Origin of the sequence: Rhizobium sp. Root1334 (genome assembly GCF_001426665.1) — a bacterium.
In the GTDB taxonomy this organism is placed as follows: domain Bacteria; phylum Pseudomonadota; class Alphaproteobacteria; order Rhizobiales; family Rhizobiaceae; genus Pararhizobium.
The window spans coordinates 1-55,221 of record NZ_LMEY01000012.1 but is presented as its reverse complement, the minus strand read 5'-3'; the positions used below and the strand labels follow the sequence as shown (position 1 = coordinate 55,221).

Annotated in this window: 56 protein-coding genes and 1 pseudogene (1 of these 57 only partly in view); 29 read left to right on the top strand and 28 right to left on the bottom strand. The window is 60.7% G+C overall.

Annotation, left to right across the window (positions count from 1 at the left end):
- Nucleotides 1-576, bottom strand: the 5' portion of a protein-coding gene (locus ASD36_RS14340; RefSeq protein ID WP_060505597.1) for an alpha/beta fold hydrolase. Its footprint begins 351 nt before the window's first position; the window shows 576 of its 927 coding nt (coding positions 1-576); it begins with the start codon at nt 574-576; its stop codon lies off the left edge, out of view.
- A gap of 47 nt (nt 577-623) precedes the next feature.
- Between ASD36_RS14340 and ASD36_RS14335 the strand changes: the two genes are divergently transcribed.
- Complete coding sequence (locus tag ASD36_RS14335; protein ID WP_060505659.1) at nt 624-1,109, top strand: MarR family transcriptional regulator; 486 nt, start codon at nt 624-626, stop codon at nt 1,107-1,109.
- 19 nt (nt 1,110-1,128) lie between these two features.
- Here the strand turns inward: ASD36_RS14335 and ASD36_RS14330 are convergent, their stop codons facing one another.
- A complete protein-coding gene (locus tag ASD36_RS14330) occupies nt 1,129-1,503 on the bottom strand; it encodes a DUF971 domain-containing protein (RefSeq protein WP_060505598.1) in 375 nt (124 codons plus the stop codon).
- A gap of 209 nt (nt 1,504-1,712) precedes the next feature.
- Between ASD36_RS14330 and moaA the strand changes: the two genes are divergently transcribed.
- Together moaA and ASD36_RS14320 are read left to right on the top strand one after the other, a co-directional pair.
- Nucleotides 1,713-2,762: a GTP 3',8-cyclase MoaA gene (moaA, locus tag ASD36_RS14325; protein WP_060505599.1), complete on the top strand. Its 1,050-nt coding sequence runs from the start codon at nt 1,713-1,715 to the stop codon at nt 2,760-2,762.
- Nucleotides 2,763-2,796: 34 nt separating this feature from the next.
- Nucleotides 2,797-3,717, top strand: a complete 921-nt coding sequence (locus tag ASD36_RS14320; protein WP_060511001.1) for an aminoglycoside phosphotransferase family protein — start codon at nt 2,797-2,799, stop codon at nt 3,715-3,717.
- A gap of 70 nt (nt 3,718-3,787) precedes the next feature.
- Here the strand turns inward: ASD36_RS14320 and ASD36_RS14315 are convergent, their stop codons facing one another.
- Complete coding sequence (locus tag ASD36_RS14315; protein ID WP_060505601.1) at nt 3,788-6,340, bottom strand: HAMP domain-containing methyl-accepting chemotaxis protein; 2,553 nt, start codon at nt 6,338-6,340, stop codon at nt 3,788-3,790.
- Nucleotides 6,341-6,792: 452 nt separating this feature from the next.
- On the opposite strand from ASD36_RS14315, the gene ASD36_RS14310 reads away from it, so the two are divergent.
- From ASD36_RS14310 to mobB, 3 genes are read left to right on the top strand one after another with little or no spacing between them, the layout of a single operon-like run.
- A complete protein-coding gene (locus tag ASD36_RS14310) occupies nt 6,793-7,698 on the top strand; it encodes a DMT family transporter (protein ID WP_060505602.1) in 906 nt (301 codons plus the stop codon).
- A gap of 25 nt (nt 7,699-7,723) precedes the next feature.
- On the top strand, nt 7,724-8,383 hold the full coding sequence (gene mobA / locus ASD36_RS14305) for a molybdenum cofactor guanylyltransferase MobA (RefSeq protein ID WP_060505603.1): 660 nt from the start codon (nt 7,724-7,726) through the stop codon (nt 8,381-8,383).
- Complete coding sequence (gene mobB / locus ASD36_RS14300; RefSeq protein WP_060505604.1) at nt 8,380-8,913, top strand: molybdopterin-guanine dinucleotide biosynthesis protein B; 534 nt, start codon at nt 8,380-8,382, stop codon at nt 8,911-8,913. The genes mobA and mobB overlap by 4 nt, the downstream gene beginning before the upstream one ends.
- Nucleotides 8,914-8,922: 9 nt before the next feature.
- Here mobB and ASD36_RS14295 read toward each other — a convergent pair whose 3' ends face one another.
- Together ASD36_RS14295 and ASD36_RS14290 are read right to left on the bottom strand one after the other, a co-directional pair.
- On the bottom strand, nt 8,923-9,645 hold the full coding sequence (locus tag ASD36_RS14295; RefSeq protein WP_060505605.1) for a polysaccharide deacetylase family protein: 723 nt from the start codon (nt 9,643-9,645) through the stop codon (nt 8,923-8,925).
- Nucleotides 9,646-9,774: 129 nt separating this feature from the next.
- Nucleotides 9,775-12,006: an OmpA family protein gene (locus ASD36_RS14290; protein ID WP_060510999.1), complete on the bottom strand. Its 2,232-nt coding sequence runs from the start codon at nt 12,004-12,006 to the stop codon at nt 9,775-9,777.
- A 383-nt stretch (nt 12,007-12,389) separates the two neighbouring features.
- On the opposite strand from ASD36_RS14290, the gene ASD36_RS14285 reads away from it, so the two are divergent.
- The 4 genes from ASD36_RS14285 (at nt 12,390) to ASD36_RS14270 (ending at nt 15,348) form a co-directional block, all read left to right on the top strand.
- Nucleotides 12,390-13,172: a transporter substrate-binding domain-containing protein gene (locus ASD36_RS14285; protein WP_060506307.1), complete on the top strand. Its 783-nt coding sequence runs from the start codon at nt 12,390-12,392 to the stop codon at nt 13,170-13,172.
- Between the two features lie 115 nt (nt 13,173-13,287).
- A complete protein-coding gene (locus ASD36_RS14280) occupies nt 13,288-14,091 on the top strand; it encodes an ABC transporter permease (protein ID WP_060506306.1) in 804 nt (267 codons plus the stop codon).
- On the top strand, nt 14,088-14,918 hold the full coding sequence (locus ASD36_RS14275) for an ABC transporter permease (protein ID WP_060506305.1): 831 nt from the start codon (nt 14,088-14,090) through the stop codon (nt 14,916-14,918). Before ASD36_RS14280 ends, ASD36_RS14275 begins: the two co-directional genes overlap by 4 nt.
- 163 nt (nt 14,919-15,081) lie before the next feature.
- Nucleotides 15,082-15,348: an usg protein gene (locus tag ASD36_RS14270; protein WP_060506304.1), complete on the top strand. Its 267-nt coding sequence runs from the start codon at nt 15,082-15,084 to the stop codon at nt 15,346-15,348.
- Between the two features lie 25 nt (nt 15,349-15,373).
- On the opposite strand, the gene ASD36_RS14265 is transcribed toward ASD36_RS14270, so the two are convergent.
- Together ASD36_RS14265 and ASD36_RS14260 are read right to left on the bottom strand one after the other, a co-directional pair.
- On the bottom strand, nt 15,374-16,078 hold the full coding sequence (locus ASD36_RS14265) for an SDR family oxidoreductase (RefSeq protein ID WP_060506303.1): 705 nt from the start codon (nt 16,076-16,078) through the stop codon (nt 15,374-15,376).
- Nucleotides 16,079-16,180: 102 nt separating this feature from the next.
- Complete coding sequence (locus ASD36_RS14260; protein WP_060506302.1) at nt 16,181-16,906, bottom strand: DUF2270 domain-containing protein; 726 nt, start codon at nt 16,904-16,906, stop codon at nt 16,181-16,183.
- A gap of 139 nt (nt 16,907-17,045) precedes the next feature.
- Between ASD36_RS14260 and ASD36_RS14255 the strand changes: the two genes are divergently transcribed.
- Entirely contained in the window at nt 17,046-17,861 is an 816-nt protein-coding gene (locus ASD36_RS14255; RefSeq protein ID WP_060506335.1) for a methyltransferase domain-containing protein, read from the top strand.
- Nucleotides 17,862-17,867: 6 nt separating this feature from the next.
- Here the strand turns inward: ASD36_RS14255 and ASD36_RS14250 are convergent, their stop codons facing one another.
- Nucleotides 17,868-18,248, bottom strand: coding sequence for a GFA family protein (locus ASD36_RS14250; RefSeq protein ID WP_060506301.1), 381 nt, complete (start codon nt 18,246-18,248; stop codon nt 17,868-17,870).
- 252 nt (nt 18,249-18,500) lie between these two features.
- Here ASD36_RS14250 and ASD36_RS14245 point away from each other — a divergent pair, with 252 nt between their 5' ends.
- The 3 genes and pseudogenes from ASD36_RS14245 to ASD36_RS14235 all read left to right on the top strand — a co-directional run bounded on the left by ASD36_RS14245 (nt 18,501) and on the right by ASD36_RS14235 (nt 21,833).
- On the top strand, nt 18,501-20,126 hold the full coding sequence (locus ASD36_RS14245) for a hypothetical protein (protein ID WP_060506300.1): 1,626 nt from the start codon (nt 18,501-18,503) through the stop codon (nt 20,124-20,126).
- A 127-nt stretch (nt 20,127-20,253) separates the two neighbouring features.
- Nucleotides 20,254-21,129: pseudogene (locus tag ASD36_RS14240) on the top strand (NAD(P)-dependent oxidoreductase); the annotation flags it as partial.
- Nucleotides 21,126-21,833: a DNA alkylation repair protein gene (locus ASD36_RS14235; RefSeq protein WP_112834665.1), complete on the top strand. Its 708-nt coding sequence runs from the start codon at nt 21,126-21,128 to the stop codon at nt 21,831-21,833. The pseudogene ASD36_RS14240 and the gene ASD36_RS14235, both read left to right, overlap by 4 nt.
- On the opposite strand, the gene ASD36_RS14230 is transcribed toward ASD36_RS14235, so the two are convergent.
- From ASD36_RS14230 to ASD36_RS14220, 3 genes are all read right to left on the bottom strand, one after another.
- Nucleotides 21,834-22,322 (bottom strand): Lrp/AsnC family transcriptional regulator, encoded by a 489-nt coding sequence (locus ASD36_RS14230; protein ID WP_037095833.1) that lies wholly within the window; start codon nt 22,320-22,322, stop codon nt 21,834-21,836. It abuts the gene before it with no gap.
- A 65-nt stretch (nt 22,323-22,387) separates the two neighbouring features.
- The gene (locus ASD36_RS14225) at nt 22,388-23,026 is read right to left on the bottom strand and encodes a uracil-DNA glycosylase family protein (protein WP_060506297.1); all 639 of its coding nucleotides are present in this window, start codon (nt 23,024-23,026) and stop codon (nt 22,388-22,390) included.
- Entirely contained in the window at nt 23,019-23,606 is a 588-nt protein-coding gene (locus ASD36_RS14220) for a thermonuclease family protein (protein WP_060506296.1), read from the bottom strand. Before ASD36_RS14220 ends, ASD36_RS14225 begins: the two co-directional genes overlap by 8 nt.
- Nucleotides 23,607-23,744: 138 nt before the next feature.
- Between ASD36_RS14220 and ASD36_RS14215 the strand changes: the two genes are divergently transcribed.
- Nucleotides 23,745-25,280, top strand: coding sequence for a HAMP domain-containing sensor histidine kinase (locus ASD36_RS14215; protein WP_060506295.1), 1,536 nt, complete (start codon nt 23,745-23,747; stop codon nt 25,278-25,280).
- A 7-nt stretch (nt 25,281-25,287) separates the two neighbouring features.
- Here the strand turns inward: ASD36_RS14215 and ASD36_RS14210 are convergent, their stop codons facing one another.
- From ASD36_RS14210 to cobT, 5 genes are all read right to left on the bottom strand, one after another.
- Nucleotides 25,288-26,346, bottom strand: coding sequence for an ABC transporter ATP-binding protein (locus tag ASD36_RS14210; protein ID WP_060506294.1), 1,059 nt, complete (start codon nt 26,344-26,346; stop codon nt 25,288-25,290).
- A complete protein-coding gene (locus ASD36_RS14205) occupies nt 26,343-27,896 on the bottom strand; it encodes an iron ABC transporter permease (protein ID WP_200954905.1) in 1,554 nt (517 codons plus the stop codon). The genes ASD36_RS14210 and ASD36_RS14205 overlap by 4 nt, the downstream gene beginning before the upstream one ends.
- 164 nt (nt 27,897-28,060) lie before the next feature.
- Complete coding sequence (locus ASD36_RS14200) at nt 28,061-29,080, bottom strand: iron ABC transporter substrate-binding protein (RefSeq protein WP_060506293.1); 1,020 nt, start codon at nt 29,078-29,080, stop codon at nt 28,061-28,063.
- 162 nt (nt 29,081-29,242) lie between these two features.
- The gene (locus ASD36_RS14195) at nt 29,243-29,659 is read right to left on the bottom strand and encodes a diacylglycerol kinase (protein WP_082512287.1); all 417 of its coding nucleotides are present in this window, start codon (nt 29,657-29,659) and stop codon (nt 29,243-29,245) included.
- Between the two features lie 275 nt (nt 29,660-29,934).
- Nucleotides 29,935-30,951 (bottom strand): nicotinate-nucleotide--dimethylbenzimidazole phosphoribosyltransferase, encoded by a 1,017-nt coding sequence (gene cobT, locus ASD36_RS14190; protein ID WP_060506292.1) that lies wholly within the window; start codon nt 30,949-30,951, stop codon nt 29,935-29,937.
- 176 nt (nt 30,952-31,127) lie between these two features.
- On the opposite strand from cobT, the gene ASD36_RS14185 reads away from it, so the two are divergent.
- Genes ASD36_RS14185 through ASD36_RS14170 form a run of 4 tightly spaced genes read left to right on the top strand, consistent with a single transcriptional unit; the run spans nt 31,128 to nt 33,332 of the window.
- Nucleotides 31,128-31,916 (top strand): adenosylcobinamide-GDP ribazoletransferase, encoded by a 789-nt coding sequence (locus tag ASD36_RS14185; protein ID WP_060506332.1) that lies wholly within the window; start codon nt 31,128-31,130, stop codon nt 31,914-31,916.
- Nucleotides 31,917-31,964: 48 nt separating this feature from the next.
- Entirely contained in the window at nt 31,965-32,189 is a 225-nt protein-coding gene (locus ASD36_RS14180) for a DUF1289 domain-containing protein (protein ID WP_060506291.1), read from the top strand.
- Nucleotides 32,186-32,887, top strand: coding sequence for a TIGR02281 family clan AA aspartic protease (locus ASD36_RS14175; RefSeq protein WP_060506290.1), 702 nt, complete (start codon nt 32,186-32,188; stop codon nt 32,885-32,887). The genes ASD36_RS14180 and ASD36_RS14175 overlap by 4 nt, the downstream gene beginning before the upstream one ends.
- Before the next feature lie 22 nt (nt 32,888-32,909).
- A complete protein-coding gene (locus ASD36_RS14170) occupies nt 32,910-33,332 on the top strand; it encodes a hypothetical protein (RefSeq protein ID WP_060506289.1) in 423 nt (140 codons plus the stop codon).
- A 24-nt stretch (nt 33,333-33,356) separates the two neighbouring features.
- Here the strand turns inward: ASD36_RS14170 and ASD36_RS14165 are convergent, their stop codons facing one another.
- Nucleotides 33,357-34,118, bottom strand: coding sequence for an ABC transporter permease (locus ASD36_RS14165; RefSeq protein ID WP_060506288.1), 762 nt, complete (start codon nt 34,116-34,118; stop codon nt 33,357-33,359).
- Nucleotides 34,115-35,041, bottom strand: a complete 927-nt coding sequence (locus tag ASD36_RS14160) for an ABC transporter ATP-binding protein (RefSeq protein ID WP_060506287.1) — start codon at nt 35,039-35,041, stop codon at nt 34,115-34,117. Before ASD36_RS14160 ends, ASD36_RS14165 begins: the two co-directional genes overlap by 4 nt.
- On the opposite strand from ASD36_RS14160, the gene ASD36_RS14155 reads away from it, so the two are divergent.
- A complete protein-coding gene (locus tag ASD36_RS14155; protein WP_060506286.1) occupies nt 35,031-35,288 on the top strand; it encodes a hypothetical protein in 258 nt (85 codons plus the stop codon). The two genes, ASD36_RS14160 and ASD36_RS14155, sit on opposite strands and share 11 nt — an antisense overlap.
- Nucleotides 35,248-36,315 carry a cyclic nucleotide-gated ion channel gene (locus ASD36_RS14150; RefSeq protein WP_060506285.1) on the top strand — a complete coding sequence of 356 codons (1,068 nt, stop codon included), beginning with the start codon at nt 35,248-35,250 and terminating at the stop codon, nt 36,313-36,315. The genes ASD36_RS14155 and ASD36_RS14150 overlap by 41 nt, the downstream gene beginning before the upstream one ends.
- Nucleotides 36,316-36,511: 196 nt before the next feature.
- On the opposite strand, the gene ASD36_RS14145 is transcribed toward ASD36_RS14150, so the two are convergent.
- The 7 genes from ASD36_RS14145 to ASD36_RS14115 all read right to left on the bottom strand — a co-directional run bounded on the left by ASD36_RS14145 (nt 36,512) and on the right by ASD36_RS14115 (nt 43,111).
- Nucleotides 36,512-36,898, bottom strand: a complete 387-nt coding sequence (locus ASD36_RS14145; protein ID WP_060506284.1) for a GFA family protein — start codon at nt 36,896-36,898, stop codon at nt 36,512-36,514.
- A gap of 108 nt (nt 36,899-37,006) precedes the next feature.
- Nucleotides 37,007-38,311 carry an extensin family protein gene (locus tag ASD36_RS14140; protein ID WP_060506283.1) on the bottom strand — a complete coding sequence of 435 codons (1,305 nt, stop codon included), beginning with the start codon at nt 38,309-38,311 and terminating at the stop codon, nt 37,007-37,009.
- 219 nt (nt 38,312-38,530) lie between these two features.
- Nucleotides 38,531-38,977, bottom strand: a complete 447-nt coding sequence (locus ASD36_RS14135; protein ID WP_060506331.1) for a DUF488 domain-containing protein — start codon at nt 38,975-38,977, stop codon at nt 38,531-38,533.
- 34 nt (nt 38,978-39,011) lie between these two features.
- Complete coding sequence (locus tag ASD36_RS14130; protein ID WP_060510997.1) at nt 39,012-39,413, bottom strand: VOC family protein; 402 nt, start codon at nt 39,411-39,413, stop codon at nt 39,012-39,014.
- Between the two features lie 157 nt (nt 39,414-39,570).
- Nucleotides 39,571-40,374 (bottom strand): endonuclease/exonuclease/phosphatase family protein, encoded by an 804-nt coding sequence (locus tag ASD36_RS14125; protein WP_060506330.1) that lies wholly within the window; start codon nt 40,372-40,374, stop codon nt 39,571-39,573.
- 81 nt (nt 40,375-40,455) lie between these two features.
- Nucleotides 40,456-41,055: a Kazal-type serine protease inhibitor domain-containing protein gene (locus ASD36_RS14120; protein WP_060506281.1), complete on the bottom strand. Its 600-nt coding sequence runs from the start codon at nt 41,053-41,055 to the stop codon at nt 40,456-40,458.
- 241 nt (nt 41,056-41,296) lie between these two features.
- On the bottom strand, nt 41,297-43,111 hold the full coding sequence (locus tag ASD36_RS14115) for a methyl-accepting chemotaxis protein (protein WP_060510995.1): 1,815 nt from the start codon (nt 43,109-43,111) through the stop codon (nt 41,297-41,299).
- 208 nt (nt 43,112-43,319) lie between these two features.
- On the opposite strand from ASD36_RS14115, the gene ASD36_RS14110 reads away from it, so the two are divergent.
- Both ASD36_RS14110 and ASD36_RS14105 read left to right on the top strand, forming a co-directional pair.
- Nucleotides 43,320-43,700 (top strand): acyl-CoA thioesterase, encoded by a 381-nt coding sequence (locus tag ASD36_RS14110; protein WP_060506279.1) that lies wholly within the window; start codon nt 43,320-43,322, stop codon nt 43,698-43,700.
- A 25-nt stretch (nt 43,701-43,725) separates the two neighbouring features.
- Entirely contained in the window at nt 43,726-44,313 is a 588-nt protein-coding gene (locus tag ASD36_RS14105; RefSeq protein WP_060510993.1) for a hypothetical protein, read from the top strand.
- 35 nt (nt 44,314-44,348) lie between these two features.
- Here ASD36_RS14105 and ASD36_RS14100 read toward each other — a convergent pair whose 3' ends face one another.
- Complete coding sequence (locus tag ASD36_RS14100) at nt 44,349-44,918, bottom strand: hypothetical protein (RefSeq protein ID WP_060510991.1); 570 nt, start codon at nt 44,916-44,918, stop codon at nt 44,349-44,351.
- A gap of 322 nt (nt 44,919-45,240) precedes the next feature.
- Here ASD36_RS14100 and ASD36_RS14095 point away from each other — a divergent pair, with 322 nt between their 5' ends.
- The 3 genes from ASD36_RS14095 to ASD36_RS14085 all read left to right on the top strand — a co-directional run bounded on the left by ASD36_RS14095 (nt 45,241) and on the right by ASD36_RS14085 (nt 47,976).
- The gene (locus ASD36_RS14095; RefSeq protein WP_060510989.1) at nt 45,241-46,209 is read left to right on the top strand and encodes an aliphatic sulfonate ABC transporter substrate-binding protein; all 969 of its coding nucleotides are present in this window, start codon (nt 45,241-45,243) and stop codon (nt 46,207-46,209) included.
- A gap of 88 nt (nt 46,210-46,297) precedes the next feature.
- Nucleotides 46,298-47,077 (top strand): ABC transporter permease subunit, encoded by a 780-nt coding sequence (locus tag ASD36_RS14090; protein ID WP_060510987.1) that lies wholly within the window; start codon nt 46,298-46,300, stop codon nt 47,075-47,077.
- Nucleotides 47,078-47,109: 32 nt separating this feature from the next.
- Nucleotides 47,110-47,976 carry an ATP-binding cassette domain-containing protein gene (locus ASD36_RS14085; RefSeq protein WP_082512286.1) on the top strand — a complete coding sequence of 289 codons (867 nt, stop codon included), beginning with the start codon at nt 47,110-47,112 and terminating at the stop codon, nt 47,974-47,976.
- A gap of 3 nt (nt 47,977-47,979) precedes the next feature.
- On the opposite strand, the gene ASD36_RS14080 is transcribed toward ASD36_RS14085, so the two are convergent.
- Complete coding sequence (locus ASD36_RS14080) at nt 47,980-48,765, bottom strand: hypothetical protein (RefSeq protein ID WP_200954904.1); 786 nt, start codon at nt 48,763-48,765, stop codon at nt 47,980-47,982.
- A gap of 215 nt (nt 48,766-48,980) precedes the next feature.
- Here ASD36_RS14080 and ASD36_RS14075 point away from each other — a divergent pair, with 215 nt between their 5' ends.
- Nucleotides 48,981-49,865 (top strand): RDD family protein, encoded by an 885-nt coding sequence (locus tag ASD36_RS14075; RefSeq protein ID WP_060510985.1) that lies wholly within the window; start codon nt 48,981-48,983, stop codon nt 49,863-49,865.
- Here ASD36_RS14075 and ASD36_RS14070 read toward each other — a convergent pair.
- On the bottom strand, nt 49,855-50,208 hold the full coding sequence (locus tag ASD36_RS14070) for a DMT family protein (protein WP_060506327.1): 354 nt from the start codon (nt 50,206-50,208) through the stop codon (nt 49,855-49,857). The two genes, ASD36_RS14075 and ASD36_RS14070, sit on opposite strands and share 11 nt — an antisense overlap.
- Before the next feature lie 214 nt (nt 50,209-50,422).
- On the opposite strand from ASD36_RS14070, the gene uvrB reads away from it, so the two are divergent.
- Entirely contained in the window at nt 50,423-53,536 is a 3,114-nt protein-coding gene (gene uvrB / locus ASD36_RS14065; RefSeq protein WP_060510983.1) for an excinuclease ABC subunit UvrB, read from the top strand.
- 786 nt (nt 53,537-54,322) lie between these two features.
- Complete coding sequence (locus ASD36_RS14060; RefSeq protein ID WP_060506326.1) at nt 54,323-54,787, top strand: DUF3828 domain-containing protein; 465 nt, start codon at nt 54,323-54,325, stop codon at nt 54,785-54,787.
- Nucleotides 54,788-55,221 lie beyond the last annotated feature (434 nt).

The window sequence follows — 55,221 nt, the reverse complement described above, 5'->3', positions numbered from 1 at the left end:
TGTCATTTCGCTCGGCGCACCGATCAGCACCATTCTCTTGGCGCTATGCGGCGGCACATCGCAAACCAGACCACCCGCAGCGCAAGCCAGGCTCGCGCCGCCGAAAGAATGCCCGACAGCCACATCGAACCCGCCGAAATGCCGCCAAGCCGCATCGATCGCCCGCACCGCTGCCGGCATCGTCAAGGTACGCCCCGGCGAAGCGCCATGCCCCGGCCAGTCGAGCGCGACCACCTCGGCACCACCGGCCGTCAACCCATCGATCATGGGCGCCAGATAGTTGCTGCGCGAACCCCAGCCATGGACGAGCAAAATGCGTTTGGTGGCGCTCCCGGCCGATTGCGCCTGAAAATGCTTGGCCATTACCCAGCCATCGGAAAAAGACAGCGTGACCGGCCGCGCTCTTGCCATGACGGGTTCAGCAGCAGCCAACGCTGCCTTTTCCTTGCCGCTCTTTGCTTTCCGCGACGGCGTGATGCTGAACAGCCGAAACGCCAGACGCCCTGCCTTCTCCGGCGAGAAAGCCGAAACCGCTTTGAGCGCAAGGCGAGTGACCTTGATCGCAAAGGATGCCATAGTAGGATTCCCACAAAATGTTCAATGATGAACAATATTGTACAACGATGAACGAAAAGCAAGAGACAATCGAACAGCATCATTTTCCCTGGGATCATCCCCGTTTCCGCAGCTGGATCGCCGTTGCCCGCGCCTGCCAACTGGCCCAGCAGGCACTGACCCGCAAGCTCGCCGGCCTCGGCATCAAGCCGCCGCATCTGGATATCCTGGTCAACATCTATCGTTTTGAAGGCATTTCGCAGCAGGAACTGGCGCGAAAGCTGCTGGTCGGCCGCTCCAACATGAGCATGCTTCTGCCGCAACTTGAAAATCGTGGGTTGATTGAGCGGCGCGGCGATGAAAAGGACAAGCGCGTGTTGCGGCTGTCGCTGACGGCAAGCGGCCGCCTCTTGACCGAACAGGCGATGGAGATCCAGACAGCGCTGATCGACAAGTCGCTGGAAAACGAACCCATCGAGGAATGCCTGATGATTGCCCAGTCGATGGAGCGGCTGATCCAGCGGTTGTTGGAGGAGGAAGATGTTCTCGACTAGCCGGAGGAAATGCGCGCGGTCAGCGCGGCTTTTCCGCCTTGTCCCGCGTCATGCCCTTGGCGGCCAGATCCTGTTCGTAAGCAGCAAATAACGTCTCGCCGGTGGCGCCCAGTTCACGCAGATACGTCCAGGTGAAGATCCCGGTATCGTGGCCGTCATCAAAACCGATGCGCACGGCATAGTTTCCGGTCGGCGTCATCGAAATGATCGAGACATTGCGCTTGCCGGGCACCGTCAATCCCTGCCCCGGCCCATGGCCCTGAACTTCCGCAGACGGCGAGAGAACCCGCAGCATCTCCGCCGAAAGATCGAAGGACGTGCCATCGTTGAAGGCAATCGTCAGCCGGTGGCGGTCTTTTGATACACGCAGTTCGGTCGGCCAGATATCGCTCATGTCCTGCAGTCTCCATTGGTGCATGGGAGCACTAGCGCAATTTCCCGCCGGATGGAATTGTCTGCAAGCAAAGCCCCTTCCCTTGATCATAGCCTGCACTTCCCCCGATCATAAGAAAGTGTTTCTCGCCCGTTTCTCGTGCTTTTGAACGCTTTCGCCTTGACGCAGCCCGTTTTGGTCACGACATTGATGAAACAGGGAGAATTGTGTTGAATACCGTCACCATCGACCGGATCGGCGCCCAGAGGCTGAAAGACGCCCAAACACCGATGATCGACCCGTTCGGGCGGGCCGTGACCTATCTCAGGGTTTCGGTGACGGATCGCTGTGACTTCCGCTGCACCTATTGCATGGCGGAAAACATGACCTTTCTGCCCAAAAAGGACCTCCTGACACTGGAAGAGCTGAACCGGCTCTGTTCCGCCTTCATCGCCAAGGGCGTACGCAAACTGCGGCTGACCGGTGGAGAACCTTTGGTCCGCAAGAACGTCATGTTCCTGGTGCGTGAACTCGGCAAGCATGTGCACTCGGGCGCGCTCGATGAGCTGACGCTCACCACCAACGGCTCGCAACTGTCGAAGTTTGCCGCCGAGCTTGCCGATTGCGGCGTCCGCCGCATCAATGTCTCGCTCGACACATTGGACCCCGAAAAATTCAAGCAGATCACGCGCTGGGGTGAGTTTTCCAAGGTCATGGAAGGCATCGACGCCGCCCAGGCTGCCGGCATTCACGTCAAGATCAATGCCGTGGCGCTAAAAGGCTTCAACGACGCGGAAATCCCCGCCATGATGCGTTGGGCGCATGGCCGTGGCATGGATCTGACGCTGATCGAAACCATGCCGATGGGCGAGATCGACGAGGACCGTACCGACCATTACATGCCGCTGTCGGAGATGCGCGAGCGCCTCGCCGAACAGTTCAGCTTCTCAGACATCCCCTACAAGACCGGCGGACCGGCGCGTTATCTGCAGGTGGCGGAAACCGGCGGCAGGCTCGGCCTGATCACGCCCATGACCCATAATTTCTGCGAGAGCTGCAATCGTGTGCGCCTCACCTGCACCGGCACACTCTATATGTGCCTTGGCCAGAACGATGCCGCCGACCTGCGCACGGCGCTCCGCGCCTCCGATGACGACGCCTACCTGTCAACCGTCATCGACGAAGCCATCACCCGCAAGCCAAAGGGCCACGACTTCATCATCGACCGCACCCGCAACAAACCGGCTGTCGCCCGCCATATGAGTGTTACCGGCGGCTGAGCGGCAACCTTTTACGGATAGGCGCGGGCTATCAATGCCGACCACAAGGATGCATGACGACGAGCTTGATATCAACAGGCCCCTTGTCAGCCGCCTGATCGCGGAACAGTTTCCGGCCTGGGCCGGCCTTCCGCTCAAACCCGTCCAGTCGGCCGGCACAGACAATGCTCTCTACCGGTTAGGGAGCGACATGGTGGTGCGTCTGCCGCGCCGCATGGACGCCGCCCTGCAGGTGGAGAAGGAAAGCCGCTGGCTACCGCGCCTCGCGCCAGACCTGCCGCTCGCAGTACCCGTTCCGCTGGCGCTTGGCACGCCCACCGCCGGTTATCCCTTCCATTGGTCCGTCTGCCGTTGGCTGCCAGGCGAAGACGCTGTTACCACCCCGATCTTCGACCTGAACGAAGCTGCCGTCAGTCTTTCCCGGCTCATCTCTGCCCTGCGGAAAATCGACGCCACGGGCGGCCCGCCACCCGGCGCGCACAATTTTTCCCGGGGTGCCTCTCTGGCAAGCCGGGACGCACAGACACGCGCTGCCATCAAAAACCTGGGCGGCACCATGGAAACGGCTCCGTTGACGCAGGCCTGGGATGCCGCCCTTGAAATAGAACCGTGGGACAAGCCGCCCGTCTGGCTCCATGGCGATATCCATGCCGGGAACCTGCTGACCGCACAGGGACGCATCACCGCTGTCATCGACTTCGGCGGCCTCGGTGTCGGTGATCCTGCCTGCGACCTGATGTTTGCCTGGAATCTGCTCTCCGCCGAAGCCCGCGCGACGCTCCGCTTGCAACAGACCGTGGATGGCGCGACATGGGGCAGAGCCAGAGGCTGGGCATTGTCCGTCGCCATCGTCGCCCTGCCTTATTATCTTCACACAAACCCGGCCCTGGTCGGGATATCGCGTCATGCTATCAGCCAGGTCCTTGCCGATCATGCGGACAGATTGAACAATTGACCCATTGCAACGGCAAAGGCCGCCGGACTTGTCGTCGGGCGGCCTTGAATTTTTCCAGCGTTTTACTCGCTCAGGCAGCGTAACTTCTGCCATACTGCTCGACCCGCCCGCCCGAGATTGAGCGGCTGGTGCCCGTCTTGAAGCGCTCGATCTTCTCGTTGAGGATATCGACCTGATGGCGCAGGCCGTGGATTTCGGCGGTGTTTTCCTCGACCATCGCTGCATTCTGCTGGGTGATCAGTTCCACCTCGCGCACCGCCTGATTGACCTCGTTGAGGCCGCGGTACTGATCGGCGGCGGCGGCTTCGATATTGCTGACCAGCTGATGGATCGTCGAGATATGGTCGTTGATGACGGTCAGCGCCTTGCCGGTTTCCTGCACCAGTTCCACACCGCCGCGCACTTGCACAGAGCTCTCCGAAATCAGCCCCTTGATCTCGCGGGCGGCACCGGCGCAGCGCTGGGCAAGCTCGCGCACTTCCTGCGCGACGACGGCAAAGCCACGGCCCGCCTCGCCGGCGCGGGCTGCCTCGACACCGGCGTTCAGCGCCAGAAGATTGGTCTGGAATGCGATTTCGTCAATGACGCCGATGATCGTCGAAATCTTGTCGGACGACTTGTTGATCGCCGCCATCGCGTCGATCGCCTTGGCGACGACTTCGCCGGAATGCTTGGCATAGCTGTGGGTCTGGTCGACCGATACAGTGGTCTTGTGCGCACTTTCGGCCGTCGAGCGGACGATCTCCGTCAGTTGTCCGAGAGCACGAGAGCTTTCTTCCAGCGCGGCCGCCTGCTGTTCGGTCCGGCGAGCGAGATCGTCGGCCGAGGTCGACAGGTTACCGGTTCCGCTGGTGATTTCATCGGTCACGGAACGGACGTCGATCAGGGTTGCGCGCAATGCCTCGACGGCGTTGTTATAGGTCCGGGCCATGACGATGTAATCTTCGGACAAGTCTTCCGCCATGCCTTCTTCCAGATTGCCGTCGGCAAGCTTGGCAAGCACATCGGACAAAGCCGTCAGCGCTTCCATCTGTTCGGCCTCGATGCGGGCACGTTCATGGCGGCGGCGGGCTTCTTCCTCAGCCGACAATGTGCGGGCGGCTTCGGCTTCCTGTCCCAACCGGACATTTTCGACGGCATTATCGCGGAACACGGCAACCGAACGCACCATGTCGCCGATCTCGTCACCGCGGTTGCGGCCTTCGATAGAGACCTCAAGGTCGCCATTGGCAAGCCGCGTCATCGTCTCGGTAACGCGCTTCAACGGACCGCGCAGGGTCTCGATCAGCATCAGACCACCGACGATGGCCAGCAACGTACCCGCCACCATGGCGATGATCGACACATCGGCGGAACGCTGGCTGTCTTTCTTGCCGGCCTCCTGGGCGCTGGAAACGAAATTCTCCAGCGTCTGGCTGGCATCGGCTACCAGCGATGCCGCTTCAGCCTTGGCTGCCTGCCAGCGGGCGCCGACATCGATCAGCTGGGCGGTGCCGGTGTCGATCTGCTCGAGCGATGGCGCCAGCTTGCCGGCCAGATCGCGCAGTGCCGCATTCTTCGCCCCGAGTTCTGAAAGCTTCGTCACGCTTGCGCGCACGGCCGCAATATCGGTCATCACATTGTCGCGGCTTGCGGTATCCAGCCTGCGGTGCAGTTCGCTGATATGCAGGCGCGTGTCATCAAGCCCCTTGAAGGTCTCGTTCATCAGGCCGATCAGCGTCTTCAAAGTGGAAATTTCGTTGTCCATGCCGACGAATCGCTTGGCCGCCGTGTCTGAATTGGTGGCAGCCTCCTTGGCAAAGTCGGATTCATATTTCGAAAACTTGATCAGTGCCGAACTCAATTGCGTCTTCTTGACGTCGTTCGGATCGCTGCTGGCCAGAATATCCTGAATGACCTTGGTATCGGCCTTTACCTCGGCGATCCTCTTCACAACCTTGTCGGAAGCGATCTTTTCGGCCTCGGCAATCTGTTTCAAAAGATGCGGCATCAGCGTGGTGGCCTGCTGGACCTTGGCATCCGGCGCGATTGCCATGGTGACCGGCAGGCGGAATTTCTTGATCCGTTCGGCAAGGCCCTGGTAGGCAGCCGCATCAAACAGCAGCGCCTTGGCAAAGGATTCCTTCTCGCCCGATTCCTTGCGCAGGATATCGATCTGCTTGAAGGCGGTATTGCCTTGCGCCGTCATCTCCGCAAGGGCCGCATCAAGAGATACCGTGACGGTATCGCGCTCAGTCTTGATCGACCAGAGCTTGTTTTCTTGTCCTCGCATCGCCTCACCGAGCGAAACCACCGAGTGGATCTTGGCCTTGTCTTCGCCTGCAGTCAGCAGGCCGTCCAACGTCCGGATACCCTTTTCCTGTTCGTCGATGCGGCTCGCAAGCGTCGCGCGCGCCTCATCGGTGGGATTATCGACGAAACTTTGCAGCCCGCTGCGCAGTGACTGGAAATCAGAGAGATTGTTGATCGTCTCGCGCGTCACAGTCATATGCCCGTTCAGCGTGCTTGCGGTGAAGTAACCGACAAGGCCAATACCGGCGATCAGCGCCACCAGAGGCACGACGAACAGCAAAACTTTGGTGACGATGCGCAGACGCTGCAAAGAACGATCGATCAGGGACATTCCGAACTCCAGATATTGAGCAAATCTGACATTTCCGCCAGATTGCTCTCTGGTTGAGAACGAACGTACCGGGGCGCATCCATGGCGCTTGCCGGAATGTCATCCGATTGACTTTGGCGGAAATACTTTCCGTTACGTCAACCTTGTTCGCATCATGCGATGGGCAGCGGAATGTCGGCACGATAGGCAGCGAAACTTAATATTTCGCCAAAGATAAATCGGCTAATCTTGCGCTCAAAAAAAACGGCAAGGCGATATTTCACGGTTCTACAGCGCTGATGAAAATAGCTATTCTTGCATTTCTGCTATCAATTCGAACAGGCGAAGGATTGCAGTTGCATAAAAGAAGTGCCGATGCTTTAGACTTGGGCAAGACCAGCAGCGCAGACTTTCAGTACGCCGCATCGCTGAATGATAAAACGGATAGCGATGAGAACGGACAATCAAAAATAATGCAACCGACTGCCAATTTCCGCGGCGCCATCTTCATGTGTCTGGCGATGGCTGGCTTCACCTGCAATGACGCATTGATCAAATCCGTCACCGGCGTCATGAATGCCGGCCAGATCATGCTGGTGCGCGGCTTCTTCACATCCGTTCTGGTCCTCTTGCTCGCCCGCCATTTTGGCGCCCTGCGCTCATTCCGGTTGATTCGCTCACCGATCATCGCGCTCAGAATAGCTGCCGAAGTCGGCGCCTCCATTTCCTATATCTACGCGCTCGGCCAGATCCCGCTCGCCAATGCCTCGGCGATTCTGCAGGCCCTGCCATTGGCCGTCACGCTCGGAGCAGCGCTGTTCCTGGGTGAACCGGTTGGCTGGCGGCGCTGGGTGGCAATTCTTGTCGGTTTCGCCGGTGTACTGATCGTTCTCAGGCCCGGGCCTGAAGGGTTTAACGGCGCAGCACTCAGCGTCGTGGCCTCGGTGGTCTTCGCGGCGATCCGGGATCTCTGCACCCGCCGGATCGATCCCGCCATTCCATCCCTGTTCATCTCCGTCATCACGGCAACGGTCATAACATTGACCGGGGCGATTTTGATCGTGCCGCTCGGCGGCTGGCAGCCAATGTCGATGGCTTCGATCGGCATTCTGGCGGCTGCCAGTCTGCTGCTTCTTGTCGGCTACCAGTGCATCGTGCTGGCCATGCGCAATGGTGAAATCGCCATCGTCGCTCCCTTCCGCTATACCAGCCTGCTCTGGTCGATCAGCATCGGCATCCTGTTCTTCTCCGAAGAACCGGATATCTGGATGGTGACTGGCGTGGCGATCATCATCGCGTCGGGGCTTTATACATTCGCCCGTGAAAACAAACGGCGGATGGCGCTCGCGCAACGATCGGAACCGGGATCGCCGAAATGACGGGATTGAAGCGTAAGGAGATGCGATGATCACACAGGCGACCCCATCGGCACATCTTCCCCGCGGCGTCGTCCTTGCCGGTGGCCTGTCTTCGCGCATGGGTCAGGACAAGGCGGCGGTGATGCTTGGCGGCAAGCCGCTGGTTCACCATGTCATTGAGCGCCTCGCCCCGCAGACGGCCGGTCTCAGCGTCAACAGCAACATCGGCACCGGCTTGGACCTCGCTGCCGCGATTGCCGTCTTTGGAGATACCGTTCCAGGCCATGTCGGGCCTATGGCAGGCGTACTTTCGGGCATGCGCCATGCCGCAAGGCATTCCCCTGCGGCAAGCCACGTCGCGACCGTCCCGACCGATACGCCATTCTTTCCGCGGAACCTCGTGGCGCGCCTTCAGGCGGCGATCACGGAACCCAACCAGATCGCCGTTGCCTATTCGGGCGATATCATGCACCCCGTCTTTGCGCTCTGGCCGGTTGCCCTTGCGGATGAACTTGAACATTGGCTGCTGACCGACGGCAAGCGCCGGGTGCGCGGTTTCATCGAGCGTCATCCGGTTGGGAGGGTCGATTTTCCCGTGATTGAAACCGTGGACGGACCGATCGATCCGTTCTTCAACATCAACACGCCGGCCGACCTTGAAGCGGCCGAACGCTGGCTGCAGCTTATCGAGGGACGTGAAAAATGACAGCGCCAGAGACCGTTAGCCCGAAAATCTTTGGCATCGCCGGCTGGAAAAATTCCGGCAAGACAGGCCTTGCCGTCCGGCTGGTCACAGAACTGACACGGCGCGGCTACCGCGTCTCGACGATCAAGCACGCCCACCATGATTTCGACATCGACAAGGTCGGCGCCGACAGTTTTCGCCATCGTGAAGCCGGTGCTCACGAGGTGACGATCGTCTCCGGCATGCGCTACGCCATCATGCACGAATTGCGCGGCGCACCGGAACCGAGCTTTCCGGAAATCCTTGCCCGCCTCGCACCGTGCGATCTCGTACTGATCGAAGGATACAAACGCGAACCGATCCCGAAGATCGAGGCGCGGCGGCTGGAGGCGCAGAACCGCGAGCCCCTTGCTCCCACGGACCCGCACATCGTGGCGATTGCTGCCGATCATCCGGTCGAGGACAGCAGTCTCGTCATCTTCAACCTCAACGACACGCTGGCCATCGCCGATTTCATAGAACGCACAACCGGGCTGAAAAAACAGAACTGACGAACAGACTCAGTTGGTGGTTTCGTCGCTGCCATCATTCAGGCGAACGAACGTGTAGCCCCTGGCCTTGAGGTCGAGGATACCCTTCACGACACCGGAACCGGCTGCGTGCGCGGGCTGGTTGATATGGGCGATGAGGACGTCCCCATCCCGGGCAGACGCAAACCGCTTTTGCGCAGCCCCTGCCCCCAGCAGCGACCCGCCATCGCCATTCACCGAATAGCCGGCAACACGAAATCCCATCTGCCGGATCTGTCCGATCGACGACAGGGTGTATTTCGCTGTAGCGCCGCGAAACCAACGCGGCTGCAATCCCTGCGCCACGATTGCCGCTGCGCCGCCAGCGACCTCCGCCTCGACGGCCTGCGCACTCCCGGCCGCCGCGATGCCGTAGATCGACACGGGCCGATCGACAGCGGGAACATGCATCGCGCCGTGATTCTCGATCTCGAACAGATCCGGATGGGCCTTGAAGACGGCCATCGTCGCGGCATTGCGTTTGACCCACCGGGCCGTCACGAAAATGGTTGCGGGGATATGATTGTCGACCAGCGTGGACAGGATGCGCTCGTCGGTCTTGCCGCTGCAGGCATCGAAGGTCAGGGCGACGCGCGGGGCTGCCCCCTTCTCCTGGCTTTCAAGCCGCAACTGCGGTTCCACCAGCCGGGTCGCGGCGAGAGAAGCATGACCGGCCGAAACGCTGATCAGAAGGGCGGCGAGAAGGGTTTTCATCGGAAACTCACAATACTGTAGGCAGTCCGGCAGCAATACCGGAGGGACGTGAAGACCATGCAAAACGGCCCGGCGCTTGCGCACCGGGCCGTCTCCAACGGCATCTCCATCAGAGAGACTGGACTATGGCTATTTCTGGGCCACCGGACGGACCAGCGGCGTCACGCGGCGGATTGTCACGCGGCGGTTTTCCTGCTCGGCAGACTGCGTGCGGACCTTGAGGAAGCGCTCGCCATAACCCTGGGTCACCAGGTTTTCGGCCGGGATGTCGTAGACTTCACTCAGCAGTGAGGCGACCGATTCGGCGCGTTCGTCGGAAAGCACCAGATTGGACTCGTCGCTGCCGACCGCGTCGGTATGACCTTCGATGAAGAAGGTTTCGCCGGGATCCTTCTCGATCACTTCCAGCATGGCATCCGCCACCTTGCGCAGGGTTTTGGCCTGCGACATCGGCACTTCAGCGCTGCCGGTGGCGAAAGTGATGGTATCGAGATCGATACGGCGCACCTTGTCGCGGATACGGGCCGAGTTCTTCACCTCGTCGATCGTGTAGGTCCGTTCGACCCGCTCTACCGGCGGTTCGGCCAGGAAGTCGTAATAGTCGCGGTCAGGCTCGCTCGACGTGTCGATGATGTAATCACGAACAGGCACGCGCAGACGCATCGGCGGCAGATCCTCACCGACGTCATAGGCTGGCGGGCGCGGCCCCTCGTCGGCTTCAGGCGCATAGATCATCAGATATTCGCGGCCGTCCTGATCGATTCGCGACCGCTGCAGGATGTCGCCATAGCGATTGTAGATGGTCACGATGCGCACGCCATTCGGCCGTTCGATCGTCTCGCGGGACCGGCCGCGCGACAGCTCCTCATAATAGGTTTCCTGGGCGTTGCGGCGCAGACGCGGACGGTCGTCGCTGCGAACGATGATCTGGTCACCGAAATCGAGAACCGTTCGGTTGTCGCGGGATTCGTCGATACGCGGGCGCCGGCCGTTATTGCCGGTGAACGCATCGATCAGGTCGTTGACACCGAATTCCGGCACGCGCTCGACGCGGCGGCCCTCTTCCCGCAGATTAGCCCCCAGCTCCTCTCGGCTCGGGCGGCGATCCCTGCGGCTCGATTGGGCTTCGGCATCGCTCTTTGGAACCTCGACATTGTCGTCTTCGGCGCGGGCGCGTTCACGCTGCTTGCGGCGCTTTTCACGGGCATTGCTGTCTGCGTTGTCGGCATCCTTGTCGCTATCGAGAACAGCTGCGCCATTATCGACAGGAAGCACCACCGTTTCGTCACTCTTGGACGGGTCGCGGGCAATCTCCTGCTTTTCTTCCTGACTGCGCGTATCGACCACTTCCGGGATCGGCTTACGGCGGTCGGGACGCTTGGCTGGTTCACCATCACTATCGATTGCGGGACGCAATTCATCCTCTGCGACCGGCGGCTGGCCGTCGTCCTGCTGGCCGGCCTGTGCCCGGGCCTTCTCTTCGGCACGGATGCGACGACGCTCCTCGGCAGCCTTTTGCGCGGCCTCGTCATCGCCGGACGGTTGAGCCTGCTCTTCCTGCTGTTGCTGTTCAGCCTGCTGCTTGCGGCGCTCGGCACGAGCCTTGGCCTTCTCTTCAGCAGCCTTTGCCGCCTCATCGTCGCCAGAAGGCTGGGCCTGCTCCTCTTGCTGCTGCTGTTCAGCCTGCTGCTTACGGCGCTCTGCGCGAGCCTTGGCCTTCTCCTCGGCAGCCTTTGCAGCCTCGTCGTCACCGGACGGCTGGGCCTGCTCTTCTTGCTGCTGCTGTTCGGCCTTCTGCTTGCGGCGTTCGGCGCGAGCCTTGGCCTTCTCCTCGGCAGCCTTTGCCGCCTCGTCGTCACCGGACGGTTGGGCCTGCTCTTCTTGCTGCTGCTGTTCAGCCTTCTGCTTGCGACGTTCTGCGCGAGCCTTGGCCTTCTCCTCGGCAGCCTTTGCCGCCTCGTCGTCACCGGACGGCTGGGCCTGCTCCTCTTGCTGCTGCTGTTCGGCCCGCTGCTTCCTGCGTTCGGCGCGGCTCGGCTGCTCTTCCTGTGCGGGCTGCGCTTCCTGTGCCGGCTCTTCCTGCTGCTGCTCGGCATCCTGGCGCGCCTTGCGGCGCTCGGCGCGGCTCGGTTGCTGCTCTTCTTCCTGGGCGGGCTGCTCTTCGGACTGCTCGCCGCGCGGACGGCGCTTCTTGATGATCTCTTCCGGTGCCTGTTCACCACCATCCGCCTGCGCGACGCTATCTTCCTGCGCGACTTCGAACGGCTTCATCAGGCTATCGGCCAAAGCCGGCTGGACGGCGATCGATATCGACAGCATGGGAAACGCCACGGTCGCGAAAAGTTTGGATCGGATGCTCATAAATGTCTCCTCCTTCAGAGGTCCCGTTTTCGTTGTCTTGAGCCGGAGGGACACCGCTTGTCCTTCAGTCATGTCCGCTCTTTGGACAGACCAAGCGGTGAAAAAAAGGCGAACCGGCTCAAATCAGACAACGACGATTAGCGAAACCCGCATTAACTCAGCATGAATGTTACGTTCATCTTCGCCGGAGATAGGCCGCATCCGAAAGCAACCAGTGTAAAGGCATGAGGATGTGCAGACTTTTCATCAAATGCCTCTGCTTTCCTGTTGATTTTTCCATTTAAAGCGTAGGAATATCTGCGCAGCCCGGCCACAATAATGGCCGGTACAGGGGTGGCCGTGAAGAACAAGAAACCGGCCGCCAGCCAACAGAGAGGATCACTATGCGTATTTCCAGACGTCTCGCCATGGCCGCTTCGGCTGCCGTTTTCGCGCTGATGGCAGGCACTGCCATGGCCGATGGCGAAAAAATCGTCATCGGTACGGAAGGCGCTTACCCGCCCTTCAACAATCTCGAAGCAGACGGCACGCTGACCGGCTTCGACGTCGATATCGCCAAGGCGCTCTGCGTTGAGATGAAGGCAGACTGCACCTTCGTCACCCAGGATTGGGACGGCATGATTCCGGCCCTGGTGGCCAAGAAGTTCGATGCTATCATCGCATCGATGTCGATCACGCCGGAGCGGCTCGAAAAGGTCGATTTCACCAACAAGTATTACAACACGGGTCCGGCCATCGTCGTGCCGAAGGATTCGCCGATCACCGAAGCGACCGAAGCAGGCCTCGCTGGCAAGTCGCTTGGCGCGCAGTCGGCGACGACACACTCCAACTATGCCGAAGCCTTCTTCAAGGAATCGGAACTGAAGCTCTATCCGACCCCGGACGAGTACAAGCTTGACGTCGCCAACGGCCGCGTCGATGCCGTCATCGACGACGTCGTCGTTCTCACATCCTGGCTGAAGACCGCCGACGGCGCCTGCTGCAAGCTTCTGAAGGCTCTGAAGCCCGATCCGGAAATCAACGGCATCGGCGCCGGCATTGCTGTGCGCAAGGGCGATACCGCCTTGAAGGAAAAGTTCAACACAGCCATCGCGGCAATCCGCGCCAACGGCAAGTACAAGGAAGTCGCCGACAAGTATTTTGACTTCGACGTCTACGGCGATTAATCTTTACCTGTTGCTGAAATACGATGGCGGAAGGCTGGTCCTTCCGCCATTCTTGTCTGACAAGGCTTCATAACAATAAGCGCGTCAAAAACGCCGTACAGGGGAAATCAGACTTATGCAGGCTGCTTTTGCTGCCCTCTCTTCCATTGTCTCGTGGTTTGCCAGCATGATCGATCCGATCTGCGGCCCGATCGGCATCTTCCGGCTTTTCGCACAAGATACGCTTTTGGCCTGCGGTGACACCGGTTGGGGCGACGAGATCGCCCAAGGCTTCATGATCACGGTCAGCTTGGCGATCTGCACCTTGCCGATAGGGCTACTTTTGGGGTTCTTCATCGCTGTGGCTAAGCAGTCCGAGGAAAAGTCGCTGCGGCTTGCGGTCAATATCTATACGACCCTTTTCCGCGGACTTCCGGAGCTTTTGACACTCTTCATCGTCTATTACGGCCTGCAGATCTTAGCCCAACAGGCGATGGCGGCGGTCGGATTCGAGGGTCCGGTCGAGATCAATGCCTTCGTTGCCGGCATGATTGCCCTGAGCTTCGTCTTTTCCGCCTATTGTTCGGAAGTTCTTCTGTCCGCCTTTAAGGCCATTCCACAAGGCCAGTATGAAGCCGGTGACGCCTTGGGCTTACACCGTGGCAAGACCATGCGCTTGATCATCCTGCCGCAGCTCGTGCGCATCGCCTTGCCGGGCCTCGGCAATCTCTGGATGGCGCTATTGAAGGACACGGCGCTCGTCTCGATCATCGGCCTTTCGGATATCTTGCGCCAGACAGGTATTGCCGCACGCGTCACCAAGAATGCCTTCGAATTTTTCTCGATCGCCTGCCTGCTCTTCCTCATTCTGGCAATGCTTTCCTCACTGGTGTTCTCTGCACTTGAGCGCTGGACCAAACGTTCGGAGGCCGCCCGATGAGCCACGCTGAAACCATGCTCCCGGCGCTGCCGCCACCGCCAGAGGCGCAGAAACGCTACACGCTTTCCCGCCTGCTTGGCCGCGCCCTGCTCGGCGTCTGGTTGGCAGCGTCCGTCGGCATTTTCCTATTCGCCGTCGATTCCTGGAGCCCGGAAAAATTCGCCAAATACGGCCCGAGTTTCCTGTCCGGTCTGCGCGTCACGCTGACGCTGGTTGCTATCTCGGTTGTGCTCGGCGGCATTCTTTCTCTGCCGATCGCCTACGGCCGGATGACCAAGAACAAGGTGCTGTCCTGGATCGCCTACGGCTACGTCTATTTCTTCCGTGGCACGCCGCTGATCGCACAGCTCTTCCTCGTCTATTACGGCCTCGGCAGCTTCCGCCCTTATCTCGAGGCAATCGGCCTGTGGTCGCTGTTCAAGGATGCGTGGTTCTGCGCGCTCTTCACCTTCACGCTCAACACCGCCGCCTACCAGGCTGAAATCCTGCGCGGCGCCATCGAGAGTGTGCCGCGTGGCCAGCATGAAGGGGCGTCTGCCCTTGGCCTGCCCAAGCGCGTCGCCTTCTTCAAGATCATCCTGCCACAGGCGATGATCGTGGCGCTGCGGCCCTATGGCAACGAAATCATCCTGATGATCAAGGGCTCCGCCGTCGTCGCCATCGTTACCGTCTTCGACCTGATGGGCGAAACGCGCCGCGCCTTTTCGCGCACCTACGATTTCCAGATGTATCTGTGGGCCGCCGTGCTCTACCTGATCATGGTCGAAGTCCTGCGCAATCTCTGGGCCTGGATCGAAACGCGCCTGACCCGCCACCTGAAGCGGTGACCAGGCGTCCCCAGGCGTCCGTTTGGCAGCACTCGTCATGACATGCTGCCAAACCTTTGTTTCCTAACGAAATTTTGCATGACCGTGAAACATTGTTAATGCCGGATTAACCAACTCTGTGTTTCAATTGCAAGGACCATCATTGAGCAAAATGAGGTCCGGCATGACAAACGAAATGGAACTGCAGCTCAAGGGTTACGGCCTGACCACGGCCCAGATCCTCTACCGGATGCCCGATCACCCGGCTTTTCTGCAGACCTACATCTGGCAGCACTACGATCTGGCCCCGGAATTTCCGGAAATGAAGAATTTTCTCAAATTCTGGCAGGAAACGCTGGAAGGCCCGCTGCATTCGGTACGCTATGTCCACCGCAAACTGATCTCGGCGACGGACTGGCGGGCGCTCAAGGGCGAGTTCATCATCAACTGATGCGTCGCCCATTGGCTGAAGGAAGTTAAACCGACCGGGTAATGCCGCCGTCGATGCGGATATTCTGGCCGGTAATGTAACCGCCGCGGTCGGTCGCCAGAAGCGCCACCAGTTCGGCCACCTCCTCGGACGTGCCGTAGCGGCCCATTGGAATGCGCAGACGCCGCTCCTCGGTCGCAGGCAGGCTGTCGATGAACCCTGGCAGGACGTTGTTCATCCGGATATTGTCGGCGGCATATTTGTCGGCAAACAGCTTGGTGAAGGCTGCCAGCCCTGAACGGAAGACGCCCGATGTCGGAAACAGCGGGTCGGGCTCAAAGGTCGCGTAGGTCGAAATATTGACAATACTACCGGACTTCTGCTCCAGCATAATCGGCGTCACCAGCCGGGTCGGGCGAACAACATTGAGGAAATAGACGTCCATTCCCTTGTGCCAGTCATCGTCACTCAGATCGAGAACGGCAGCACGCGGCCCGTGGCCCGCGGAATTGACCAGCGCATCCACACGGCCCCATTTGCCGTAGGCCGCATCCACCAGCCGCTTCAGGTCGTCATTCGACTGGTTCGACCCGGTGACACCGATCCCGCCGAGTTCCTGCGCCAGGGCCTCTCCCTTGCCGGACGAAGACAGGATCGCGACGCGATATCCCTCCGCCGCCAGCCGCCGCGCCGAAACGGCACCCATGCCGGACCCGCCCGCTGTGATAATTGCAACCTTCTGATCCGTCATTACCGTCTCCCTCATGTCAATGAAGACACGATAAGACCAGTAGCAGGCGAAGATCACAATCAAGAAATCCTGCACATGCCATCAGCGTATCTGTTTTACCGCTCACACGTGAACCTCGCCATGGGCGAGTTCCCCCTCACTCGGTTCCTTGTGAAGCGCGGCATAGACCATCAGCAGGTAAAACGCGGCGACAATTCCAATGACCAGCCAGCCTGAGACGGGACCGAGCGCAGCATTCCCGGCGATTTCAGCAAGCGACGCCACCTCGCGTGCCGCACCGCCATCGGCCTGCAGCAGCGGCGAGGATATCTTCAGGCCCCAGGCCAACAGGAGGATGAGGTACATCCAGCAATAGTTGCGCCGCAATCTCCGGCAAACCGCTTCGCGATAACTCATCAGAAAAGCCGGACGGCGCAGGCTGTCGGCGATGGGGGCTGCCCAATTCGGCTTGAAGGGCGCCTGCGGAGCCAGCATCTGAGCAAAATAACCACGTTCGATCCGGCGAACACGGGCGCGATAAACATCGAAGAACCGGTATCGCCGCGCCTCTATGAACAACAGCAGCGTGATCAGCAGCATGGCAAAGAGCAGCACACCATGATGCGAAGCCGGGCTCGACAGGGAAACAGAAAGCAGGGCCGCAACCACGGTGATGGCCCAGTTCGATGTGCGGTCGATACGGTCCCTCCAACCCGCCATGCGGCCCATCTCGCCACGATAGTAGTGGACGAGCGCCGTGATCGTCTCCGAGGGCGTCGCCGGTAAAGGCGGGCTCTTGGCTTCGTTCTCGTCCTTGAGCAAGGCAATCGGGCTGAATTCCGCAGCCATGGCATTTCCTCCGGATTTTTGTTGTTTTCCTCATCATGCGCTCAATTTCGGCGGCAACCAATGACTTTCCCGGCCCAAAGGCCCGCAAATGCGGGTTTCCGCATTGCCAAATGGCCGCCCGCGCCGTAAAGACGCCGCCATGCAGAAGATCGATGAAGAAGCCCTCGCCGAAGCCTATAACCGCGCGCTTGCCCTAGAGAAATCCGGCGACGTCGAGGCGGCTGTCAAAGCCTATCAGGAAGTTCTGGCGATCGATCCCGACGATCACGGCGGCGCTGCCGTCCGCATCGCCTCGATGGGCCGCGGCGAGACGCCCGACAAGGCCCCCGACGCCTATGTCGCCACCCTGTTCGATCAGCATGCCGATGTGTTCGAGGACGTGCTCGTCGAACAGCTCGACTACCATGTGCCGATGCTGGTGCGTCAGCGCCTTCAGGCCCTGAAGCTTGGCCCCTTCGCCCGCGTACTCGATCTCGGCTGCGGCACGGGCCTGACCGGCGGCGCACTGCGCGACATGGCCGATGACATCACCGGCATCGATCTGTCGGAAAACATGGTCGAGATCGCCCATGAAAAAGACGTCTACGAGACGCTCTACGTCGCCGAAGTCGTCGATTTCCTCGAAGACAATGACGACGAGCCCTTCGATCTCGTGACGGCAACCGATGTACTGCCCTATCTCGGCGCGCTCGAAGCCCTGTTTTTCGGCGCTGCCGAAAACATGAATGCCGGCGGCCTGTTCATCTTCTCAAGCGAGACCCTGCCCACCGAAACCTTTGCCGGCCGTCCTTTCATGGTCGGTCCGAACCAGCGTTTCGCCCATGCCGAAACCTATGTCCGCGAGCGCCTCGATGCGATCGGATTCGATGTCGTGGAATTGACGGATATCACGGTGCGCAAGGAAGAAGGCGCACCGATCGCCGGTCATCTGGTGATTGCAAAACTACGCGGATAACGGCGCTCAGGCGTCGTGAACCTCGGGCAACTCATACCAGTCGCCCTTGAACTCGGTCAGGATGTTCTTGACGATCCGTTTGCCGGTGTCGCCATCGATCACACCGGCCGAGACCATCAGTAGGTCGGTGCCGATATTGTCCTTGAACAGACGGCTGCCGCAGGTCGAACAGAACCCGCGCCGGGCCTTGTCCGAATAGCCGTACCATTGCAACGTGCCATCCGCGTCGAACCGCACATCGCCGCGCGGCGCGCCGATCACTGCCATGTAGTTGCCATGCGCCTTGCGGCAATCGCCACAATGACAGCAGAACACCCCGGCAGCTTCCGCCGGAATTGAAAATTTGACGCCGCCGCAGCGGCACGAAGCGTTCAGTCGATCGGCCATGAATAGTGTCCTCCGAATAATAAGCCGGGATGCAACAGCCGTTGCGAGCTGTCCCGGTAAAGACATACGGCACGAAGTCCGGGCTTCAAGCACCGCGGACGATCACCTCGTCGCCAAAATAACAGGCGCGGCTAATTTATTCAGCAAAACCACAATCAAGGATTGATTTAACAACCTATTGATGCAGGCGATTTATGGACGCATGCAGATCGCCACCCTTACGTTACAGGCACAACTTAAGGGGGAATATTCATGGAAATCTTTTTTGCCTGGTTCGCCGGCGCGGGCGGTATTTTCGGCCTTTTGATCGCCGCGATAAAAAATATCCTCGGTCTCCATCCATTGGCTTTGCTGTTTGCGCTCCTCACCCCATGCCTGCTGCTCTATGGCCGGCATGAAGTCAGGCTCCGGCGGCTGCGCTCGATCAAGGATTTCCTGATCTCGTTTGGGACTCCTCTGGAACGAAGCCAGGGCATCGACACCGTACCCCCGGTAAATGCCAACCAGGCTCCGCCCGCCAACGGCGATATGCCTGATCCAAACGTCCGCTTGACCAGCAATCCCTCCTTCGAATTCGTCAAATCCAAATATATTTCGGATCTGCAGGTTCCAGATCCCACCGACGGCAGAACGTTCAACGGGATGACCGACATCGATCAGATTGACTGGATCATCAAGAGCATCGGCAGTTTCGGTTCGCGCAGCGACTGGAGGATCTTCCTGTCCTCAATCGGTTTCGTTCTTCTGTGTTACTTCGGCTTCTCCGCCCTGTTCACCACCCTTGCCTGTGGCCTGGGCGCAGCCGCGTGCTCCGCCGCAGCCGGATCGGCCGTAACGGACGGCAGCCATGCAAACTGGCAGCAATTGACAGTCATCGGCTCGCTCGCCTTTGCTGGTGCCTTTGTCGCAGCAATCCGCAATTTCGTCCGCTCGATCGCTGTCTTCGACCTCTCTCCCTATACGTTCCTGCGGCATACGGCCGAAATCGTTGCATCAGTGATTTTCACGATCATCCTGTTCGCTGTCTTTCGCGACCCGATCAGCGGCATCACCGGCCTCGCGGCCAGTATTCTGCCTGCAGCAGCGCAGCCGTCTGTGCCAGCAGCAACGCCAGCGGTTGCTTCGGTAGCCAGCAGTCACATCCAGCCCATCTGGTTCGGTCTAGCGCCACTGCTCGGCCTGTTGCCGCAGAGTGCGACCAAATTCCTGCTGGTCAAATTCCAGAACCTGATCAACTGGATCAAGACCACCGACGACCGCTTCGTCAACGTCACCAAGATCGTCTCGCTCGATATCATCGATGGCATCGATTACGAGACGCGGTTTCGCCTGGAGGAATGCGGCATATATGACGTGCAGAACCTCGCGACCTACAATCCGATCATGCTGCATATCGAATCGCCCTATGGCATCTATCAGGTCATCGACTGGGTGGGCCAGGCGCAGCTATGCCATATCCTCGGTCCGGAAAAATTCCTGATCTTCCGCGAGTTGAACATCCGCACCATCTTCGACCTCGAGCGGGCGATCAGCAGCAAACACTCGGTCAAGGCCTTCGACGAGATTTGCGCCGGTGTCCTCATGGCCTCGACAAGCAGCCTGAGAGAGACGGTGAAGATCAGCGCGACCAAGCCCATCACCCTGGATGCGGATAGAGCGGAAGCCGTCGATGCAGACGCCTTTTGCATCTGGGCGCGCAAGAGGATGCTGCGGGACGACGATTCCAAATCGACCGAACATGTGCTCCGGTGGATTGCCGACGACCTGCATGTTCGCCGCCTGCGCCGTCTCTGGCTCGATATTTCCGCAAGCCTCGGGCGGCAGGCGGAATGCCTGCCGGATGGCGTTGACCTTCCCCCCGTTCCCGCGGTTCCGTAACACGACGAAAGATCGCCGCGCATTGCAGCGCCGTTGTCTTTGCCTGTAAACGCCAAAGCTCGCCATCACGGGCCTTCCCCGCCCCATCTGCATCGGCTAAGTCTCGACAAGATGGAATTTCGGGAGTTTTCGAATGGCAAAAGTCGCATTCATTGGTCTGGGCGTCATGGGGTATCCGATGGCCGGTCACCTCAAGGTCAAGGGCGGCCACGAGCTGACGGTCTATAACCGCACGGCCGCGAAGGCCGCAAAATGGGCAGAACAGTTTGGAGGCCGCGCGGCAGCAACACCGGCGCAAGCCGCCGACGGCGCCGACCTCGTCTTCTGCTGCGTCGGCAATGACGACGATCTGCGCTCGGTGACAACCGGCAAGGATGGCGCCTTCGAAACCCTGAAGGCCGGTGCCATCTTCATCGACAACACCACCGCCTCTGCCGAGGTCGCCCGCGAACTGGATGCGGCAGCGTCCGCACGCGGCGCCCACTTTATCGATGCGCCGGTCTCCGGCGGTCAGGCCGGTGCCGAAAACGGCGTATTGACGGTGATGTGCGGTGGCGATCCCGCCGTGTTTGAGCGCGCCCGGCCAATTATCGATGCTTATGCCCGGATGGTTGGCCTGATGGGCCCGGCCGGGTCAGGACAACTGACCAAGATGGTCAACCAGATCTGCATCGCCGGCCTCGTCCAGGGCCTCGCCGAAGGCATCCATTTCGGCAAAAAGGCCGGTCTCGATATCGAGAAGGTCATAGAGGTGATCTCCAAGGGGGCCGCCGGTTCCTGGCAGATGGAAAACCGCCACAAGACCATGAATGCAGGCAAGTACGATTTCGGCTTCGCCATCGACTGGATGCGCAAGGATCTCGACATCGTTCTGACCGAAGCCCGCAGCAATGGTGCCAAGCTGCCGGTGACAGCGCTGGTCGATCAATTCTATGCCGACGTGCAGGAAATGGGTGGCAATCGCTGGGACACGTCGTCGCTTCTGGCGCGGCTCGAAAAATAATGCTGTCGCCCGCCTCGCCAGCAGATGCCGTCATCGCACATCTGAAAACACTGGGCGCGGAAAGCAACCTTGCCGGCATGGCGCGATTTGGTATCGAAACGGACAAGGCGCTCGGGATAGCCAACCCGGCGCTCAAACGCATTGCCCGGGTGATCAAGCGCGACCACGGCCGCGCCCTCACTTTATGGGACAGCAATATCCGCGAAGCTCGCCTCATGGCGAGCCTGACCGCTGAGCCGCAGAAACTGACGCTCGATACGGCCAGGCAATGGGCAAGCGGTTTCAATTCCTGGGAAATCGTCGACAGCCTTGCCGACCTGTTTGTCGATGCCCGGCTGGAAGCGATCCTGATTCCCGAATTTGTCGCCGATGAACGGGAGTTCGTCCGGCGCACGGCTTTCAGCATGATCGCCGTCGCCGCCGTTCACCTGAAACAGGAGCCGGACGAGACCATCCTCGCCTGGCTGCCGCTGATCGAAGCTCACGCCGGCGATGACCGCAATTTCGTAAAAAAGGCGGTGAACTGGGCATTGCGCCAGATCGGCAAACGCAGCGTCCGCTGCCATGGCCCCGCGCTGTCACTGGCACAGTCTCTGGCTGCGCGGCAGGACCGGACAGCCCGGTGGATCGGCAAGGACGCTGTCCGTGAACTCACGAGCAGCGCCGTTTTGGCAAGGCTGGGCCTGCAGCCGTTAGCCGGGTAATCAGTCCTCGCTGGACTTCGCCTGATCGATGACCATGTAGTCGAGCGGCAGCTGCGTCGTATATTTGATCTGCTCCATCGCAAAGACCGACGAAACATCGCGAATCTCGATCTTGGTGATCAGGCGCTTGTAGAAGGCGTCATAGGCGGCAATATCAGGGACGACGACGCGCAGGAGATAATCGACATCGCCGCTCATGCGGTAGAATTCGACCACTTCAGGAAACTCGCCGACGACTTCCGAAAAGCGCTTCAGCCATTCGATCGAATGGGTGTTGGTACGGATCGACACGAAGACAGTCACCTTGGTGTTGACCTTCGCCGGATCCAGAAGCGCCACACGGCCACGGATCACGCCATCCTCTTCCATCTTCTGGATACGGCGCCAGCAAGGCGTCGTGGACAGGCCGACCTTTTTAGCCAGATCAGCAACAGCGAGTGTGGAATCCTCCTGCAACAGGCGCAGGATTTTACGGTCAAGACGATCCATGAAGAGCCCTTTTCGAATATTATTCTATCTATATCGTGAAATTCACCAAATGGAAGAAAATTGTTTCAGATAATCAATTTTGATACGCGCTCTCTTAGGACAGGCAGGACATCCTCAGCAAACCACGGATTTTTCTTCAGCCAGCCGGTATTGCGCCAGCTCGGATGCGGCAGCGCCAGAACTGGCGGCCCGGCGTTGGAGCCCAGATGCGCGCGCCAGTTGCGCACCGTTTCGGTCATTGTCGATGAACGCCGGTCGCCGAGATGCCAGGATTGGGCATATTGACCGATCGCCAGCACAAGCTCCACCTGCGGCATCGCATCGATCACCTCCTGGCGCCAACGCGGCGCGCATTCCCGGCGTGGCGGCAGGTCGCTGCCATGAGCGTCATAACCCGGGAAACAGAAGCCCATCGGCACGATGGCAAAGAGGCTTGGATCGTAAAACTGTTCGCGCGAGACGCCGAGCCACTGGCGCAGCCGGTCGCCCGAGGCATCGTTGAACGGCAGGCCGCTTTCATGGACACGCAACCCCGGCGCCTGACCGGAAATCAAGATTCGCGCCGAAGATGACATGACCACGATCGGGCGTGGCTCGTGCGGCAACTGGTCGCCAGGACCGCGCGCCGGCGCATCCCGGCAGATCCGGCAAGCCGCGATCGCTGCGCGCAAAACCCCCAGCCCGTCCACGTGCCCGTCAGCCATTCCATACCTTTGACATTGCATTCCCAACCCAGCCGCCGATCCGCGAAATTGCGCTGCCCAGCCAGCCCTCCGGTATATGGGGTATCTCGTCCATTCCGCCATGGGTCTGGCGCCAACTGCGGGGCGCGTCGAACGTGCCAGCCCAGAGGCCCAGCCGCTTTTGCCTGGCAGCAGCCTCCTCGGCCGCATAATTACCGAAAGCGATGGCATAGCCGCCATCGACCATCGCCGCATTCAGGTCACGATCTGCAACCTTACAGACAGCAAGAAGCCTGCCGTATTTATCGCTGCCACCGGCCTCGCAGGTGGTTTGGGCATCACCGATCAAGGCCGCTAGATGGCTCCTTGCCTCGGTGCCACACGGCCAGTCCCGTTGTTCCCGCTGGCAGACCTGACGCAACTCCGGGGCATCGATGCCGGCAAGACGGATGCGCTCGCCGTCGAGCACCAGCGTATCGCCATCGACAACCCGCGCCCGGCCCGACATCACCTCCGCCGGCCCCTCAAGCCTAACCACCACGAGCCCGAGAAACAGCAATATAAGCGTTGTCAGCAGAAGGTCGCGAATGATCCGGAGCATCTGTTTCATTTCCGCCTTGAAAACCCTCTGTACGCCCGTTCACGCTGCGGGATGCGGAGCGAAAAAACAGGAAATCGCAGCAACTTCTTAAGGATTCCCCCTTAAACTTCAACGGATTCCGTTAACGCGTATGAGGTCATGAGTAAGGGCGTCAGCACCTCGACAGACAAGAATATCGTCGACAAATCGCGCAGCCACCGCAACGCGGCTGTGTCGAAAGCCGTGCGCACGACCCGCGAACGCCTGCAGGCTGGCCCCTCGAATGCGTCCGGCTTCGATAAGGAGATGCTCGGGCTTCACGTCGACACGATGCTGCAGGGCGCGATTGCCATGCCGTTCTTCATCATTCTGGTCACCGCTATCGGCGTATCCCTGTCGCAAAAGCTTGATCTCGTCGCCTGGGGCATCACGGCGCTCTGCGTCAATGCCATCGGCATTCTGCTGGCACGCCGGGCAAAGGCCATAGATATCCCGGCGGACAAGGTGAATTATTGGCGCCGCCGCTTCCTGTTCGTCCAGATCGTCCTTGGCATTTGCTGGGCAGCATTCATCTTCCAGGATTGCAACACCTGCCGCGAAGCCAATTTCGACTTCTACAAGGCTGCAGTGCTGCTGATTGCGCTCGCCGCCACCGCGATGGGCACGTTCCTGTTGCGCAATGCACTGCTCTTCACCTTTGCCCCGGTCGTCATCGCGCTTGGGGCGCTGACGATGAGATCCGGCAATCCCGCCTATATGGCCTTGACCGTTATCATTTCGACGTCGCTGATTTTCCTCGTCTTCATGACCAACCGCATGCACCGCAGCAACGTGCATATCCTTTCTGTTCAGGCGGAGAAGGACGATCTGATCGCCGAACTCGAAGTGGCGAAATCGATGTCGGACGAAGCGCGCCGCCGCGCTGAAGAAGCCAATATGGCAAAGTCGCGTTTCCTCGCCTCGATGTCGCACGAATTGCGCACGCCGCTGAACGCCATCCTTGGCTTTTCCGAAGTCATGTCGACGGAAGTGCTCGGCCCGCTCAACAATCCGATCTACAAGGAATATACCGGCGACATCCACCGCTCCGGCCAGCATCTGCTCGATTTGATCAACGAAATCCTCGATCTTTCGCGCATCGAAGCCGGCAAGTACGACCTCAATGAAGAGGCCATTCACCTGGTGGAGATCACCGAGGACTGCATCGGCATGGTGCAGCTGCGCGCCCGCACCAAGAATATCAGCATCACCGAGCAGTTCGAATACGGCATGCCGTCGGTCTGGGTGGACGAAAAGGCGATGCGCCAAGTCATCCTGAACCTGTTATCGAATGCGGTGAAATTCACGCCGTCCGGCGGCGAAGTTTCCGTCAAGGTCGGTTGGACGGCCGGTGGCGGCCAATACCTGTCGATCAAGGACAACGGCCCGGGCATTCCCGAAGACGAAATTCCGGTGGTTCTTTCCGCCTTCGGCCAAGGCTCGATCGCGATCAAGAGCGCTGAACAGGGAACCGGGCTCGGCCTGCCGATCGTTCAAGCGATACTGGCCAAGCACAATGGCGACTTCATGCTGCGCTCCAAGCTGCGCGAAGGCACCGAGGCCATCGCCATTCTGCCAGCAAAACGTGTACTGCAAAGCGTTCCCGCTATCGAGGACGCCCCAGCGGTTGAGCGCCGCCGGAAGAGTTTCGCTTAACGGATAGTCAGTCCGGCAAAACATGCGCCGTGCCGTGAACACTGATTCCCACCAGGTCGCCCGGCTCGGGAATGTCGGCGCCGGCGCATTTGATCGACAGGAAATCCGGCATGGCCCGGTCGCTGCGATCGATCCTGACCAGAACCATACAGTTACCGCCCCCGAACTCGACATCATCGACACGCCCGAACGGGCCTTCGATCGTGGTTCCCGCAGCGGCGGTCTTCAACCGTATCTGCTCGGGGCGCAACATGACTGTTGCCTTGCCTGCCTGGAGCCCCGCCTCGACCACCAATGAGCCCAATGCGCACTGCGCCCGCCCCGACGCGATGCTGGCGTCAAGCAGGATGGCCTCGCCCAGGAAGGTCGCCGTTTCGCGATCCCGCGGCTTTCCGTAGAGCGTGCGCGGCGAGCCGAACTGGACAAGCCGCCCCTGCCTCAGCACCGCCACCTGATCGGCAAACGACAAGGCTTCCGCCTGATCATGCGTCACCAGGATCGCCGTCGTTCCTGCCGCCCGCAGCACGCGCGCCACCGTGCGCCGGAGCGTATCACGAAGACCGGTATCGAGTGCCGAAAACGGCTCATCGAGCAGCATCAGCCGTGGCTTGAGCGCCAGCGCCCGGGCAAGCGCGACCCGCTGCTGCTGGCCGCCGGAAAGCTGGTGCGGACGCCTCGTGGCCATGACATCGTCAAGCTCGACCATTTCCATCAACTCGGCGATCCGCTGGGCGCGGCCAGGCGCATTCTTGGCCAATCCGAAACCGATATTGTCGGCGACGGTCAGATGCGGGAACAGCGCGCCATCCTGGGAAACGATGCCGATCCCGCGCCGGTGCGCCGGAACGAACGCGCCGTTGCCGGCAAGTGTCTTTCCATCCAGCACCAGCGAACCGCTGTCTGGCGTCTCGAAACCGGCGACGATGCGCAACAGCGTCGTCTTGCCGGACCCGGAAGGTCCAACGATCGCCGTGCGTCCGCCCGCCTCGATCGCCATGCCGATGGCGTCGAGTGCCACCGTCGGGCCGTAGGATTTGCTGATCGCATCGAGTGTCAGAAACGTCATTGTCCGGTTGCCCGTCTGGATTGCACGTAAAGGAGGAAAGTGAGCGGCAGCGACAAAAGCACCATCATCACCGCATAGGGAGCCGCTGCGACATAGTCGATCTCGCTGGTCAGCGACCAGAATTTCGTTGCCAGCGTTTCGACGCCCGTTGGCGAAAGCATCAAGGTCGCCGTCAATTCGTTGGTGATGCCGAGCGCCACCAGCGCCGTACTGGCTGCAATGCCGGGTGCCGCAAGCCGCATCGTCGTCTGGCGGACGGCCTGGAATGGTGTGCGTCCCAAAGCCATGGCAGCGCGCTCAAGCTCGACCGGCGCCTGCGCGATACTGGTGCGCAGGCCGACCATGGCGCGTGGCAAAAACAGCATGATGTAAGCGAGGAACAGCGTGGCAAATGTCTGGTAGAGCGGCAGCACCAGCCGCACCGTGATGGTCACCAGCGCCAGCGCCACCACGACGCCGGGTAACGAGCCGACATAATAGTGGCATGCTTCGAGAATCCGCTGCAGCCGCCCCGGCGCCCGTACCGACAGCCAGGCCATCGGCGCCGCCGCAATGGTCGCCAGAACACCGCCGGCAATGGCAAGCACGACAGTCTGGCCGAAAGCACCACCGACAAGATCGATCCGCCAGATTTCCGCGCCGCCAATATAAAGCCAGCGTGTCAGGGTGACGAACGGCACACCGATAGCCAGCGCCGCCGTCACGGCATTCAATGCGATCGCCGGGATGACCATATGCCCAAGCCTGCGGCGGTCAGCCGGCCGGGCCGCACCGGAGCCCACTCGCGCATAACGTTCGCCACCGCGCAGGACAGCCTCGATAACCAGAAGCAGCAGGCAGCACGACACCAGAACGCCAGCCAGCATATTCGCCGCCGGGCCGTTGAAGGCGGACTGGAACTGATCAACGATCGCCGTCGAGAACGTATCGAAGCGGATCATCACATAGAGCCCGTATTCGGCGAGCAGATGCAGACCAACCAGCAGCGAGCCGCCACAGATCGCCAGCCTCAACTGCGGCAGGACAGCGCGAAAAAACACCTGCCACGGGTTCAGGCCAAGCGAGGCTGCCGCATCCTCGATCGCCGGGTCGAGACGGCGCAACTGAGCCGCCACAGGCAGATAGAGAAATGGGAAGTAGGCAAGCACCGACACCAGTACACCGCCGGTCAGGCCATGCAGCCCGGGCACGAGGCTGATCCAGGCATAGCTGTGCACGAACGCCGGAACGGCAAGCGGCGCCACCGCCAGCATCGACCACAGCCGCGCACCGGGCAGATCGGTGCGCTCGGTTAACCAGGCCAGCGCCACGGAAAGCGCGATCGTCAGCGGTAACGTGCAGAGTTCAAGCAGAGCCGTATTGATCAGCAATTCGCCGACGCGGCCGCGAAAAATCAGTTTCGAGGCGGTTTCCCAGCCGGTCTGCACCGAAACCCATGCGATAAAGCCGAGCGGCATCAGGCTGACGAGAGACACGAAAGCCGCAACGATCGTGACCCAGAGATAAGGAACCCTGGATCGTCCTTTGGCGGCGATGATCAGCCGGCGCAGGGCAGAAACGGGTTCGGCAGGAAACGCGGTGGCGCTCAAAATCTCTGCTTTCAAAGCAAAACAACATTCGCAGCCCTTTTTTTATGAGCGGCTGCGAATGTCACCGGCAGTCCGGAATGACGATACCTAACCGGAGCGTTCCGATCAGGTTTAGGTTCTGCCTATCACAGCAGACCGGCGTCCGTCATCAGGTCTGTGACTTTTGCGCTGTTGAGTGTGGCCGGATCGACCTTGGGGTACTGCAGATCCGAAAGTGCTGGCAGGGCCTTGTTCGAAGCTTCGCCATTGCCGACAGCATATTCGAACGAGGTGCCGTCGCGAAGGATGCCCTGCCCGCCCTTGCCGGTGATCCAGGCGAGGAATTTCTGGGCATTCTCCTTGTGCTGGCTGGAGGCGAGCACGCCACCACCGGAAATGCTGACGAATGCGCCCGGATCCTCGTTCTTGAAGAAGTGCAATGCCACGTTCTTCGAGTTCTCGCCGGTCTTCGCCTGATCGCCGAAATAGTAGTAGTGATAGATCACGGCACCTTCGACTTCACCGGCATTGACGGCCTTCATCGCCGTCGAGTTGCCCTTGTAGGCGGTGAAGTTTTCTTTCATCGCCTTCAGCCAGGAGGCCGTCGCTTCTTCGCCCTTCAGCGACAGAAGCGCGCTGACGATGGCCTGGAAATCGGCGCCTGCTGGTGATGCGGCCCAGCGGCCCTTCCAGCTTGGATCGGCGAGATCCAGCATCGACTTCGGCAGCTTGTCCTCGGTCAGCTTGGTCTTGTCATAGGCAAAGACGGTCGAGCGCGCGGCAACGCCGATCCAGTGGCCGTTCGACGGCCGGAAATTCTCAGGCACCTGCGCCAGAGTCCCGGCAGCGACCGGCTCGAACAGCCCGGCTCCATCAACCAGCGACATCGCCGGCGAATTTTCGGTCAGGAACACGTCGGCTGGCGATGCGGCGCCTTCCTGGACGATCTGGTTGGCGAATTCCATGTCGCTGCCCTTGCGCAGCGTCACCTTGATACCGGTTTCCTTGGTAAAGGCTTCGGCCCAGGCAACACCGAGGCTTTCGTGCTGGGCGTTATAGACGACGATGCCGATATCTTCCTGGGCAAGGGCGACGGTTGCACCGGTGCTGGCGAAAAGAGCCGCGAACGCCAGCGCGCTCATCGAGCCTGAGAAGGAAATTGTCATGGAAACCTCTCCGAGTTTTCTGCGGACCATCTTGTCCGGCGGCCCCGGTATATAATCATGATATTTCGCGTCAACTTTGATTAGCGTCAGAACAGAAAGAAATCGCTCAATTAAATTTGACTGTTGAAGAGGGAATAAAATCGCCGCCTGCCGATTCAGGCCTCAAATGCCGAAGAAATGCGAGAAAACCACGACATAGGCGACATAACCGCCATTGGCGAGGATGATGCACAGGCAGGCGAGCGAACCCAGATCCTTGGCATTCTTGCCCATATCGGAAATTTCCGGTGAAACACGATCGACGATTTCCTCGATCGCCGTATTCAGCGCCTCAAAGGCAATCATCAGCAGAAACAGCACACCGGCCGCAACATACTGGAAAAAGGTCGCGCCGGTGATGGCAAACAGGATCATCGCGACGGCAAACGCGCCAAGCTCATGGCGGAAAGCTGCTTCGCCAAGAAGGCGCTTGGCGCCGCCGAAGGAATAAGTGGCAGCCGCGAAGAAATGCCGGATTCCCGTCAGCTTTTTTACCGGCTTCTCATTGGCCATTCGACGATAGTCCTCGTTCAGATACATGCTCGCTCCGTTCTCTGCAAAAAGCTGCAAGGAACACGCGATACTGACATCAGCCTGAATGCGCCGTGAATACGGGCCACTCACACCACAATCGTTCAATGGATCGCCGCTCTCGAATAGGTGAGAAGCCGTGGGCTATCAAGCCCCGGTCTGGCAGCCGGAGCCCGAGAAGACTTGCAATTGACAGTATCGACCGGAAATCGTCCCTGGCATCCCCTGAGCGATGCTGCTCAGCGCAGCATTCGCCGGACTATACCTGCCCCAGAAGACCGCCGTCAGCTCTTGTTGCTGACGCCGGCCTGTGCAAACGTCGCCATACCGGAGTGGCAGGCAGCAGCCGCCTTGACGATACCGGCAGCAAGCGCTGCGCCCGTACCCTCGCCAAGCCGCATGCCGAGAGCAAGCAGCGGCGTCTTGCCGAGCATCTCGATCGCCTTCATATGGCCCGGCTCTGCCGAAACATGGCCGATCAGGCAGTGATCGAGCGCCGCCGGATTGGCGGCTTTCAGGATTGCCGCCGCCGTCGTTGCGACATAGCCGTCGATGATGACAGGGATTTTCTGCATGCGGGCCGCCAGGATGGCACCCGCCATCGCGGCGATCTCGCGGCCACCGAGGCGGCGCAGCACTTCGAACGGATCGGAGAGATGATCGCCATGCAGCGTCACTGCCTTTTCGACAGCCGCGATCTTACGGGCGAGAACAGCACCCTGTGATCCCGTGCCGGGACCGACCCATTCCTCGGCAGTGCCACCATAGAGCGCCAGATTGATCGCCGCTGCGATGGTCGTGTTGCCAATCCCCATTTCGCCGATGCACAGAAGATCGGTGCCGCCAGCGACCGCTTCCATGCCGAAAGCCATGGTGGCAGCGCAGTCGCGTTCAGACAGAGCCGCCTCTTCGGTGATGTCGCCGGTCGGATACTCCAGCGCCAGATCGAATACTTTCAGGCCGAGATCATGGCTGACGCAAATCTGGTTGATGGCAGCGCCACCGGCTGCAAAATTCTCGACCATCTGCGCCGTCACCGAGGGCGGAAACGGCGTGACGCCCTGCCGGGTGACGCCGTGATTGCCAGCAAAGATCGCCACCAGCGGCCGGTTGACCGCAGGCGCCCTGCCCGTCCAGGCGGCAAGCCAGAACGCGATTTCCTCAAGCCGGCCCAGTGCTCCCGGCGGCTTCGTCAGTTGCGCATCGCGGTCGCGGGCTGCCACCAGCGCGGCACTATCCGGACCCGGCAGGTTACGCAGCAATTCACGGAAATCGTCGAACGGCAGGCCGCTGGCACTCATGGAGAAAATCCTTGTCTCGTCTTGTCGTCGGCGAAGCATGGCTTCGCAAAGGTGCTTCCTCATAAAGCGCTGCGACAAATCCGGCAACGGCATTTGCGCCCGTTCGTGTCGCCGTCGCATGATCGGCTTGAAAACACCGATTCGCTGGGGGCGGATCGGCCTTGGGGACCGATTTCATGTTCGATATCCGCGATTTCATCGACGACGTGGCCCGCTCCGTGGCATTCCTCAGCCGTATCCACATGCCGCAGCGTCATTTCGTCAATTTTGACGGCCGCCTCAGCCGCGCGGTGCGTGCCTTTCCGCTGGCCGGACTGCTGATCGTGCTGCCAGCCGCGGCCATCGTCTCGGTCTTCACCGCCTTCCAGGTCTCACCGCTGTTCACGGCCTTCGTCGCAGTCGCAGTCCAGGCCCTGATCACCGGCGCCCTGCACGAAGACGGCCTCAGCGATACGGCGGATGGCCTTGGCGGCGGCAGGACTAAGGAAAAAGCGCTTGTTATCATGAAGGATAGCCGCATCGGATCCTATGGTGCGGTTGCCCTCATCCTGTCGTTTGGGCTCAGGGTCTCGGCTCTGGCTGCCGTCCTGCCCCTGGTATCGCCAAGAGGCGCCGGATTGCTGGTGCTCGCCGTAGCCGCCCTCAGCCGCACCGCCATGGTCTGGCACTGGTCGAAACTTCCGCCCGCACGCCAGGATGGCGTTGCCGCGTCGGCTGGCGAACCGCAGGCCCCGGCTGTTACCTTTGCGCTGATTTTCGGCGTCGTGTCGGCAGCGCTTTTGCTGCTCTTGTCGGGCGCCTCGCTTTTGGCCGCAATCCTCGCCATCGCCGCCTTTGCCGTCACGGTTCCCGTCTTCAGCGAAATCGTCAACGGCAAGATCGGCGGCCATACCGGCGACACAATCGGTGCCACACAACAATTGACCGAAATCGCCGTTTTTGCAGCCCTTGCGCTAGCTATTTGAAACAACGATATAAGTCTGAACCACGCTTGCTTGGATTGTCACGCCCTTATGGAAACACCCTGCATTCTCGTCTGTTCGATCGACATGAAAACCGGATTTTGTTTCGGTTGCGGCCGCACACGTGACGAAATCGGTGCCTGGACACTCTACACAGCGCAGGAACGGCGCGACATCATGGACAGCCTGCCGGCGCGGCTGGAAACGGTCGAGCGCAAACCCCGCCGTGAAACGCGCCGGACCCGCATGGCGCGCGAAAGGGTAAGCCGCGAATGACCAGACTGATCATCCTTCTGGGCATCCTTGCCGTCGGCCTCATCTTTCTGATCCTCAACCACGACAGCGGCCGCACCTTCGGCATCATGAACGACGATTTCGGCCGCCTGGTCACGCTTGGCGCCATCGCCGCGATGTTTGCCACCGGCATCGTCCAAAGCCGCCGCCATATCGGCCAGAGCCTGCGGCAATTCGGCATCTGGGTGCTGATCCTCCTGGTTCTCGTCTCGGGCTATCTCTACCGCACCGACCTGCAGTCCTTCGGCGGCCGCCTTGCCGCCGGTCTCATTCCCGGGCGGGCTGCCGTCTTCACCGACAGCGAAGGTGTTCAGGAAGTGGTGCTGCACAAGGTGCTGAACGGTCATTTCGAAACGCCGGTCACCGTCAATGGCGCAACCGTCCAGATGCTGGTCGATACAGGCGCCAGCCGTGTCGCTCTGTCCTACGAGGACGCCGAAACGCTCGGCCTCAATCCCGCAGGGCTCTCCTATACACAAACGATCCTGACCGCCAACGGCGAAGCGCGCGCTGCCCCCGTCACGCTTGCCGAGGTCGCCATCGGCCCGATCGTCCGCAACGACGTCAAGGCGATGGTTACCCAGCAGGGCATGCTGGACCAGAGCCTGCTCGGCATGAGTTTTTTGTCGACGCTCGATTTCCTGCAGATGCAGACGGATGAGTTAAGATTGAGAGATTGAAGAAACCGGCGGGAGGCCATGCATGAACCGGGTGTTGAAAGCATTTCTTGCCACTGCCGCATTGCTTCTGCCATCTGCCGCTTATGCAGATGAATACGGCTTGCCAGGAGAGTGGCAACAGGTGAGCTCCAATGCAGGCGAATGCAGTTCCTGCAAGATCACCATCATGCGGCATGGATCGGTTCTGACCATTGCGGCCAACAATGGCTGGTCCGCCGCTGTCCAGGCAGACAGTCCCAGCAACACTCTCTGGGCGGTCGGGAACGGCCGGTGGCAAGAAGGAAAAGGCGGCCCCTACAGCGGCACGCTCTTCAATATTGCCATTATACTGAAAGGTGAACAATTGCAGATGATGATGCTGAGCGAGACTGGCAATCGCCGCGCCGGCACAATCAAGGCCGTCTTCAAAAGGCAATCGGCAGAAACTCCCCTGACGAAGATGTAACTCCCGCAGGGCGAGGGTCGTCCGTCAGTTCCGCAACCGGTACCCCGTCTTGAAGATCCACGTCAGCAAGCCCATCAGCACCGCCAGGAAGCCGACGATGATGGCAAAGCTGATCACCGGATTGACGTCGGCGATTTCGAAGAAGCTCCAGCGAAAACCGCTGATCAGATAGAGAACCGGGTTGAAATGGCTGACCGCCTGCCAGAAGGGCGGCAGCATGTTGACCGAATAGAAGCTGCCGCCAAGGAAGACCAGCGGCGGGATGACCAGCATCGGAATGAGATTGAGCTGTTCGAAATCCTTGGCCCAGATGCCGATGATGAAGCCGAACAGGCTGAAGGTGACGGCGGTCAGCACGAAAAACAGCAGCATCACGAAGGGATGGGCGATCGACAGATCGACGAACAGCGAGGCCGTCCCCAATATGATGATGCCGATCATCATGCCCTTGGTCGCCGCCGCCCCGACATAGCCAAGTACGATTTCCGTCATCGATACCGGCGAGGACAAGATCTCGTAGACCGTACCGGTGAATTTCGGGAAATAGATACCGAAGGAACCATTGCCGATACACTGGGTGAGCAATGTCAGCATGATCAGTCCCGGCGTGATGAAGGCGCCATAGGAAACCCCGTCGATCTCCTGGATGCGCGATCCGACGGCGGCGCCGAACACGATGAAATAGAGCGAGGTGGAAATGACCGGCGAAACGACGCTCTGCAAAAGCGTGCGGCGTGTGCGCGCCATCTCGAAGAAATAGATCGACTTGACCGCTTCGAGGTTCATGCCTTTGCTCCCACCAGTTCAACGAAAATGTCCTCGAGCGAACTCTGCCGCGTCGAGATGTCCTTGAGCCGGATACCCGCTTCGGCCAGCGCCGTCAAAAGCGTGGTGATACCGGTCCGCTCACCGGATGAATCGTAATCGTAGATCAGGCTGTGACCGCTGTCCTCGACCGTCAGGTCATAGGACGCAAGTGTCTCAGGGATGGCAGACACAGGCTCCTGCAGCTCGATGCGCAACTCCTTGCGGCCGAGTTTCTTCATCAGGTCCTTCTTTTGCTCGATCAGAAGGATCTTGCCGCCATTGATGACGCCGACGCGGTCGGCAATCTCTTCGGCCTCTTCGATATAGTGCGTCGTCAAGATGATCGTCACGCCGGTTTCCCGCAGCTTCTCGACCACCTTCCACATGTCCTTGCGCAGGTTGACGTCGACGCCCGCCGTCGGCTCATCGAGGAACAGAACGCGCGGCTCGTGGCTCAGCGCCTTGGCGATCAGCACCCGCCGTTTCATGCCGCCGGAAAGCTCGCGCAGCATGTTGTCCTTCTTGTCGAACAGCGACAGATCCTTCAGCACCTTTTCGATATGGGCCGGATCCGGCTTCTTGCCATGCAGCCCACGCGAAAACGACACCGTGTTCCATACTGTTTCGAACTGGTCGGTCGTCAATTCCTGCGGCACCAACCCGATCATCGCCCGGGTGACGCGAAAATCCTTGACCACGTTGTGACCACCGACCAGCACCGTACCACTGGTCGGATTGACGATCCCGCAGATGATCGAGATCAACGTCGTCTTGCCGGCGCCATTCGGCCCCAGCAATGCCAGGATTTCGCCTTCCTCGATATCGAGACTGACATCTTTCAGCGCCTGAAAGCCGGACGCATAGGTTTTCACCAGATTGGAAACGGAAACGATGGGCGCCATGAAATATGTTCCGGGGGATGTGAGGCGGAAAGAGATGCTCTATATGGGGTGTTCCTTCGAAAATTTCAGCCGCAAAATCGAGAAAAACCAAAAACAGATCGTCACGCGTTTCAGCGATTCGGAATTGGCTGTAGCGGCCGCCCCTTTGCGCTTCGCCGGAGGCATTCTATTCTTCCTGCGGGGTGACGTAGCGCTCGGGGGATCGAATGCCGGCAATGTCTTTCTCAAAAACATCCGCGCTGTTTAACGTGCTCTTGGCGATGACCGGTCTTGTGGCCATCGCCGCGCTCACCACGCCAACCGTGCAGGGGCACGTGCGCTTCGCACTCGAGATGCTGCTGGCCGGAATCTGGACGATCTACGGCCTGCAATTGCTTGCAACCCTCATGCTGCGGCAGGCAACCGGCGTCCACGACGCGATACCGGCAATCGCGATCGATGTTCTCGCTGTCCTGCTGCCGCTTTTGGCGTTCCTGTTCGTGGGCCGCCGCGACCAGAGCCTCTATTGCGCCATCTGGCTGCTGAAGCCCCTGCGCCAATCGACGTTTTTCCGGATGATGGGCAGGGTGATCTCCAACGAGGCGCGAAACCTGATCGGGGTGACCTCGGTTTTCGGCATCCTGCTGTTTGCCGCATCGCTGGCAGCCTACCTGCTCGAGCGTGACGTCCAGCCGGACAGATTCGGCAGCATACCGCAGGCGATGTGGTGGGCTGTGGCGACACTGTCCACCACTGGCTATGGCGACGAAATCCCGCAAAGCCTTGCCGGACGTATCCTGGGCGGACTGGTGATGATGAGCGGCATCGGCATTTTCGCGCTCTGGGCCGGCATCCTCGCTACCGGCTTTTATGAAGAAGTCCGCCGCCAGGATTTCGTCCGCAATTGGCAGCTGGTAGCCGCGGTCCCCTTGTTCCAAAAACTTGGCCCCGCCGCTCTGGTCGAGGTCGTGCGCGCGCTGCGCCCGCGTATCGTGCCGGCCGGCGCCATCATCTGCCGCAAGGGCGACAGGGGCGACCAGATGTATTTCATTGTCGAGGGAAGCGTCGTGGTCGCCACGGCCAATCCGGTGGAAATCGGCGCAGGCAGCTTCTTTGGCGAGATGGCGCTGATCACCGGCGAACCGCGCTCGGCCACGGTCACCGCGGCAACCGAAGTCTCGCTGCTGTCGCTCTATTCGGTGGATTTCCAGATGATGTCGACGAACAGTCCGGAGATCGCTGAAATCATCCGCCGCACAGCCCTCGAACGGCGCAGCGCAGTCCATGGCGGCTGAAACAACGCTGCCGCGGCGGCCGGGAACATTTCCGCCTCTGTCATGAAACCGTGATGGACTCACGCCATGTTCGCGGCGTGGGACACAGACGATGACAGTGATTTGCAAGAACCTCCGGCAGTCCCCTCTTCGGTAAGGTTCATTTTAGGCCGGTTTCGACCGGCCATTTTTTTTGCGCCACCGGCCGAAACGGCAGCTAACCCACCGCCGGGATTTTCCACCAGCCTGGATGCACATCCTCGAACGAATGCGCAAGAGGGCGTAGCTCCTCGACATCCTGCACATCGAAACTGCCAGTGACCAGTGCAATCACCGGCTCATCATCGACGGCACCCAGCGTGCTACCGCATGCTGGGCAAAAGGAGCGGCTGGAATAATCGGACGAACGGTAGACGGCCGGCCTCCCGCCCTCGCCGGTCCATTCGACGGCCTCGCGCGGAAACTCCACCCAGCAAAGCGTCTGCGCACCGGAATGCCGCTGGCAGTTTTCACACGAGCAAGTGTGCGGGTTGCCGGGTATACCGGTTGCCCTGAAACGGATGCTTCCACACAGGCAACCGCCGAGATAGGTTCTGGTTTCCATTGAGACTCCCCGTTTTCGTCCGCGCGAAACCGAAAAAAATCGCCTTCAACCCAGCATAGCAAGGGGATTACCGTAAACCGGGTGTCCTTGGCTGTGCACGCCTTCAAATCAATCGCAGTGCCGGTAGCCGGATTTGCGTTCTCTGAGGTCGAAATGGAAATGATCCTTGTGCTGCGGATCGCTACCGGGACCAAGCACGGTGTTGAAATATTTGCAGCTGTCGCTGCGTACCGCCTTCAGCAGGCCCTTTTCACGGAAGGCGAAAAATCCCGGCTTGCGCACGTCGATTTCCTTGCCGGAATTCAGCACGAACTTGCCGACATCGATGGCGTTACCATGCGCATGTTCCGACATCGGATTGCCGCGCTTGGAATTCATCGTCCGGCAGGAGTAGCCACCGAGCGGCTTGATCGTCTTGATGCCGGAGAGGTAGCGGTAGCGGGCCGATGGGGCCAGTTCGTTCTTCACCCATTTGGCAAAGGCTTCCGTCACCTCGCAGTTGAGCTTGACGGCCGGCTTGATGTCGATACCGCCGGAAAGGCCGGTCAATTGGATTGGGTAGTCGATGCCGCAGGCCCGGCCGTTGGAAATGCGTGGAATATCGGTGAATTCGACCCTGAGCTTCTTCAGCCGTTGGCGGCAGGCGACTTCCGAAGCCGGCATCCGGCCGGTGAAATCAGGCTCGGATTCGGACAGCGGATTGCCGGCACGTGGCAGGAAAGCCACCTGCTGCTCTTCCTGCGTCTGCTGTTTGCGCAGCATGACGCGCTGCTGCTGATCGAGAAACTGTGCCTTGCGCGCCTCCTCGGCGGCCTGTTTTTCGGCGCTGAGCGGCGGCAGGTCGGGATCATAGCCCGGATCGACGGATGCCACCTGGACGGCCTGCGGCCCACCCAGCTGCTGCACGCTGTCGCCGCCGATGCCGCCAACCACCGGCTGGCTGGCATTGCCTTCGGCGATCTCATTGTCTCTGGCGATCTCGTTGCCCCGGCCATAATCGCGGTTCTGCTCCTCGGCCAAGCCGACAACCGGTGTCGAAGCGGTTTCGACGCCCATCATCGCATCCATGTTGACGCCCTCGGCAGGCACCGTCATCGGCTGCGTACTGGCAACGGCCAGCGGCTGCTGCGCCGGGTCGCTGTCGATCATCGGCAGGCGTTGGCCCTGCACCCGCGGATCGGCAGGGACGGCATCGTCCGAGTTTTCAGAAAAGGTGGTGACCGGCGTATTGGCTGCAGGATACGGATTTTCCCGCGAGCCGCGCGCATGACGATTGGCGGGCTCGATGGCGCTCACCCGCGCAGAGGAATCAATTCGGCCCGGCGGGGTCAGATCATCCGTCGAACAGGCGGTCAGCGACACAGACAGCAGAAAAACTGCCGCCGGCCGCCGGAAAAGGGAAACATACGCCATACTCACTTGCCGCCTCTACCGATGACGGTGCCTCGAAACGCACCATCGCACCCGCCCGGTCCCTGCGGAAAATCTGCGGGCAGCCTGTGTCGAAAGGCGGGCGCAGGACGAGAAAGACCGGAACTGAAGCGGATTTTATGCAAACAGGGTAAACGAAGGCTTTCGAAGATATCCCCGGTTATGGGCGTTGCCGCCGGTGCCAGGGATTACCCAGGCCGCTTAGAGATGCCTGACAGTCAGCTTGCCGCCCCACTTGCCGTCGAGATAATCGCAGACGAGTTGCCGGTGGCAGTGATGCGGCTTGGCTTCCGAACAGAGCAGGCAGCTGCCGGCAAACGAGGAAGGGGTAAGCCGTGTCTCGATCTGACGCTCGGCCATCAGGTCCATGAACTGGTGACGCAGCGTGTTCCAGTCGCCGTCCTTCTTCTTCCTGAAGGACGTCAGGATGTCTTCTGTCGGAGCCAGCAGCGGTTGATGCACGTAGTCAGCGCCGCAGAGCTCCTTCAGGAAATATGGCAGGTCGGCAGCCTTGGCGAAACCAGCAAGCTGCGAGGTGTTGTGAAGCCGGATATCGATCACCTTCTTCACACCGGCCTGCCGGATACGGCCAAAGAAATCCGCCGCAGTGCTATGGGTAAACCCGATCGTGGTTACATCGATATGCATCTGCCGCAGCTCCTTCACCCGATTGCCTGCCGGCTCAGACGGCGCTCATGTCCATCCACACCAGTTCGAACATATGACCATCAGGGTCTTCGACGGCACGGTTATACATGAAACCGCTGTCCTCTGGCGCGCGAATATCGGCTTTGCCTCCGGCAGCTGCGCCCGCCTCGACCAGTCTGTCGACGTCTTTGCGGCTGTCGATCGACAAGGCCAAGAGCACCTCGGTCGTCTGATGCGCGTCGGCCAGCGGTTTTGGCGTGTAGGTCGCGAGATAAGCCGGCGTTGCCAGCTGGAAGGTAATCGTCTCCGACCAGACCATGCTGGCGGACGTCTGGTCGCTGAACTGTTCGTTCTTTTCGCATCCGATCGCCTGATAAAAGCGGGTGGCCTTGGCCAGATCGGCAACCGGCATATTAACGAAAATCATCTTGGGCATTACGGCTCTCCTCGAGGCTCATTCGTTGCGCAGGCTCATGCCCACACCTCCACGACGAACGGTGCCGGCAGGAATCGACACCTGGCGCGAAAAAATTGAACCGGCCGGAGATTTTTTCAATCCGGCAACCAAACAGCTCTTGTCGAGAGGACGCGTCCTACCGCATTTCCAGCAGCAACGCGCGATGATCGGAAACCTCCGGCCTGGCCACGGCATCGAAGCGGATCACCTCGACATCCGGTGTCACCAGCATGTAGTCGGCAAAACGCCCCGGCTTTTCATAGTAGGAGGTGCGTGTGTCGGGATGTCCGCGCGATGTGATCAGGTCCGTCAGGCCAAGCTGGCCCAAAGCGCCGAACATCCGGCTGTCCGGCAAGACATTGAAATCACCGCACACGATCAGTCGCTCGTCGCGCCTCCAGACCCGTCCGATCAGCTCGATCAGTGCCTTGGTCTGCCCGTCACGCGCCGGCGTATCGCCCTTGCCCGCAACATCGCGCAGACCATGCATCTGCGCGATCGTCATTGAAAACCCGTCTTCATGGTTGAAAAGGCGAAGGCAATGAGCATTGCGGGCGCGCGGATGCGGCCCCCAACCATGAGGTGAAAACGCCCCATGCACAAAATCCTGCGCCTGGGCGATCACCGTCAGCGATGAGCGTATGAAGGTCGCGAGACCAAATTCCGAAGGCACGGCTCTGTCCCCGTCGAACAGGTCTCCCCGCGCGGTTGGGGCGAAAAAGCCGTCATGGCCTGGCAGCACGGCACGGATTTCATCGAACAGATTGGCCCGTTGTTGCAGTTCGACCCCGTGGTCCCGATAGGCCAGCCAGCCGGATGGAGACCCAGGCGTGCGTGCCACCTCCTGCAGGCAGATCACATCCGCATCGGCCTCGGTGAGATAGCGCATCAACGGCGCATGGAGCTGCCCACCCCAGGCGTTCAAGGAAACAATCCGCAGCACGGTCCACTCCAGCTGTCTTCAACACAAAACGAACCGCCCCAGCCGGAGCAGTCCGTTATCCCTGGCGTTACGCTCAGATCAGCGGCAATCGCCGTTGCCGATCACGCGAAACCCCTGCGCCTGCGCCGTGCAGGCGTTCGGGAATGTCTGTTCGCGCCGTCCTTGCCGGGCGCAGACCGGCGCAAACTCGCGGGTGCAGGCCTGAGGCCGGCGATCCGGATCGCGCGGCGGACGCATGCCGGAATCATCGACAGGCCGGTCGCTGCCGCGCGAGCATTCGCCGCGGCCGATGACACGGAACCCTTGGGCTTCGGCCATGCAGCTATTTGAAAATGTCTGCTCGCGCCGTCCCTGGCGGGCGCAGACCGGCGCATATTCGCGGGTGCAGACCTGGGGCCTGTCGCCGCCGAAATCAGGACGTTCAGGCCGGCATTCGCCTCGCCCGGTAATCCGGAAACCTTCCGCCCGCGCCTGGCAGGCATTTCCGAACGTCCGGCGATTGTTGCCGCGCTCACCGCAGACCGGATTATACTCCATCGTACACATTTGCGGCCTCGATGGTTCCGGGCGAGGATAGGGCCGCCCGCCGGGCTCATCGACGGCGACGGTGCATGCCGTCAGCAGTCCCAGCGCCATGAATGCCGCAAAACGGATTGCAACACGTTGAAAAACCGTCATTGGCAGTCCTCTCCCCTTTGGAACCCAGTATGCCGCTCCTGAACCGAACCGGCACCGTAACACATTGAACCACTGGATTATTCTGATGGGAAATAGCCCCGGGTCAAGCGCATCGTTACACCAACGACTGGAATCGCCCAAATCTCCAGATAGAAACAACGCATCACCACAACCGCCCAAAACAGAAAAAGCCCGCGTCCTTTCGAACGCGGGCAATCGGCATTTCCGTCTTTTTGAAAGTTCAGGCAGCGCGGCTGTAGCCCGTCTGCCTGTTGTCCGTGGAAAGGCGGAAGGTCTGCAGCAGGCTCTTCAGCTCGCGGCTCTCCTGCGCTAAAGTCTGGCTGGCGGCCGTCGTCTCCTCGACCATCGCGGCATTCTGCTGGGTCATCTGGTCCATGCTGTTGACGGCCGTATTGACCTCAGCAAGACCGGTCGCCTGTTCGCGGGCGGCGGTGGCGATCGAGGCGACATGTTCGTTCACCCGGTTGACCAGGCTTTCGATTTCCGTCAGCGCCTCGCCGGTCGAGCGCACCAGCGTCACGCCGGTCTCGACCTCGGTGGCGGAATTGCGGATCAGTTCCTTGATCTCCTTGGCGGCACCGGCCGAACGCTGCGCCAGCTCCCGCACTTCCTGCGCGACGACCGCAAACCCGCGGCCAGCCTCGCCTGCCCGTGCCGCCTCGACACCGGCATTCAGCGCCAGGAGGTTGGTCTGGAAGGCGATCTCATCGATAACACCGATGATCTGGCTGATCTTGGAGGACGAGCCTTCGATGCGCGTCATCGCGGCAATCGCGTTGCGGACGATATCGCCGGATTTCGCCGCGCTGCCCTTGGTCTCGTTGACCATTTCGCGGGCTTCAGCGGCCCGGTCGGATGCGCTTTTCACCGTCGAGGTGATCTCATCCAGGGCAGCCGCCGTCTCTTCAAGGGCGGCCGCCTGCTGCTCGGTGCGGCGCGACAGGTTGTTGGCGGCTTCGGAAATGTCGCCGGCACTGCCGTAAACCACTTCGGTCGACTGCGCGATCGACTGGATGACACCACGCAGCGCGGTCACAGCCGTGTTGAAATCCTCGCGCAGCTTGGAATATTCCGGGGCGATCCGGCCGATTTCCGCCGTCAGATCGCCACTTGCCAGCTTTTCAAGCGCACTGCCGACCGTCGTCATCGCGTCGGCCTGTGCCTGTGCGTTCGACAGTGAGCGATGCTCGTTGCTCAGACGCTCTTCGTCCAGCCGGGTCTGCTGCTCGGCCTCGCGGACACGAAGCCCGATGCGCTCCTTCACCGAATCCCGCAGTTCCACCAGCACAGCGGCCATCTGGCCGATCTCGTCCTTGCGGTCGTTTTCCGGAATGGCAGACGAGACATCCTCGTCGGCAATCGCCCGCATGGAGGTTTTCAGCCGCTCGATCGGGCCGACAACGCTGCGGACGATGGAGAAGGCGGCGAGCAGAATGACCAGAGCAGCAAAACCGCAAATCATCGCCACGCGGATCAGGCCGTCCTTGAACATCGCGGCAAGGTCATCGGCGTAGACGCCGGTACCGACAATCCAGCCCCAGGGCGCAAATCCGGCCACGTGCGAATATTTCAGCACCGGCTCGTCGGCACCGGGCTTCGGCCAGTAATAATCGACAAACCCCTTGCCTTCTGCCGCAACCTTCTTGGCAAACTCTACGAAAATGTGTTTGCCCGTCGGGTCCTTGTTATCCGTCTGGTCGGTACCATTCAGCGCCGGCTTGATCGGATGCATGATCATCATGCTCTTCATGTCGGTGATGAAGAAATAGCCATTGCCCTGATAGCGCATAGCCTGGATCGCCTCGATCGCCCGCGCTTGCGCATCGGCCTTCGACAGCGTTCCCGCCTGTTCCTGCTTGTAGTAGGTATCGAACACGGAGACCGCATTTTCGTTCATCGCTTCGAGCATGGCCTTGCGCTGCGCCACCAGCTTGTCCTGCTCCTGGAACAGCCCAAGCGTCATGACGGCCGCCATGGTCAGAAGTGCCAACCCCACCAGTGCATAAAGACGCACCGAAATTCGAAAATGTTTCATTGAGCCCAGTCCCCCTCATATTATCGAGGCACGATACCGGCCGGAATTTTCGAACTTCCTAACAAGAGACCACTAAAATTGACAGGACGGACCTTACCGTTTGTTTACCATCATGGATGAGCAGCGCAGCCTTCAAGGTTATTTCCCGCCGGGGTCTTTTCCGATCCATCCGCATCGGGTTACATCAGGACAAACGGAGAGCGACACAATGGCCAAACCCAACGGCGACCTCACCCTGCGCACCCTGGCCATGCCAGGCGACGCCAATGCCGCCGGCGACATCTTCGGCGGCTGGGTCATGGCGCAGATGGACCTGTCCTGCGGTATCCGTGCCGCCGAGCGGGCGCGCGGGCGCGTCGTAACCGCCGCCGTCAAGGAAATGGCCTTCGAAATGCCGGTGAAGATCGGCGATACGCTCTGCATCTATACCGATGTCGTCAAGGTTGGCCGCACGTCGATGACGCTGAAGGTCGAAGCCTGGGCGCAGCGCTATCTCTCCGACCGGATGGATAAGGTCACCGATGCGCTTTTCGTCATGGTGGCTCTGGATGAGAACGGTCATCCGAAGCCTGTCCCGCCGGAAGCCTGACCCCGCCCTCACAAAGGCCTGAGCCATGGACCAGCCCGTCGATCCGCAGATTTTCTCCCATATCCGCGTCGTCATGGGCATGGTCATCAGCCTGTCGATGGCCCGGCTGCTGACGGGCCTGGCGCTGTTCGTCCAGCATCCCGGCAAGACAAAAATCTACTGGCTGCACCTCGGCTGGGTGCTGTTCATGTTCCTGTTCCTGATCTATTTCTGGTGGTGGGAATACCGGCTGCATTCCGTGCCTGTGATCGATTTCAGCGTCTATCTCTTCGTCATCGCCTATTGCTGCATCTTCTTCTTTCTCTGCGTGCTGCTCTTTCCCACCTCGATGGAGGATTATAGCGGCTACGAACATTATTTCATGTCACGCCGCGCCTGGTTCTTCGGCTTCCTGGCGCTCGCCTACGCCCTCGATCTGGTCGACACCGCCGTCAAGGGAAAGGCCTATTTCCTGTCCTACGGGCTGGAATATCCGTTGCGAAACACTGTCTACATCGCGCTGTGCCTCGTCGCCGCCATCACGCCCAACCGGCGTTTCCACGCAACCTTCCTGATCGCCGGCCTCACCTACCAGGTCGTCTGGATTTTTCGCGCGTTCGATCTTTTGGATTGACCGGCGAGGCCCGGCGGCGCAAGCGAACCCGGCGCTTAGCCCGCTTGTGCCTTGAAGAGCACGAAAGACAACTCATTGCCCGTGTCAAAGGCTTGCGCTTTCGCAATTGCCTCTTCCAATGTCTTCCCGCCGTGCAACAGTTCGTAGAACAGGCCGTGCAGGAACAGGGGAACAGCCGATCCATCCGGAAAGTCTGAAGGCGCGGCATAGGCGCGCGCACCGGCTGCGATAAAGGCCTGCCCGAAAGCATCCGTTCCAGTCGCGCAGGCGGTACTGATCACTGTCTTTGCCGGCAACCGGATTGCGCCCGCCAGGGCATCGGCAGGCAGGCTACCGTCAATGAGCATCCCGGCGTCTATGTCGTCGACAAATTCGCCGAGCACGAAGCCATTCTCGTCACCATGTCCGGAAAGGATGACGTATTCGGCATCCTTCTCCTCCCGCTGCAGGCACTTGAGAGCATCGCCGGGCGTTCCGGGCAGATGCAAAGACACGGCCGCCCCAAGACTTTCCAAAATGGCGCGCAACAGCAGCGCCTCCGCCGAATCGCCAAGGGCAACGATCGCGACAGGTTTGCGGGGGTAGAAGAAGTTTTCATCAATCACGTGCGAAAAAACTCCCGGATAGGATTGATCAATCCGGCCGTTGATAGGGCAGATTCAGCCAGGGGAGAAGCCCCGCCATTGCGAGGTCCAGCAGTGGATTCGACGTTTCCCGTCATTGCCTGGCGTAGCGGCGGCGCGCCGGCCGCCTGCGCCGGTGATAACCGGCAACGGAAAAATCCGGCCGGTTGCACTCCCCCCACGAAAAAGCATTTCCCCGCGCACTCAATCTACAAAATAAATAAACTCTATAATCATAATAGATTTATCTAGCATGATCCCACATCACGCGGAAAACGCTTCCGCCAGCCATAAGAGGGATCCGATGCTCAACCTGACACGACGCCTGTTCGGCGCTGGCCTCATCGCCACCAGCCTGTTTGCGGCCTCCGGGCTCTCCGCCGCCGGCGTGGCCGCCGCCGAACTGACCGAATTCAAGATCGGTTATCAGAAGACCGGCCTGCCGGTCATCGCCCGCCAGCAGCAGATCATCGAAAAGGCGCTGGCGCCCAAAGGCGTCACCGTCTCCTGGGTCGAATTCACCGCAGGCCCGCCGCTGGTCGAAGCGCTGAATGTCGGCTCGATCAATGTCGGCTGGACCGGCGATGCGCCGCCCATTTTCGGCCAGGCCGCAGGCTCCGCCATCACCTATGTCGCGGCCCTCCCCTCCAACGGCGCCGGCGAAGCCATCTTCGTCAAGCCGGATTCATCCATCCAGTCGCTGGCCGATCTCAAGGGCAAGAAAGTCGGCGTCGGCAAGGGCACGTCCGCCCACAATCTTGTCGTCGCGGCACTCGAAAAAGCCGGCATCGATTTCAAGGACATCACCCCGGTCTATCTGAGCCCCGCCGATGCGGCCGCTGCCTTTGCCAGCGACAAGATCGACGCCTGGGCCGTCTGGGATCCCTTCTTCGCCATCGCCGAAACCCGCTACAAGCCACGCATTTTGACAACCTCGGCCGAGACCCTCAACGTCAAGACCTATTTCCTCGCCAATCGCGATTTCGCCAAGGACCATCCGGAAACGGTCACCACCACGATCGCCGCCCTGAAGGATGCTGCAGCCTGGGCCGATGCAAATCGCGGCAAGGTGGCGGAAGCGCTGCATGAGGTGACGGGTGTGCCGCTGGAAGCCCAGACAATCGCTGCCAACCGCACCGTCTTCGGCGTCGAACCGATTACGCCGGAGATCGTCGCCAGCCAGCAGCAGACCGCCAATCGGTTCTTCAAGCTCGGCCTGATTCCCAAGCAGATCACCATCGCCGATGCGGTCTGGACCGCGCCGACAAACTGAGTTCCTCCCAGGGAAACCGCAAGCGTGCCGGTCGTCAATCCGGACCGGCACGCGAAAATGGCTAGCGACGAAACAGAAAGGGCAGAGGATGAAATCCACCGGTCAATCGATCCTGCGCAATGGCACAGGCTGGCTTCTGCCCGCCCTCATCGTTCTTGTTTGGGAAATTGCCGCCCGCACCGGGCTGATCTCGCCAAATGTCATGGCGGCCCCCTCCGCCGTTGCCGAGGCCTTCTGGCGCTTGCTTCTGTCGGGCGAACTCGTCCGCAATATTGGCGTCAGCACCGCCCGCGCCCTCTCCGGCTTTGCTATCGGCGGCTCGATCGGCCTGATCTTCGGCCTTGCCAATGGTCTTTCCGGCCTGTCACGCAACCTGACCGACACGACGCTACAGATGGTTCGCAACATTCCGCATCTGGCATTGATCCCGCTGGTCATCCTCTGGTTCGGCATTGATGAGGAAGCAAAGCTCTTCCTCGTGGCACTCGGCGTGTTCTTCCCGATCTATGTTAACACGCTGCTCGGCATCCAGAGCGTTGATCCGCAACTGGTCGAGATGGGCCGCGTCTACGGCATGTCGCGCACCACGCTGTTCTTCCGCGTCATCCTGCCCGGCGCCCTGCCCGCCATCTTCGTCGGCCTGCGGTATGCGTTGGGGATCATGTGGCTGACGCTGATCGTCGCCGAAACCATCGCCGCCTCCTCCGGCCTTGGCTACATGGCCATGCAGGCCCGCGAGTTTCTTTTGATCGATGTCGTCGTGCTGTCAATCCTGATCTACGCCCTGCTCGGCAAGCTCGCCGATAGTTTTGCCCGGCTGCTCGAGCGGCTGACATTGCAGTGGCATCCCGCCTTCCAGACTGCCTGATTTTTCGCGAAACGAAACACGGAGTACCGGAAATGTCCGTCATCACCCTCGATCAACAGACCAAACCGGCCCGTCCGGTCAAGGAAACGGCAGAGGCACGCGCGCTGCGTGAAACGCCGCCCGGCCAGTGGTTTCCCTATGCCGCACCAAAACCGCGCGACCAAGACAACCGCGACGTCGCCTTTTCCTTTCGTGGCGTCAGCCGCAAGTTCGGCGACAAGACCGTTCTCGACAACATCGATCTCGATGTCCCCGCCGGCCAGTTCATCGCCGTCATCGGAAAAAGTGGCTGTGGCAAGAGCACGCTGCTGCGGCTGCTGACCGGTCTCGACAAACCGACCTCCGGCACACTGACGCTCAACAAGGGCGCGGAAGGTGAAAACCGCACCCGCATCATGTTCCAGGAACCTCGTCTTCTGCCCTGGGCCAAGATCGCCAGGAATGTTGAGGTCGGCCTGACCGGTATCGCCAAGGGCGCGGAGGCCCGCGAAAAATCGCTCGCCATTCTGAGCGAGGTTGGCCTTGCCGACCGGGCCGAAGAATGGCCGTCTGTCCTGTCCGGCGGCCAGCGCCAGCGTGTGGCCCTTGCCCGTGCGCTTGTAGCGCACCCCTATATTCTGGCACTCGACGAGCCGCTCGGCGCGCTCGACGCGCTAACCCGCATCGAGATGCAGCATCTGCTCGAAAGCATCTGGCAGCAACAGACCTTCACAGCGGTTCTGGTCACCCATGATGTCGCCGAAGCCGTGGCGCTGGCCGACCGGGTCATCGTCATCGACCACGGCCGGATCGCGCTTGATTTCGATATCCCGCTTGAGCGCCCCCGCCGCCACGGTTCGCCGGAACTGGCGCGGCTGGAAGGAAAGATCCTCGATACGCTGTTCGGCGGCAGCGATTAATCGCTAGGCTCGGGCTTGGCGCAGAGCGGCGGCGACCTGCCTGCTGGCCCATTGAACACAGACGGATACGGCGGACGAGACAAGAAATGCGATCTCGGCATTCTGCCTGGGCAGTAGCCAGACGAGGCAAAGGCAAAAGGCCGCGAACGAAAAGCGTCCCAGCACCATGCCGCGCAGCAGCCGGACAACGAAATCGGGACCATAGGCCCGCTGCGATGACACCGACAGGATCAGCCCCAGCAGCGGAAAAACCGTCAGAACGCCGCTCCATTGCGCGCCCAGCGAAGCCGACAGGACCGTCACCGCCAGCGTCAGAACAGCACCGGCAACCATGCGCATGATCAGATCAAGCCGGGTGATCGTTATCACCTTGGCGGTGGCGTTCGTGCGCGGCAGAAATGTTTGCGCGCAGATGACGCCGAGCAGCGCCATACCGAGTGCAACGGCCGGCGTTCCGGGCAAGCTCGTCAGGCCGAGGGCGGCGATGAACCACGCGGCAAGCCCCATCACGGCGGCAATGCAATAATGATACCAGCGGCAGGTCCAGGCGTAGGCGAGGTTGAAGGCCTCAGACGCGAAGATCGCCGACAGGGCAGCCGCGGCAGCGCCCACCCCGAAAATCGGCCCTTGCTCCAGCACCAGCAGATAGAGGATAGGCCCTGCCACGATCGGCAGACCGGCAAGCCAGCCCGCCACTGCCGGCCCCCAGCGCACGGCCGCCATCGAAACGGCAAGCAAAAAGAAGGGTACCAAGGTCAGTTTCAAGAGCAACATGTCAGTCCCGTTCATTCCCGTCTGCATGTCCGATGGCTCGGCGCCCGGCGCATCACAGCCTTCAGCCGCGTCATCGAAGGACGGCGCCAAAACCAGACACGCGCAATGCGGTCGCGGCCCCAAAATGTCAATCCGCGAAAACTGCCTCCGAAAAGCCCATGGTGCCCATTGCCCGCCACCGGCAAGACGCCCTATGAACCCGGTCACACGGGATTGCTGAAAGGGAACCGATGACCGCTGTTACGCCTGGCACCACAACACGGCCACCGCGCCTTTTCTGGCGCCGCGCCGTCGCGTTTGTTGTCGATCTGGCGGTTTTCTACAGCACCCTGATGATGCTGGCGCTGCCGCTGCAGGCCGTCACGGGCTGGAATCTCGGTTTCTACATCGGACAATCGACGACATGCGAGGTCACCACCGACAGTCCGTTGATCGGAGAGGTCGAAGCAGGATGGCCACTGGCGGATGGCGAAACCCGAACAAACCAGATCTGTATCAATTCCAGCATCGGCATGCAGCAGCGCTTCTTCATATCGACGGTGACGAGATCCGCAGACGCAACAGGTTCCAGCCGCTTCGTATCGATAGAGATCGATGAGACTGGCAAGGCCATCCCGCTGGATATTTCCGGAGCGAGCACCGCATCGAACATCCTGCTCCAGCTGTTGTTCCTGGCGCTGTTCGTTCTGGCAACCGCCAGAATGACGGCGGCGGGCCGCAGGACGCCTGGAAAAGCCATTCTGTTCCTTCGCATCGTCGCTGCCAGGCAAGCAATCCCCTCCTTCAGGCAATGCCTGACGAGGGAGGTCTGGAAGTTCCTGCCGTCATGCCTTCTCGGCATCGCCGTCACCGTTCACGCCGCGCGCAACCTGCCCGGCGTGTCGACGCTGGCCTCCGGTGAGTTCGCCGATGTCGTCCGTGCCGCCCGCGACATGCAGCTGCCGGATTTCAGCGCCTTGCTGACCGTTGGCCTGATCGCGTGGCTGCTCGGCGCACTCTGGTGGTTCGGCCCGTTCATCCTCTGGCGCGGCCAGACCCTCTACGACCGCATCGTCGGTTGCTTCGTCATCCGCTCGGATGATGGTTCGGCGGCGGTTGAGGCTGTCAGCCTTTGAACACGAAGGCCGCGCCGCCGGCGATCATGCAGAAACCGATGGCATGGTTCCAGGTCAGCGATTCCTTCAGCCAAAACACCGAGAAACCAGCAAACACCACCAGCGTGATGACCTCCTGCATGGTCTTCAGCTGCGCCGCCGAATAGACCTCGTGGCCAATCCGGTTGGCCGGAACCGCCAGGCAATATTCGAAAAAGGCGATGCCCCAGCTGGCGATCACGGCCATGTAGAGCGGCGACGACGTATATTTCAGATGGCCGTACCAGGCGAAGGTCATGAAGACATTCGACAGGATGAGCAGCACGATCGGCAGCACGGCGGCCGTATTCAGCGAAAAAGGCATTTCGAATCCCTGGAAAGATGGGTTGGCGAGATGCGCAGCATGTACCGCCAATCCGCCACCATTCAAGCCGGGACCGCCCGCCGCCACACAGAAAACCGGCCGGACCGGATCTCGCGAACAATCCTGTCAGAAACTGGCAGTAGCCCACCTCCCCGTTGCCTTTTTGTACTCCTCTCCCCTTCACTTTCCGCCGGACTCTCTCCATATTCCCCGCATGTCGAAAGCACCGAAAAAAACCACAGGCTTCGAAGAAGCTCCCCAGGCCTCATTCGAAGGCGCTCCTGCCGGTTCCCTGTCGTCCAATGTCGCCGACTGGGCCGAAGAGCTGCAGCGCATGGCCGAGGCCGAGACGATCGAGACCCGCCACGACGTCGCCTCCAAGGCCGGCAAACACCGCAAGAAGGTGGAGATCGCCGCCCAGAAGGCAAAGCAGGAAAAGACCAGCAAGGACGGGGTGAGCGCCAGCCGCTCCGCCCGCGGCACCTCGATGGGCGGCACATCGGATCCGAAGACCCGTGCCGCCGCCGGTCTTAATCCCGTCTCCGGCCTCGATGTCGCGCTCGAGGATGCCGAAAAGTTCATGTCCGGCAGCGGCGTCACCGCCACGGTCGAGGCCCTCTCCGCCTTGATCGAGAGCGGCAACCCGCTGTTCAAGGACGGCAAACTGTGGACGCCGCACCGCCCCGCCCGCCCGGAAAAATCCGAGGGCGGCATCGAGATCGTCATGAAGGCCGATTTCGAGCCCGCCGGCGACCAGCCGACCGCCATCAAGGACCTCGTCGAGGGCCTGTCCAACGGCGACCGCTCCCAGGTCCTGCTCGGTGTCACCGGCTCCGGCAAGACGTTCACCATGGCCAAGGTAATCGAGGCCACCCAGCGCCCCGCCGTCATCCTGGCGCCGAACAAGACGCTGGCGGCCCAGCTCTATTCCGAGTTCAAGAACTTCTTCCCCGACAATGCGGTCGAATATTTCGTCTCCTACTACGATTATTACCAGCCGGAAGCCTATGTGCCGCGCTCCGATACCTTCATCGAGAAGGAAAGTTCGATCAACGAGCAGATCGACCGCATGCGCCACTCGGCCACCCGCTCGCTGATCGAGCGCGACGACGTCATCATCGTCGCCTCGGTCTCCTGCATCTACGGTATCGGCTCGGTCGAGACCTACACCGCCATGACCTTCCAGATGACGGTCGGCGACACGCTCGACCAGCGGCAGTTGCTCGCCGATCTCGTTGCCCAGCAATACAAGCGCCGCGACATGGATTTTCAACGCGGCAGTTTTCGCGTGCGCGGCGACACGATCGAGATCTTCCCCGCCCACCTTGAGGATGCCGCGTGGCGTATCAGCATGTTCGGCGACGAGATCGACAGCATCACCGAATTCGATCCGCTGACCGGCCAGAAGACCGACGACCTGAAGAGCGTCAAGATTTACGCCAATTCCCACTATGTCACCCCGCGCCCGACGCTCAACCAGGCGATCAAATCGATCAAGGAAGAGCTGAAACTGCGCCTGGCCGAGCTGGAAAAGGGCGGCCGCCTGCTCGAAGCCCAGCGGCTGGAACAGCGCACCCGCTACGACATCGAGATGCTGGAAGCCACCGGTTCCTGCGCCGGCATCGAAAACTATTCGCGCTACCTCACCGGCCGCCAGCCCGGCGAGCCGCCGCCGACTCTGTTCGAATATATCCCCGACAACGCGCTGCTGTTCATCGACGAGAGCCACGTCTCCGTCAGCCAGATCGGCGGCATGTACCGGGGCGACTTCCGCCGCAAGGCGACGCTGGCCGAATACGGTTTCCGCCTGCCATCCTGCATGGACAACCGTCCCTTGCGCTTCGAGGAATGGGACGCCATGCGCCCGGACACGATCGCCGTCTCGGCGACACCAGCGGCCTGGGAGCTGGAACAGTCCGGCGGCGTCTTTGCCGAACAGGTCATCCGCCCCACGGGCCTGATCGATCCGCCGGTCGAGGTCCGCTCGGCCAAGACCCAGGTCGACGACGTCTTGGGCGAAATCCGCGAGACCGCCCAGGCCGGTTACCGCACGCTGATCACCGTGCTGACCAAGCGCATGGCCGAGGACCTGACCGAATATCTGCACGAGCAGGGCATTCGCGTCCGCTACATGCACAGTGATATCGACACGCTGGAGCGCATCGAGATCATCCGCGACCTGCGCCTCGGCGCTTTCGACGTGCTGGTCGGCATCAACCTGCTGCGCGAAGGCCTCGACATTCCCGAATGCGGCTTCGTCGCCATCCTCGATGCCGACAAGGAAGGTTTTCTGCGCTCGGAAACCTCGCTGGTGCAGACCATCGGCCGCGCGGCGCGAAACGTCGACGGCAAGGTCATCCTCTATGCCGACCAGATCACCGGATCGATGAAGCGCGCCATGGAGGAAACCTCCCGCCGCCGCGAAAAGCAGGTGGCCTACAATGAGGCCAATGGCATCACGCCGGAATCGGTGAAAGCCCGCATTTCCGACATCCTCGATTCGGTCTACGAGAAGGATCATGTCCGCGCCGATATCGGCATCAAGGGCGTCAAGGGCAGCGTCACCGACCTGGTCGGCAACAATCTCGCCGCCCATCTCGAAGCGCTCGAAAAGCAGATGCGCAACGCCGCCGCCGACCTCGATTTCGAAACCGCCGCCCGCCTGCGCGACGAAATCAAACGCCTCAAGGCCGCCGAACTCGCCGTCATGGACGACCCGATGGCACGCCAAGAGGCGCGGGCGATGGAGGGCTCAGGCAAGAAGGGCAAGGCCGGCCGCGACACCCACCTCCCCCTTGAGGGGGGAGGTCGCAGCGAAGCTGCGGGTGGGGGTGACCCCATCAGTACCGCGAAAGATCACCCCGCCCCGGACCTACGGTCCGACCCTCCCCCTCAAGGGGAGGGTAAGGCCACCAGCCTCTTCGCCAAACCCACCCTCGACGACATGGGCCCAGGCACCGACATGACCCGCCCGGCCCGCAAACCGGCCGAGGGGCAATCCGGGTTCCGCAAACCCACCGACGACGACGTGGGTCACAACATCGCCGTCCCGGCACGTGGTGAGGCCAGCCTGTTCCGCAAGAACAGCCTCGACGAAATGACCGTCGGCCGCACCGAAAAGCCGCTCAACACCACGGGAAAACTGCCGGAAAAGCCGGTGACGGAACCCGGAAAACGCGTCTCGCCGCTGCTGGAAGGCCAGCCGGAAAAGGCCGACGACCCAAAACCCTTCATCCGCGCCAAATCCGGCGCCGGTTCCTACGAGGATGCCGGCGACCTCAAGCGCCAGAAGAAAACCAAAGGCAAGACCGGCCGCCCCGGCCAGTAATACCCTCCCCTCGAGGGGAAGGGTCGGCGCTCCGCGCCGGGGTGGGGTGACCACCAAACATTCGGGGTAATCTCCCCCCTTGTGGGGGAGATGTCGGCAAAGCCGACAGAGGGGGGTGCCGCCCCGCATATTCCGGACCCACGCCGAGACGCCCGCAAGGCCCCGCCCGCTCCCTCTTCTCCCCAGCGGGGAGAAGGTGGCCCGCAGGGCCGGATGAGGGCCCCACAGGCACCTATTCTGCCGCACCGCCCCCTCATCGCCTCGCCTCCGCCCGGCACGTCTCCCCGCTGGGGAGAAGTGGGACACGCCAGCCACATCTCCAACAATGCCGCATGGCCAGACCACAACAAACCGTGATCCCCCGCAGGGGGATGGGAAAGCCGAAGAAGTTTCCGCCCGTTCCCTCTTCTCCCCACCGGGGAGAAGGTGGCCCAACGGGCCGGATGAGGGGGCCGCACGCACCCTTTCTGCCGTGCCGCCCCTCATAGTGCGCCTCAACGCCGCAAAGCGCGCGCCCACCCCGAGACACCCGCAAGATCCCGCCCGCTCCCTCTTCACCCCGCCGGGGAGAAGGTGGCCCGCAGGGCCGGATGAAGGGGCCAAGCGCTCAGAATGTGCCGCACCGCCCCCTCATCGCCTCGCCGTCGCTCGGCACTTCTCCCCGCTGGGGAGAAGAAGGAAACCGCCGCCTGCCGCGCACCAGCCATCCCCCCAAAAATGCCCCATGGCCAGACCACCGCCCATCGGCTACTGCTCAAACACACCACAGCCGCCAAAGGACCTGCCATGCGCCTGCCCGCCCTCCTCCTCTCCGCCGTACTCGCCCTGTCAACGCTTCCCGCCATGGCCGCACCCTACAAGACCCCGGAGGCCCTGCTTGAGGCGCTCTACAGCTACGACACCGCCAGAACCGCCGAAAACGCCCCCTCGCCCTACGCGCCGTTCTTCTCCGACCAGTTGAACGCCCGCTTCCAGGAAGATGCCGACGGCACAGCGGCCGGCGATGCCGGCACCATCGATTTCGACCCGGTGATCTCAGGCAATGACGGCCAGGCCACCGATGTCGAAATCGGCCAGCCGGCCGTCATCGACGATACCGCCGAAGTCGAAGTGACGTTCCGGAATTCCGGACCGGTGACGCTGTTCTACACGCTGGTCAAGGAACACGGCGGCTGGAAAGTCGACGACATCGCCGACCAGCAGGGGGAATATCCGTGGAGCCTGAGCGCGTTGTTTGATGGTGCGCGGTAGAGTAAAAATCCCAACCGGCTGGCCTTTTCGAATCCAATTATCGCCAGAGCCATATTAGCTATCCCACCAACGAATTCCAAAATTAGTTGAAAAAAAATAGTTGCCCACAACCAAAACGCTATTATCTTAATCGAATAGAAATGCGGAAAGATTCGTTAATATGCTTGAAACAAATAAAATTGATGACTTTGCAGCAACGTTAGAAGAAGCCACTAGATCAACACGCGAAGGTGTAAAATATTTTATTGAGCCAGCTCAGGGCACTCTATCACGCGCGAAAAGTAAACGGCACCATCTGATATTTGGTCGCAGGGGCTCAGGAAAATCGAGTCTCTTAGAGTCGGATTCGAAAAGGTCTCAGTAATCGCAATACCTTGCAATGCGGCGGGTCATAAGGCGAATGTGTGCAATCATGATCCATGCCTCGGCTGAGG

What these genes read in the sequence shown, in the direction of transcription:
- ASD36_RS14335 (WP_060505659.1), top strand. Translation starts at nt 624, where the DNA reads ATGAACGAAAAGCAAGAGACAATCGAACAGCATCATTTTCCCTGGGAT.
- ASD36_RS14330 (WP_060505598.1), bottom strand. Translation starts at nt 1,503, where the DNA reads ATGAGCGATATCTGGCCGACCGAACTGCGTGTATCAAAAGACCGCCAC.
- ASD36_RS14320 (WP_060511001.1), top strand. Translation starts at nt 2,797, where the DNA reads ATGCCGACCACAAGGATGCATGACGACGAGCTTGATATCAACAGGCCC.
- ASD36_RS14315 (WP_060505601.1), bottom strand. Translation starts at nt 6,340, where the DNA reads ATGTCCCTGATCGATCGTTCTTTGCAGCGTCTGCGCATCGTCACCAAA.
- ASD36_RS14310 (WP_060505602.1), top strand. Translation starts at nt 6,793, where the DNA reads ATGCAACCGACTGCCAATTTCCGCGGCGCCATCTTCATGTGTCTGGCG.
- mobA (WP_060505603.1), top strand. Translation starts at nt 7,724, where the DNA reads ATGATCACACAGGCGACCCCATCGGCACATCTTCCCCGCGGCGTCGTC.
- mobB (WP_060505604.1), top strand. Translation starts at nt 8,380, where the DNA reads ATGACAGCGCCAGAGACCGTTAGCCCGAAAATCTTTGGCATCGCCGGC.
- ASD36_RS14295 (WP_060505605.1), bottom strand. Translation starts at nt 9,645, where the DNA reads ATGAAAACCCTTCTCGCCGCCCTTCTGATCAGCGTTTCGGCCGGTCAT.
- ASD36_RS14290 (WP_060510999.1), bottom strand. Translation starts at nt 12,006, where the DNA reads ATGAGCATCCGATCCAAACTTTTCGCGACCGTGGCGTTTCCCATGCTG.
- ASD36_RS14285 (WP_060506307.1), top strand. Translation starts at nt 12,390, where the DNA reads ATGCGTATTTCCAGACGTCTCGCCATGGCCGCTTCGGCTGCCGTTTTC.
- ASD36_RS14280 (WP_060506306.1), top strand. Translation starts at nt 13,288, where the DNA reads ATGCAGGCTGCTTTTGCTGCCCTCTCTTCCATTGTCTCGTGGTTTGCC.
- ASD36_RS14275 (WP_060506305.1), top strand. Translation starts at nt 14,088, where the DNA reads ATGAGCCACGCTGAAACCATGCTCCCGGCGCTGCCGCCACCGCCAGAG.
- ASD36_RS14270 (WP_060506304.1), top strand. Translation starts at nt 15,082, where the DNA reads ATGACAAACGAAATGGAACTGCAGCTCAAGGGTTACGGCCTGACCACG.
- ASD36_RS14265 (WP_060506303.1), bottom strand. Translation starts at nt 16,078, where the DNA reads ATGACGGATCAGAAGGTTGCAATTATCACAGCGGGCGGGTCCGGCATG.
- ASD36_RS14260 (WP_060506302.1), bottom strand. Translation starts at nt 16,906, where the DNA reads ATGGCTGCGGAATTCAGCCCGATTGCCTTGCTCAAGGACGAGAACGAA.
- ASD36_RS14255 (WP_060506335.1), top strand. Translation starts at nt 17,046, where the DNA reads ATGCAGAAGATCGATGAAGAAGCCCTCGCCGAAGCCTATAACCGCGCG.
- ASD36_RS14250 (WP_060506301.1), bottom strand. Translation starts at nt 18,248, where the DNA reads ATGGCCGATCGACTGAACGCTTCGTGCCGCTGCGGCGGCGTCAAATTT.
- ASD36_RS14245 (WP_060506300.1), top strand. Translation starts at nt 18,501, where the DNA reads ATGGAAATCTTTTTTGCCTGGTTCGCCGGCGCGGGCGGTATTTTCGGC.
- ASD36_RS14230 (WP_037095833.1), bottom strand. Translation starts at nt 22,322, where the DNA reads ATGGATCGTCTTGACCGTAAAATCCTGCGCCTGTTGCAGGAGGATTCC.
- ASD36_RS14225 (WP_060506297.1), bottom strand. Translation starts at nt 23,026, where the DNA reads ATGGCTGACGGGCACGTGGACGGGCTGGGGGTTTTGCGCGCAGCGATC.
- ASD36_RS14220 (WP_060506296.1), bottom strand. Translation starts at nt 23,606, where the DNA reads ATGCTCCGGATCATTCGCGACCTTCTGCTGACAACGCTTATATTGCTG.
- ASD36_RS14215 (WP_060506295.1), top strand. Translation starts at nt 23,745, where the DNA reads ATGAGTAAGGGCGTCAGCACCTCGACAGACAAGAATATCGTCGACAAA.
- ASD36_RS14210 (WP_060506294.1), bottom strand. Translation starts at nt 26,346, where the DNA reads ATGACGTTTCTGACACTCGATGCGATCAGCAAATCCTACGGCCCGACG.
- ASD36_RS14200 (WP_060506293.1), bottom strand. Translation starts at nt 29,080, where the DNA reads ATGACAATTTCCTTCTCAGGCTCGATGAGCGCGCTGGCGTTCGCGGCT.
- ASD36_RS14195 (WP_082512287.1), bottom strand. Translation starts at nt 29,659, where the DNA reads ATGTATCTGAACGAGGACTATCGTCGAATGGCCAATGAGAAGCCGGTA.
- cobT (WP_060506292.1), bottom strand. Translation starts at nt 30,951, where the DNA reads ATGAGTGCCAGCGGCCTGCCGTTCGACGATTTCCGTGAATTGCTGCGT.
- ASD36_RS14185 (WP_060506332.1), top strand. Translation starts at nt 31,128, where the DNA reads ATGTTCGATATCCGCGATTTCATCGACGACGTGGCCCGCTCCGTGGCA.
- ASD36_RS14180 (WP_060506291.1), top strand. Translation starts at nt 31,965, where the DNA reads ATGGAAACACCCTGCATTCTCGTCTGTTCGATCGACATGAAAACCGGA.
- ASD36_RS14175 (WP_060506290.1), top strand. Translation starts at nt 32,186, where the DNA reads ATGACCAGACTGATCATCCTTCTGGGCATCCTTGCCGTCGGCCTCATC.
- ASD36_RS14170 (WP_060506289.1), top strand. Translation starts at nt 32,910, where the DNA reads ATGAACCGGGTGTTGAAAGCATTTCTTGCCACTGCCGCATTGCTTCTG.
- ASD36_RS14165 (WP_060506288.1), bottom strand. Translation starts at nt 34,118, where the DNA reads ATGAACCTCGAAGCGGTCAAGTCGATCTATTTCTTCGAGATGGCGCGC.
- ASD36_RS14155 (WP_060506286.1), top strand. Translation starts at nt 35,031, where the DNA reads ATGGGCGCCATGAAATATGTTCCGGGGGATGTGAGGCGGAAAGAGATG.
- ASD36_RS14160 (WP_060506287.1), bottom strand. Translation starts at nt 35,041, where the DNA reads ATGGCGCCCATCGTTTCCGTTTCCAATCTGGTGAAAACCTATGCGTCC.
- ASD36_RS14150 (WP_060506285.1), top strand. Translation starts at nt 35,248, where the DNA reads ATGCCGGCAATGTCTTTCTCAAAAACATCCGCGCTGTTTAACGTGCTC.
- ASD36_RS14145 (WP_060506284.1), bottom strand. Translation starts at nt 36,898, where the DNA reads ATGGAAACCAGAACCTATCTCGGCGGTTGCCTGTGTGGAAGCATCCGT.
- ASD36_RS14140 (WP_060506283.1), bottom strand. Translation starts at nt 38,311, where the DNA reads ATGGCGTATGTTTCCCTTTTCCGGCGGCCGGCGGCAGTTTTTCTGCTG.
- ASD36_RS14135 (WP_060506331.1), bottom strand. Translation starts at nt 38,977, where the DNA reads ATGCATATCGATGTAACCACGATCGGGTTTACCCATAGCACTGCGGCG.
- ASD36_RS14130 (WP_060510997.1), bottom strand. Translation starts at nt 39,413, where the DNA reads ATGCCCAAGATGATTTTCGTTAATATGCCGGTTGCCGATCTGGCCAAG.
- ASD36_RS14120 (WP_060506281.1), bottom strand. Translation starts at nt 41,055, where the DNA reads ATGACGGTTTTTCAACGTGTTGCAATCCGTTTTGCGGCATTCATGGCG.
- ASD36_RS14115 (WP_060510995.1), bottom strand. Translation starts at nt 43,111, where the DNA reads ATGAAACATTTTCGAATTTCGGTGCGTCTTTATGCACTGGTGGGGTTG.
- ASD36_RS14110 (WP_060506279.1), top strand. Translation starts at nt 43,320, where the DNA reads ATGGCCAAACCCAACGGCGACCTCACCCTGCGCACCCTGGCCATGCCA.
- ASD36_RS14105 (WP_060510993.1), top strand. Translation starts at nt 43,726, where the DNA reads ATGGACCAGCCCGTCGATCCGCAGATTTTCTCCCATATCCGCGTCGTC.
- ASD36_RS14095 (WP_060510989.1), top strand. Translation starts at nt 45,241, where the DNA reads ATGCTCAACCTGACACGACGCCTGTTCGGCGCTGGCCTCATCGCCACC.
- ASD36_RS14090 (WP_060510987.1), top strand. Translation starts at nt 46,298, where the DNA reads ATGAAATCCACCGGTCAATCGATCCTGCGCAATGGCACAGGCTGGCTT.
- ASD36_RS14085 (WP_082512286.1), top strand. Translation starts at nt 47,110, where the DNA reads ATGTCCGTCATCACCCTCGATCAACAGACCAAACCGGCCCGTCCGGTC.
- ASD36_RS14080 (WP_200954904.1), bottom strand. Translation starts at nt 48,765, where the DNA reads ATGAACGGGACTGACATGTTGCTCTTGAAACTGACCTTGGTACCCTTC.
- ASD36_RS14075 (WP_060510985.1), top strand. Translation starts at nt 48,981, where the DNA reads ATGACCGCTGTTACGCCTGGCACCACAACACGGCCACCGCGCCTTTTC.
- ASD36_RS14070 (WP_060506327.1), bottom strand. Translation starts at nt 50,208, where the DNA reads ATGCCTTTTTCGCTGAATACGGCCGCCGTGCTGCCGATCGTGCTGCTC.
- uvrB (WP_060510983.1), top strand. Translation starts at nt 50,423, where the DNA reads ATGTCGAAAGCACCGAAAAAAACCACAGGCTTCGAAGAAGCTCCCCAG.
- ASD36_RS14060 (WP_060506326.1), top strand. Translation starts at nt 54,323, where the DNA reads ATGCGCCTGCCCGCCCTCCTCCTCTCCGCCGTACTCGCCCTGTCAACG.